Source organism: Sinorhizobium sp. 22678, assembly GCF_052044265.1.
GTDB lineage: Bacteria > Pseudomonadota > Alphaproteobacteria > Rhizobiales > Rhizobiaceae > Sinorhizobium > Sinorhizobium meliloti_A.
This window is the reverse complement of sequence record NZ_JBQEMS010000036.1, coordinates 1-47,436: the sequence shown is the minus strand read 5'-3', so window position 1 is coordinate 47,436 and position 47,436 is coordinate 1. Positions and strand designations below refer to the sequence as shown.

Annotated in this window: 45 protein-coding genes, 1 tRNA gene and 4 pseudogenes; 29 read left to right on the top strand and 21 right to left on the bottom strand. The window is 60.5% G+C overall.

Translation table 11 applies throughout. The annotated features are described in order from the left end of the window. From ACTJKL_RS30175 to ACTJKL_RS30155, 5 genes and pseudogenes are all read left to right on the top strand, one after another. A partial coding sequence (locus tag ACTJKL_RS30175) for an IS110 family RNA-guided transposase (protein WP_440854599.1) occupies positions 1–754 on the top strand: 754 nt, incomplete at its 5' end. A gap of 310 nt (positions 755–1,064) precedes the next feature. After that, a pseudogene (locus ACTJKL_RS30170) lies at positions 1,065–1,460 on the top strand (DoxX family protein); the annotation flags it as partial. A gap of 218 nt (positions 1,461–1,678) precedes the next feature. After that, positions 1,679–2,287, top strand: a complete 609-nt coding sequence (locus ACTJKL_RS30165) for an NADPH-dependent FMN reductase (RefSeq protein ID WP_440854598.1) — start codon at positions 1,679–1,681, stop codon at positions 2,285–2,287. Between the two features lie 212 nt (positions 2,288–2,499). Then, positions 2,500–3,114 (top strand): NADPH-dependent F420 reductase, encoded by a 615-nt coding sequence (locus ACTJKL_RS30160; RefSeq protein WP_440854597.1) that lies wholly within the window; start codon positions 2,500–2,502, stop codon positions 3,112–3,114. A gap of 80 nt (positions 3,115–3,194) precedes the next feature. Then, positions 3,195–4,242: pseudogene (locus ACTJKL_RS30155) on the top strand (alkene reductase); the annotation flags it as partial. A gap of 482 nt (positions 4,243–4,724) precedes the next feature. On the opposite strand, the gene ACTJKL_RS30150 reads toward ACTJKL_RS30155, so the two are convergent. From ACTJKL_RS30150 to ACTJKL_RS30125, 6 genes are all read right to left on the bottom strand, one after another. Beyond that, positions 4,725–5,615 (bottom strand): LysR family transcriptional regulator, encoded by an 891-nt coding sequence (locus ACTJKL_RS30150; protein ID WP_440854596.1) that lies wholly within the window; start codon positions 5,613–5,615, stop codon positions 4,725–4,727. A gap of 76 nt (positions 5,616–5,691) precedes the next feature. Next, a complete protein-coding gene (locus tag ACTJKL_RS30145; protein WP_440854595.1) occupies positions 5,692–5,997 on the bottom strand; it encodes a hypothetical protein in 306 nt (101 codons plus the stop codon). Between the two features lie 22 nt (positions 5,998–6,019). Further along, complete coding sequence (locus tag ACTJKL_RS30140) at positions 6,020–6,484, bottom strand: nuclear transport factor 2 family protein (protein WP_440854594.1); 465 nt, start codon at positions 6,482–6,484, stop codon at positions 6,020–6,022. A gap of 74 nt (positions 6,485–6,558) precedes the next feature. Further along, the gene (locus tag ACTJKL_RS30135; protein ID WP_440854593.1) at positions 6,559–7,107 is read right to left on the bottom strand and encodes a carboxymuconolactone decarboxylase family protein; all 549 of its coding nucleotides are present in this window, start codon (positions 7,105–7,107) and stop codon (positions 6,559–6,561) included. A gap of 124 nt (positions 7,108–7,231) precedes the next feature. After that, the gene (locus ACTJKL_RS30130) at positions 7,232–9,289 is read right to left on the bottom strand and encodes a 2Fe-2S iron-sulfur cluster-binding protein (RefSeq protein ID WP_440854592.1); all 2,058 of its coding nucleotides are present in this window, start codon (positions 9,287–9,289) and stop codon (positions 7,232–7,234) included. Positions 9,290–9,348: 59 nt separating this feature from the next. Then, entirely contained in the window at positions 9,349–9,960 is a 612-nt protein-coding gene (locus ACTJKL_RS30125) for a glutathione S-transferase family protein (RefSeq protein WP_440854591.1), read from the bottom strand. Positions 9,961–10,427: 467 nt separating this feature from the next. On the opposite strand from ACTJKL_RS30125, the gene ACTJKL_RS30120 reads away from it, so the two are divergent. Together ACTJKL_RS30120 and ACTJKL_RS30115 are read left to right on the top strand one after the other, a co-directional pair. Beyond that, positions 10,428–11,219, top strand: a complete 792-nt coding sequence (locus ACTJKL_RS30120; protein ID WP_440854590.1) for an MBL fold metallo-hydrolase — start codon at positions 10,428–10,430, stop codon at positions 11,217–11,219. Positions 11,220–11,293: 74 nt separating this feature from the next. Continuing rightward, a complete protein-coding gene (locus ACTJKL_RS30115; RefSeq protein WP_440854589.1) occupies positions 11,294–12,268 on the top strand; it encodes an alpha/beta fold hydrolase in 975 nt (324 codons plus the stop codon). Positions 12,269–12,371: 103 nt separating this feature from the next. On the opposite strand, the gene ACTJKL_RS30110 is transcribed toward ACTJKL_RS30115, so the two are convergent. Beyond that, positions 12,372–13,286 (bottom strand): LysR family transcriptional regulator, encoded by a 915-nt coding sequence (locus tag ACTJKL_RS30110; RefSeq protein ID WP_440854600.1) that lies wholly within the window; start codon positions 13,284–13,286, stop codon positions 12,372–12,374. A gap of 99 nt (positions 13,287–13,385) precedes the next feature. Here ACTJKL_RS30110 and ACTJKL_RS30105 point away from each other — a divergent pair, with 99 nt between their 5' ends. Then, a complete protein-coding gene (locus ACTJKL_RS30105) occupies positions 13,386–14,801 on the top strand; it encodes an aldehyde dehydrogenase family protein (RefSeq protein ID WP_440854588.1) in 1,416 nt (471 codons plus the stop codon). Positions 14,802–14,825: 24 nt separating this feature from the next. Here the strand turns inward: ACTJKL_RS30105 and ACTJKL_RS30100 are convergent, their stop codons facing one another. Beyond that, entirely contained in the window at positions 14,826–15,656 is an 831-nt protein-coding gene (locus ACTJKL_RS30100) for an NADPH:quinone reductase (RefSeq protein WP_440854587.1), read from the bottom strand. A gap of 65 nt (positions 15,657–15,721) precedes the next feature. On the opposite strand from ACTJKL_RS30100, the gene ACTJKL_RS30095 reads away from it, so the two are divergent. Beyond that, on the top strand, positions 15,722–15,979 hold the full coding sequence (locus tag ACTJKL_RS30095; protein ID WP_440854586.1) for a winged helix-turn-helix transcriptional regulator: 258 nt from the start codon (positions 15,722–15,724) through the stop codon (positions 15,977–15,979). Positions 15,980–15,996: 17 nt separating this feature from the next. On the opposite strand, the gene ACTJKL_RS30090 is transcribed toward ACTJKL_RS30095, so the two are convergent. Then, complete coding sequence (locus tag ACTJKL_RS30090) at positions 15,997–16,881, bottom strand: LysR family transcriptional regulator (RefSeq protein WP_440854585.1); 885 nt, start codon at positions 16,879–16,881, stop codon at positions 15,997–15,999. A 139-nt stretch (positions 16,882–17,020) separates the two neighbouring features. Here ACTJKL_RS30090 and ACTJKL_RS30085 point away from each other — a divergent pair, with 139 nt between their 5' ends. Together ACTJKL_RS30085 and ACTJKL_RS30080 are read left to right on the top strand one after the other, a co-directional pair. Continuing rightward, on the top strand, positions 17,021–17,596 hold the full coding sequence (locus ACTJKL_RS30085) for an isochorismatase family protein (protein WP_411934343.1): 576 nt from the start codon (positions 17,021–17,023) through the stop codon (positions 17,594–17,596). A gap of 64 nt (positions 17,597–17,660) precedes the next feature. Then, positions 17,661–18,407 carry a pirin family protein gene (locus ACTJKL_RS30080; protein ID WP_440854584.1) on the top strand — a complete coding sequence of 249 codons (747 nt, stop codon included), beginning with the start codon at positions 17,661–17,663 and terminating at the stop codon, positions 18,405–18,407. A gap of 202 nt (positions 18,408–18,609) precedes the next feature. Here ACTJKL_RS30080 and ACTJKL_RS30075 read toward each other — a convergent pair whose 3' ends face one another. Beyond that, the gene (locus ACTJKL_RS30075; protein WP_440854583.1) at positions 18,610–19,872 is read right to left on the bottom strand and encodes a type II toxin-antitoxin system HipA family toxin; all 1,263 of its coding nucleotides are present in this window, start codon (positions 19,870–19,872) and stop codon (positions 18,610–18,612) included. Beyond that, on the bottom strand, positions 19,869–20,096 hold the full coding sequence (locus tag ACTJKL_RS30070) for a helix-turn-helix domain-containing protein (RefSeq protein WP_133036875.1): 228 nt from the start codon (positions 20,094–20,096) through the stop codon (positions 19,869–19,871). Before ACTJKL_RS30070 ends, ACTJKL_RS30075 begins: the two co-directional genes overlap by 4 nt. A gap of 922 nt (positions 20,097–21,018) precedes the next feature. Here ACTJKL_RS30070 and ACTJKL_RS30065 point away from each other — a divergent pair. After that, a pseudogene (locus ACTJKL_RS30065) lies at positions 21,019–21,234 on the top strand (Na+/H+ antiporter NhaA); the annotation flags it as partial. 101 nt (positions 21,235–21,335) lie between these two features. Here the strand turns inward: ACTJKL_RS30065 and ACTJKL_RS30060 are convergent. Further along, positions 21,336–21,908 (bottom strand): TetR/AcrR family transcriptional regulator, encoded by a 573-nt coding sequence (locus tag ACTJKL_RS30060; RefSeq protein WP_440854582.1) that lies wholly within the window; start codon positions 21,906–21,908, stop codon positions 21,336–21,338. Positions 21,909–21,953: 45 nt separating this feature from the next. Between ACTJKL_RS30060 and ACTJKL_RS30055 the strand changes: the two genes are divergently transcribed. The 5 genes and pseudogenes from ACTJKL_RS30055 (at position 21,954) to ACTJKL_RS30035 (ending at position 25,272) form a co-directional block, all read left to right on the top strand. Further along, the gene (locus ACTJKL_RS30055) at positions 21,954–22,460 is read left to right on the top strand and encodes a dihydrofolate reductase family protein (protein WP_440854581.1); all 507 of its coding nucleotides are present in this window, start codon (positions 21,954–21,956) and stop codon (positions 22,458–22,460) included. A 234-nt stretch (positions 22,461–22,694) separates the two neighbouring features. Next, a complete protein-coding gene (gene hchA, locus ACTJKL_RS30050; RefSeq protein WP_440854580.1) occupies positions 22,695–23,564 on the top strand; it encodes a glyoxalase III HchA in 870 nt (289 codons plus the stop codon). After that, positions 23,561–24,286, top strand: coding sequence for a PA1136 family autoinducer-binding transcriptional regulator (locus ACTJKL_RS30045; protein WP_440854579.1), 726 nt, complete (start codon positions 23,561–23,563; stop codon positions 24,284–24,286). Before hchA ends, ACTJKL_RS30045 begins: the two co-directional genes overlap by 4 nt. Before the next feature lie 379 nt (positions 24,287–24,665). Further along, a pseudogene (locus ACTJKL_RS30040) lies at positions 24,666–24,919 on the top strand (type II toxin-antitoxin system HicA family toxin). Next, positions 24,916–25,272 (top strand): type II toxin-antitoxin system HicB family antitoxin, encoded by a 357-nt coding sequence (locus ACTJKL_RS30035; protein ID WP_102761838.1) that lies wholly within the window; start codon positions 24,916–24,918, stop codon positions 25,270–25,272. Before ACTJKL_RS30040 ends, ACTJKL_RS30035 begins: the two are co-directional and overlap by 4 nt. A gap of 147 nt (positions 25,273–25,419) precedes the next feature. Here the strand turns inward: ACTJKL_RS30035 and ACTJKL_RS30030 are convergent, their stop codons facing one another. Continuing rightward, positions 25,420–26,361 (bottom strand): LysR family transcriptional regulator, encoded by a 942-nt coding sequence (locus ACTJKL_RS30030; protein ID WP_440854578.1) that lies wholly within the window; start codon positions 26,359–26,361, stop codon positions 25,420–25,422. Between the two features lie 111 nt (positions 26,362–26,472). Between ACTJKL_RS30030 and ACTJKL_RS30025 the strand changes: the two genes are divergently transcribed. The 3 genes from ACTJKL_RS30025 to ACTJKL_RS30015 all read left to right on the top strand — a co-directional run bounded on the left by ACTJKL_RS30025 (position 26,473) and on the right by ACTJKL_RS30015 (position 29,918). Then, on the top strand, positions 26,473–27,822 hold the full coding sequence (locus ACTJKL_RS30025; protein ID WP_411934582.1) for an amidohydrolase family protein: 1,350 nt from the start codon (positions 26,473–26,475) through the stop codon (positions 27,820–27,822). A gap of 68 nt (positions 27,823–27,890) precedes the next feature. Further along, entirely contained in the window at positions 27,891–29,090 is a 1,200-nt protein-coding gene (locus ACTJKL_RS30020) for an arabinose transporter (RefSeq protein WP_440854577.1), read from the top strand. A 57-nt stretch (positions 29,091–29,147) separates the two neighbouring features. Next, the gene (locus tag ACTJKL_RS30015) at positions 29,148–29,918 is read left to right on the top strand and encodes an SDR family NAD(P)-dependent oxidoreductase (protein ID WP_440854576.1); all 771 of its coding nucleotides are present in this window, start codon (positions 29,148–29,150) and stop codon (positions 29,916–29,918) included. Between the two features lie 254 nt (positions 29,919–30,172). On the opposite strand, the gene ACTJKL_RS30010 is transcribed toward ACTJKL_RS30015, so the two are convergent. Beyond that, on the bottom strand, positions 30,173–31,078 hold the full coding sequence (locus tag ACTJKL_RS30010) for an SDR family oxidoreductase (RefSeq protein WP_127712683.1): 906 nt from the start codon (positions 31,076–31,078) through the stop codon (positions 30,173–30,175). 66 nt (positions 31,079–31,144) lie between these two features. After that, complete coding sequence (locus ACTJKL_RS30005; RefSeq protein ID WP_440854575.1) at positions 31,145–31,885, bottom strand: SDR family oxidoreductase; 741 nt, start codon at positions 31,883–31,885, stop codon at positions 31,145–31,147. Positions 31,886–32,000: 115 nt separating this feature from the next. On the opposite strand from ACTJKL_RS30005, the gene ACTJKL_RS30000 reads away from it, so the two are divergent. The 3 genes from ACTJKL_RS30000 to ACTJKL_RS29985 all read left to right on the top strand — a co-directional run bounded on the left by ACTJKL_RS30000 (position 32,001) and on the right by ACTJKL_RS29985 (position 34,106). Next, on the top strand, positions 32,001–32,897 hold the full coding sequence (locus ACTJKL_RS30000; RefSeq protein WP_440854574.1) for a LysR family transcriptional regulator: 897 nt from the start codon (positions 32,001–32,003) through the stop codon (positions 32,895–32,897). 632 nt (positions 32,898–33,529) lie between these two features. Then, positions 33,530–33,913, top strand: coding sequence for an HVO_A0114 family putative DNA-binding protein (locus ACTJKL_RS29990; RefSeq protein ID WP_127712680.1), 384 nt, complete (start codon positions 33,530–33,532; stop codon positions 33,911–33,913). 119 nt (positions 33,914–34,032) lie between these two features. After that, positions 34,033–34,106: transfer RNA gene (locus tag ACTJKL_RS29985), tRNA-Ile, on the top strand. A gap of 452 nt (positions 34,107–34,558) precedes the next feature. On the opposite strand, the gene ACTJKL_RS29980 is transcribed toward ACTJKL_RS29985, so the two are convergent. The 3 genes from ACTJKL_RS29980 to ACTJKL_RS29970 form a co-directional block, all read right to left on the bottom strand. Beyond that, complete coding sequence (locus ACTJKL_RS29980) at positions 34,559–36,610, bottom strand: oxidoreductase (protein ID WP_440854572.1); 2,052 nt, start codon at positions 36,608–36,610, stop codon at positions 34,559–34,561. Between the two features lie 17 nt (positions 36,611–36,627). After that, a complete protein-coding gene (locus ACTJKL_RS29975; protein WP_437406734.1) occupies positions 36,628–37,467 on the bottom strand; it encodes a sugar phosphate isomerase/epimerase family protein in 840 nt (279 codons plus the stop codon). A gap of 100 nt (positions 37,468–37,567) precedes the next feature. Continuing rightward, complete coding sequence (locus tag ACTJKL_RS29970) at positions 37,568–39,052, bottom strand: FAD-dependent oxidoreductase (RefSeq protein ID WP_440854571.1); 1,485 nt, start codon at positions 39,050–39,052, stop codon at positions 37,568–37,570. A 146-nt stretch (positions 39,053–39,198) separates the two neighbouring features. Here ACTJKL_RS29970 and ACTJKL_RS29965 point away from each other — a divergent pair, with 146 nt between their 5' ends. The 3 genes from ACTJKL_RS29965 to ACTJKL_RS29955 are packed head-to-tail and all read left to right on the top strand — an operon-like array spanning position 39,199 to position 41,878. Then, positions 39,199–40,200, top strand: coding sequence for an SIS domain-containing protein (locus ACTJKL_RS29965; protein WP_411934589.1), 1,002 nt, complete (start codon positions 39,199–39,201; stop codon positions 40,198–40,200). Positions 40,201–40,218: 18 nt separating this feature from the next. Further along, positions 40,219–40,929 (top strand): GntR family transcriptional regulator, encoded by a 711-nt coding sequence (locus tag ACTJKL_RS29960; protein WP_411934590.1) that lies wholly within the window; start codon positions 40,219–40,221, stop codon positions 40,927–40,929. Positions 40,930–40,939: 10 nt separating this feature from the next. Continuing rightward, complete coding sequence (locus ACTJKL_RS29955; RefSeq protein ID WP_440854570.1) at positions 40,940–41,878, top strand: ornithine cyclodeaminase; 939 nt, start codon at positions 40,940–40,942, stop codon at positions 41,876–41,878. A 4-nt stretch (positions 41,879–41,882) separates the two neighbouring features. Here ACTJKL_RS29955 and ACTJKL_RS29950 read toward each other — a convergent pair whose 3' ends face one another. From ACTJKL_RS29950 to ACTJKL_RS29940, 3 genes are all read right to left on the bottom strand, one after another. Then, positions 41,883–42,674 (bottom strand): amino acid ABC transporter ATP-binding protein, encoded by a 792-nt coding sequence (locus ACTJKL_RS29950; protein ID WP_440854569.1) that lies wholly within the window; start codon positions 42,672–42,674, stop codon positions 41,883–41,885. Then, a complete protein-coding gene (locus tag ACTJKL_RS29945) occupies positions 42,671–43,594 on the bottom strand; it encodes an amino acid ABC transporter permease (protein ID WP_440854568.1) in 924 nt (307 codons plus the stop codon). The genes ACTJKL_RS29950 and ACTJKL_RS29945 overlap by 4 nt, the downstream gene beginning before the upstream one ends. 68 nt (positions 43,595–43,662) lie before the next feature. Then, positions 43,663–44,508: an ABC transporter substrate-binding protein gene (locus tag ACTJKL_RS29940; protein ID WP_411934593.1), complete on the bottom strand. Its 846-nt coding sequence runs from the start codon at positions 44,506–44,508 to the stop codon at positions 43,663–43,665. A gap of 243 nt (positions 44,509–44,751) precedes the next feature. On the opposite strand from ACTJKL_RS29940, the gene ACTJKL_RS29935 reads away from it, so the two are divergent. The 3 genes from ACTJKL_RS29935 to ACTJKL_RS29925 all read left to right on the top strand — a co-directional run. Then, on the top strand, positions 44,752–45,858 hold the full coding sequence (locus ACTJKL_RS29935; protein ID WP_440854567.1) for a LacI family DNA-binding transcriptional regulator: 1,107 nt from the start codon (positions 44,752–44,754) through the stop codon (positions 45,856–45,858). Positions 45,859–46,071: 213 nt separating this feature from the next. After that, a complete protein-coding gene (locus ACTJKL_RS29930) occupies positions 46,072–47,001 on the top strand; it encodes a PfkB family carbohydrate kinase (protein ID WP_440854566.1) in 930 nt (309 codons plus the stop codon). Positions 47,002–47,219: 218 nt separating this feature from the next. After that, positions 47,220–47,436 (top strand): helix-turn-helix domain-containing protein (locus ACTJKL_RS29925; RefSeq protein ID WP_440854565.1); only part of this gene is annotated, 217 nt, incomplete at its 3' end.

The window sequence follows — 47,436 nt, the reverse complement described above, 5'->3', positions numbered from 1 at the left end:
TCTTCGGGCCGATCTCGTGCCCGAGGCATGGGCTCCTGGAGACAAGGCGCGAGAGCTTCGCGTCGCCCTTCGCGAACGGATGTTCTACGTGCGGCTACGCACGATGACAAAGAACCGGATCGTTACGGTGTTTGATCGTTATCCGGAGCAGACGGCACAGTTGAAGAAGCTGGGCGACCTGTTCGGCAAGGCCGGGCGTCAGCAACTCGCCGCGCTCAATGTGTCGGAGATCGACCGCATCCAGATCAACCGGGGGCTGGAGTTCATCGGCGACATCGACGGGCGGATCAAACAGTCGGAAGAGACGATCCGCGCGATGACGAAGACCAACAGCAATGTGAAGCTGCTGAAGACCATCCCCGGCATTGGTGAGTTCTTCGCCCGGCTTATCGACGCCGAGATCGACGACATCTCCCGCTTCCGCAACCCGAAGAAGCTGGCCGCCTATGCCGGGCTTGTGCCCTCGACCTATTCCTCCGGCGGCAAGACCTACCACGGCAAGATCATCAAGCAAGGCAACAAGTGGCTGCGCTGGGCCTTTGTCGAGGCAGTCACACCGGCCGTGGTCACGGACCCGCAGCTTCAAGCCCAGTTCGAGCATTTGAAGTTCAGAGGAGCAAACAAAGCGCGCGTTGCCATCGCGCGCAAGCTTTTGACGATCGCCTTCCAGATTCTGCGCGACCAGCGCCCCTACGAGCGGCGCGGCGCAAATGGAGAGGAAGGCGCATCGTCGACAATATCCCGGCTGTCCTGATGACGGTCTAGCGAGCCCGGCAGGTCCGGGCTGCGCTCTTACAGGAGAATGGGAAGCCGGGAGCCGAACGCCACTCTGTGACCGAAGCCGAAAAGCAGATCGGCGTTAGGGTCACGAATTGGAGAATGGTTCAGCACCACAGGATGGAAAAGCCCGTCCTGCGAACGGAGAAGATTTACCCGGTCGGCAGAAGTGCCGGTCAAAACGCAATCGAACCCAGGGAAAGCCGCGCAGAACAAGCGTTTTGCCCCTTGAGTTCTTTCATTGGAGAATGAACATGTCTGACACTCGCTAGCTTCCTCTCGCCGGCCGTCTTCTCATCGGTCTCCCCTTCCTGTTCTTCGGCCTTGTTGCCAAGGCCGCCACCTTCGCCAAGACCGTTGCGCTCGTTAAGATGGTTGATATCCCTCTTCCTTTGTTCGGTGCAATCGGCGCGATCACGCTCGAAATCGGCGGCGGATTGCTGCTGGTCGCCGGCTTCAAGGTTCGCCCGATCGCCGCACTGCTCGCCATCTTCACCCTGGTCACCGCCTACTACTTCCACAGCAATCTCGCCGATGAAAACACGATGGTCCACTTCTTCAAGAACGTCATGATGACCGGTGGCCTTCTGCAGGTAGTCGCTTTCGGAGCCGGCGCGCTCAGCCTCGATGCCTATTTCGCCAAGCGCAATGGACCTTCTGCGGCCGCTGTCTACGCAAACTGAACGTCATCCACCGCCCGTACTACCCAAAGAGCCGGACATGCGTGATCGCTGTCCGGCTCTTTCTTTTGGCCATCTTGCGAAGACCTCAGGTGTTCCTCTCCAAGCGACAGCGAGTGCCTCTTTCGCTAGCTAGTGTCGGTCAACCCGATACGGCATGTTTCCACTGCAGAACATATCCGATGCCACAGTGGCTCTGATCGCAACTCAGGAAAAATACGATGTCACTTACTTCCAGCACCAAGCCGAAGATTGCCCTGATCATCGGCTCGACCCGCGCAGCCCGCTTTGCTGACGTGCCTGCACAGTGGATGCTCAAGCAGGCCCAGGCGCGCACCGATCTCGATGTTGAGCTCGTTGACCTGTGGGAGTTCAACCTGCCATTCTTTGATGAAGTAGCGTCCAATGCATGGGTACCGAGCCAGACCCCCGAGGCTGTTCGCTGGCAGCAGACGCTTGCCCGTTTTGATGGGTTCATCTTCGTTGTCGCTGAATACAACCACTCGCTGACTGGCGCCCTGAAGAATGCGCTTGACCAGGCCTACAAGGAATGGAACCACAAGCCGTTCACCGCGATCGGCTACGGTGGTGTCGGTGCTGCGCGTGCAATCGAGCACCTGCGTCTGATCGGCATCGAAATGCACATGGTGTCCACGCACGCCGCAGTCCATATCGGCGGCAGTGACTTCTTCACAATCTTCCCGGCCGTTGGCAACCAGCCCATCGAGACGATTGAGCAAAACCTCATCCCGTCCGCCACCGCAGCGCTCGACGAGCTCGTCTGGTGGGCAAAGGCCACGATGGCAGCCCGGGCTGCAACGACGGCCTGAGGCCGATCCCTATCCACACAACATGTGAAGGGGCAGCCGACAATGGCTCCCCGCAACCGCCGAATCAATGATCGACCGCCGTGTCGATTTCCGCACTCATGGTCGCGGTTACGGCGAAGTGTTTCGCCTGATCAGCAACAATTGTTCTTGCGACCCGCCAGGGACTGAACCCCTGGCATCCACCTCTATGGAATTAAATCAGGAGACTTGAAATGCCTTCAATTGGTATCATTGGCACTGGCATGATCGGTGGGGCCATCGCTCAGCGCCTCGGCGCGAAGGGCATCGCAGCAACAATCGCAAACAGCCGTGGCCCAGAAACGCTCACAGAGCTCGTCGCCAAGGCCGGTCCGTCGATTACGGCGGGGACTGTTGAAGAAGCAGCGGTAAAGGATATCGTCTTCGTCTCGGTCAATTGGCCGAAGCTGCAGGCTATCCTCGCCAAGCTGCCTGCTTGGAACGGCCGAATTCTTGTCGATACCAACAACCCGATGCAGCGCCCTCCTTTGCCGCCGATCGATGTAGCCGGCCGTGCGTCGAGCGCAATCATTCAGGAGTGGGCGCCGGGTGCCCGTGTCGTCAAGGCGTTTAACCACCACTACTTCATGAACCTGGAGAAAGTCCCGGATGCCGATGGTGGACGGCGTGTGCTGTTTTATGCGGGCGACGACGAAGCTGCAAAGACAGAGGTCGCGAAACTGATCGACCAGCTCGGTTTCTTCGGTGTGGATCTTGGCGACATCGAGCATGGCAGCCGACTATTTCAGTCGCCCGGCGGTCCACTCATTGCTCACGACTTCGTAAAGATTGACAGCCCGCTTCCTTGATCAGGACGTGAGCGAAGGCGCTGCCCGCCTCCGCTCACGGGATTCGATCCAGCCTCAACCGGAACTTCACAGGTAGTTTGATGACAGACATCCATTCTCCTTTCACACTAGGCAAGATCCGGCTGCAGAACCGATTTGTCATGGCTCCGATGACCCGAGCGCGCGCCAACGCTGATGGAACGCCGGGCGTACTCGCTGCAGAATAATATGGCCAGCGAGCTGGCGTCGGGCTCACTATTACGGAAGGCACACAACCTTCGGACGATGGTCAGGACTATCCGATGACACCAGGCATATACACCGACGACCATGTTGCTGGGTGGCGAACGGTAAACGACGCCATCCATGCTCGCGGCGGTCACGTGTTCTATCAGCTCATGCACGCCGGTCGTATGTCGCACCCCGACAATACGCCTCATCATCGTCAGGGTGTGGCCCCTTCAGCGATCGCACCAGGCGAGCAGATCTATACGCTCGGTGGCATGAAAGATATTCCGACTCCCCGAGCGCTGACGACGGAAGAAGTTCAGTCGAAAGTCAAGGATTACGCCTACGCTGCGAAGCGCGATCGAAGCGGGGGCTGACGGGGTTGAAATTCACGGGATCGCGTACCTGATCCACCAGTTCCTCGCGATCAGCGCCAACCAATATGGCGGTTCACTGGAAAACCGAGCCCGTTTCGCAATTGAAGTCGCGCAGGCGACAGTCGCTTAGATCGGTGCCGATCGAACGGGAATGCGTCTGTCTCCCGGCTTTGCCGGTTTTGGCCTCAATCACAGCGACGAAGGTCGGGACCTGTTCTGTTACCTGGTCACTGAACTTAACAAACTAGGCCTAGCCTATATTCACATCGTCCATTATGGCGACGATGACATCCTTCATGATTTCCGGAAGCTTTGGGGCCAGGTACTGATCCTCAACCGCCCTGGCCGGCCCCGCGAGGACATCGGAAAGGATATAGCATCCGGGCTTGCCAATCTCGAATCCTTCGGTGCGATGGTACTGGCCAATCCCGACTTCATCGAGCGTGTTTCCACTAGTGCACCGCTCAATACAGCCGACCACAGCGTCTATTTCGGTCAGGGTCCGGACGGGCCAGCGTCAGGATACACGGACTTCCCTGCCCTGCCTGATGGTGGGACGGAGAAGTCGGGCCGGTTCCAGGCGATGGTGCGATTGAAGATTCACCCCGGCAAACTGGAGGAATTCAAGCGTATCGCCGCAGACAGCATCAGCTTGGCGCGGGAAAAAGACACGGGCACGATTCGCTACGACATTTTTTAAATGACAACGAGACAGAGGCGGTCGTCTATGAAGAGTTCGCCAATCCTGCCGCGCGACTGGAGCACCTGGCAAACCTCGGCGGAAATGTCGCCGGCATGCTCGCATCGTCGACATGCAAGCAGAGGTCTGGTCTCATTCTGATCCTGAGTTGCGGGCATCGACGGAAGGATATGATGTCAAATTCTTCAAGCCGTTTTTACGCCTGGAGCCGTGAAGCCCACCTGGCACGAACGGCATGGCCGCCTTGTAGGGGCCGATTTCAAAGCTCACGCTGGCGCTGTGCGTCTACGCACGGCGCATTTCGTCCATCCGGTGCATCACCGACATCAATTTAGTAGCCGGTTCTCGCGCAGTCTCGCCGCTGCCATATCGACGAAGGCGCGAACCTTTGCTGGAGCGTGCCGACCCTCCGGATGGAGGATGTGTATGGGCAAAGGCGGTTCCTCGAATTCACTGAGGATGATCTGTAGCTCTCCAGCCACGAGCGCTGGGCCAATCTGGTAGTTGAGAACCCTGGTCAGGCCCCATCCGTCACGTGCGGATTGTATCGCCGCTTCGTTGGTGTTGCATTGTAAAGCCGCATCCACGGATACCCGCACGTCATCGCGAAACTTCCATTCAGGTGAAGCCCAGGCTGCGGTGGATGCTGCGATGCGATGTTCTTTGAGATCGGCCGGGGTTTTCGGAACGCCGTGGCGTTCGAAATACTTCGGCGAACCGCACATGACGCGACGGACCGTCCCGACTTTCACAGCAGAGAGATTAGAGTCGGGGAGATGGCCGATGCGCACGGCCACGTCGATCCCTTCCTCGACGATGTTGACCGGTCGATCGATGAACAGCGTCTTCGCTCTCATGGTCGAATAGGTGTCGAGATAGGTTGTCACGACCGGAAGGACGTACATTTGCCCGAACAACGCTGACGCGGTTATGGACAGGGTTCCCGTCGGCGTAGCGTAGGAACCGCCGGCGGCCGCTTCTGCTTCAGCGATATCGGCAAGAATCCGACGGCAATCGTCAAAATAACGAATCCCCGCTTCGGTCATCTTTACCGAGCGGGTTGTTCGCACCAAGAGGCGCGCTCCAATCAGGTCTTCGAGTGACGCGACGGCACGTGTGACAGCCGGAGCGCTCATGAACATCTGTCGCGCGGTGTCTGCGAAACTTTCAGTTTCGGCGACCTTTACAAATATCCTCATTGCTTGCCAGCGATCCATCCACTCCCCCAAAGCGCTCGCGTTTCCAAGACCTTAAGGGCTTGGAACCAAAGCCTCAAGAGCCTCTAACAGGGGATCATGCGATTGGCGAACGGCAAGCCTGGGAGATGCGCTCTATCTCCGCACAGGCTTCTTCGGACAGTCCGGCGCGCAGTGCGCGCTGTAGCGTTTCGCGGCAGGGATTCAATGCAAGCGATAGAGCGACCGACGTATTGAAGTCGAAGCTTGACCCCCGCCTTGCGATGTCCATCTCAGCGCCGGTCATGCCAAGGGCACGACCGGCTTCTTCTTGTTTCTCAAGCAGTGTCTTGCTCTCGTTGGTTCCCGTGAGAGCCAGTTCTATTGAAAGCCTTATCCGCGGATCAATTGACGAGCTGGCCATTCTCATCTCCTTGATCAGCCGCCTAAAAGCCAAAGTCGCTGAGGCCAGGATGGCCGTCCGGCCGGCGACCCAACGGCCAACGAAACTTGCGATCCGCTTCAGCAATCGGATGTTCGTTGATGCTTGCATGACGCTCCCGCATCAGGCCATCCTCGGCAAATTCCCAGTTCTCGTTGCCATAGGCGCGGAACCACTGACCGCTGTCGTCGCGATACTCATAGGCATATCGAACGGCGATACGGTTGCCAGTGAAAGCCCAGAGTTCCTTGATAAGGCGATAATCGAGTTCCTTGTTCCACTTGCGGGCCAGGAAGGCCTCGGCGTCGGCGCGGTTCGTCGCGAACTCGACCCGGTTACGCCAGCGCGTATCGAGCGTATAGGCAAGCGCCACCTTGCCGGCATCGCGACTGTTCCAGCCATCCTCTGCAAGACGGACCTTCTCGATGGCAGTGTCTCTGGTGAATGGGGGAAGCGGGGGACGGGACATGTTCAAGTTCCTCTCAGGATGATGTTGACAGTAGGGCGGAGGCGGTAAGTCTTGCACCGCCTCCAGGCTCGACATCAGGCAGCCGCGCGATCGATACGGGGGAAGTCGATCTCGGTATCGAGGGCCTCGTTCACGTAGTTTGTGAAGGTGTTGAGGGCCACGTGAGCGATGATCTCGACGATCTCGGCATCGCTGTAGCCGGCGTCACGGACCTTGGTGATCTCAGCGGGAGCGACGGAACCGCGAGCCACGGCCAGCGCCCGGGCGAATTCGACTGCAGCGGCCGCCTTCGGATCGTTCGACGTGCCGCTCCGGTTGGCAGCAATCTCGCTCTCATCGAGCTTGGCGAACCTCGTGCCGGTGAAGGTGTGGGCCGAGAGGCAGTAGTCACAGCCGTTGGCTTCAGCCATGGCGAGTGCGATGCGTTCGCGAGTAGCCGACGGCAGCTTACCTTTGCCGAGTGCGCCCTGGAGCGACGTCAAGCCTGTCAATGCGGCGGGGCTGTTGGAAACCAGCCGGAAGATGTTTGGGACGGATCCGATCTGCTTCTGGATGGTTTCGAGGATCGGACGGGAGGCTTCGGGAGCTTGTTCGATGGTTACGGGGGTAGGAATGCGTGACATTGTATTCTCCTTTTCGGTTGAGAGAGACGTCGCTCTCTTGAGATCGAATATGATCCCGTGGGGCAGCTTGCTGAAGATCGAAAGGGAACAAGGGACTGTTACGCTGGACGCAGCAATTGAGCTCTTAGACAGCGAGCTGCAGGCCACCGTCCTGCTCTGCAGGAACGGCGCAGCAGAGGAGCACTTCATCGGCGTCGATCTTCGCCGTGGGCTGCTTGACGTAGGCCACAGCTCCCTTGACGAGCTTGGTCCGGCACGTGCCGCAGTTTCCTTCCCGACAGCTGAACTCGGGCTCGAGACCACGCGCTTCGGCAAGTTCCAAAAGAGTGCCTGAACCAGGCGCCCACCGAGCTTCTTTCAAGGAACTCGTGAACACGACTGGTACAGGTTTTTCCGATGGCTGCGCGCCGGGAGATACAGCAGCGACCTTGGCATCTCCGGTGCGGATCAGTGACGACGGACCGAAGGGTTCAGCCTGGATGCGATCGTCAGCAATGTTGAGGGCTCGCAGTCCGTCATAAAGACCTTGCGTAAACTGCGCAGGCCCGCAGAGATAGAAATCATAGTCGTTGAAGGGGAGAAACCGCGTCAGCATCGCCATATCGATCCGCCCCGCGGCGTCAAAGTCCCTGCCCTCTTCAGCATCGGTGGTGTCGCTGAGGACCCTGACCAGGCGTGCGACGCCCTTGGTCGCTCCAATTAATTCGGCGATCTCCTTGTCGAACGGTCGATCAGCCTTGGAACGGGACGCATGGAATAGCGTCACCGGACGGACACGCTGCTTGCGCAGCCCTTCGTAGACGATATGACGGAGCATCGCGAGCATCGGCGTGATACCGACGCCACCTGCCAGAAGAACCGCCGGGCGTGTAGAGCGGGCGTCGATGCTGAAATCGCCAGCCGGCGCGCGCGCCTCGATGACATCGCCAACGGCGATGCAATCATGGAGGAACTGAGATACTTGACCATCGCGCTTGACGCTGATGCGGTAGATCCCATCGGACGGCGCTACAGAAAGCGTGTAGGTGCGAATGACCGCCTTTTCTTCGCCGGGCAACTTGATGCGGATGGGCAGATGCTGACCCGCCGCATGCGGGAGCAGCCCTGCGCCATCGCCTGGCCGGAGGTGGAAAGACTTGATCGTCGCGCTTTCATCGACGATCGCGGTGACGGTCATTGGCCGCCAGCTTTTAGCAAGCTCTGTGGCACGCAAACGGTCGGCCATCTGCTGCCAGCTGCCCGTCATCAAGGAACTCGGCGACCAGCCGTCCTTCCGAAAAGCCCATCTTAACGCCAGTGCATTGCGGCGACGTACGATCCGTGTCGGCTTGAATGTCCAAAATCGCTCCGCACCCTGGAAGGCCGTGATCTCGGGCGAATCGAAGATGACTTCGGCTTTCCCCGTCATCTGCAGCAGATCGCCGGTGGTGAAATCCACGAACAGAAGTCCTGCCTTTCCGTTCAGCAGGATGTTGCCGAGCGTTGCGAAGAAGAGATTGCCGTCGAAGTCGGGGATCGTCAGAACGCCATCGTCGCCGACGCGGACAAATCCCGCATTCCCGCCGCGGTGGGAAACATCCACCTGGCGCCGGTCTTCGCGATCGACGTAGGAGGCGACGAAAAACGCGTCAGCCCCCTCGATCACCCTGCGCGCCTGATCATCAAGCGCAGACGGATGCTCAACCTCACCGGTAAACGATTCCCCTGGCTGACGCGCGAATCTGAAGTCACGCAACTGAATGTAGCGCGGGCAATTTCCGAAGCTCTGGTCGACATCGACGCGGAAACCGCCATCGATCGTCGAGATAAAACCGTTCATTCGGTTGCGACGACGTGTGTGCATCTCGATCCCAAGAAGACCAATTGGCAGGCCATTCGCCAATCCTTCACTTGCCGGGTCGCTCGGATCGCGGTGCACGGCAATGTCCAGTACGACAGCCGAAGGTGACGACATGAAACCCGGCTCACCTTCGACGAACGTCGCCCAGGCGTCTCCCGCTTGATCGACGCTCCCGAGAACGATGAAGGGGAGTTGGGCGTAGAAGTCCCGGTGCTGGTCCGGCATGAAATCGCGAACGACACGCTGGCCGACGGAGGCCATGCGTTCCTTTACGCCGAGCTTTTCCTGAATAAAGGTCTCGCCTTCATGCCACGTCGGCAATCTTGTAAGCTTCACGGACATCTGCGTTCTCCAGAAAAAGAGGCGAAGAGCGTGCGAGGTGCCGCACGCCCTATCCAGGCTCAGGCGGCAAGACCAACGGGCGTTTTGACGAAATCGACGAAGCCCGGAAGTTGCTCGACGCGAGCCAGCAGGGCATTCACGGACGGATAGGCGCTGAGGTCTACATTGCCCTCTGGGGCCCGTGCGACATAGCTGTAGACCGCGACGTCCGCGATCGTCGGGCGATTGCCTACCAGCCATTCGCGCCCTTGCAGATGGCGCTCGATCCGGCCAAGGATGGTATGTGCACGCCCGATAACTTCTTCCGGATTGAACTTGGCGCCGAAGACCGTCACCAGACGCGCAGCTGCCGGACCGTAGGCAATCTCCCCGGCTGCAATCGAGAGCCAGCGCTGGACTTCAGCCGACCCTTTTGGATCTTCCGGGAGCCATTCCGTCTTGCCGGCCTTCTTGGCGAGGTAGACAAGGATCGCGTTGGAATCCGAGATGAAGACATCGCCATCCGCCAGCACCGGCACTTGGCCGAAAGGGTTCATCTTCAGGAAATCAGGCTGCTTATGGGCGCCAGCCTTCAGATCAACCTCGACCAGCTCGTGGGGGAGACCGATTAGGGAAAGGAAGAGCCGAGCCCGGTGCGAGTGGCCCGACAGCGGATGGTGATAAAGTTTCATGTGATCGCTCCTGTTTGAAGGCCGGGTCCATTCCCGATCCGTGCACACAGGATGCGATGAGCGATCGGACGGCTTAATACTCATGTTTGGCACTGGACCATTACGCCAGCTGCAACAGTGCGCGGCGCGGCGTACAGACACCATGCTTCCGGAATTCGCGGTTGAAGGCGCTCCGACATGACAGGGAGCTGGCGAAACTCTTACGCCAAGCGAAATAATCCCTTGTGCGCTTTGCGGATTATCGATTGCGGCAGCAAGCGTATTGTCTGGCCATCTTCTCAGGCAACAAGGAACTTCGCCGTGAACATCGCCAACACACCTTACGTCAGTCGCCGCACTCTTCTAACCGGGGCCCTAGCAACATTCGCTACTGCTCGTTTCCTGGCGTCGAACGCGCTCGCCAAATCCGGAACCATCGTGGACTCCTGAGGGATGCAGCGTCCCGGGCTGACATCACGACCTCTCCCGTGCGCGGCAACATTGCCGTACTGGAGGGGTCGGGCGGCAACATTGCCGTTCTAACCGGTAAGCAGGGGAAGGTCCTCGTCGATGCCGGTATCACGGCAACTCGCACTCGGATCGAACAGGCTCTTTCGAAGCTGGGGGATCAACCTGTCAGGCATCTTATCAACACCCATTGGCACTTCGACCATACCGACGGAAACGAATGGCTGCACTCTGTGGGCGCCGCAATCATTGCTCATGAGAACACGCGCCGCCACCTGCTTGAGGCCCAGCGCGTTGATGACTGGAATTTCGATTTCCCACCTTCACCCTCTGGCGCGATCCCTGCGACCCTGATCACAAGCGACAAGGTGCTGGAGCTCGAAGGTACGAAGATCGGTATCACCGCCTATCGCCCGGCGCATACGGATAGCGACATCTCCGTTAAGTTCGAGGAAGCAAACGTCATCCACGTCGGGGACATCTTCTGGAACGGCCTTTATCCCTTTATCGACTATTCGACTGGCGGGAGCATAGACGGAACAATCGCAGCGTCGGCGAGGGTCATCGCTGCGGTGGATGCGGATACAATCATTATTCCAGGCCACGGCAAGCCGGTCAGCTCGCTCGACGATCTCAAGCACTATCACGAGATGCTGGCGACCATCAGGGACAATGTCGCGAGGCTGAAATCCGCGGGTCGCTCCGTCGATGAAACGGTCGCGGCCAACCCGACCGAGGCTTTCGATGATGAGTGGGGCAAAGCAATCATCAGCCCCGCCTTATTCACGCGCCTTGTCTACAAAGGTGTCTGAAGAAAATCAGCGCTCGGACCAACTTCTGATTTCAGAAGCAGTCGAACGCCATGCCGTCAAAACATGAGGACAAAATGACCGAAGATCAACCATTTAACGTCTCACGTCGAGACGTTCTGCTCGGAGGCTCAGCGCTGCTGCTGGCCTCTGGTATCCCAGCGTTTGCAACAGGCAACGCACAAACCATCCAAGAAGGAGAAACGGCAATGACAGAAGCATTCATCACCACCAAAGACGGCGTCAACCTCTTTTTCAAGGATTGGGGTCCGAAGGACGCCCAGCCGATTGTGTTCCATCATGGCTGGCCCCTGTCGTCCGATGACTGGGACAACCAAATGCTATTCTTCCTGTCGAAGGGCTATCGCGTAATCGCTCACGACAGGCGCGGACACGGTCGTTCACAGCAGGTGAGCGACGGGCATGACATGGACCATTATGCGGCAGACGCCTCCGCGGTCTACGAGCATCTCGATATTAAAAATGCTGTCCATATCGGCCACTCGACAGGCGGTGGCGAGACCGCCCGTTACGTCGCTAATTTTGGTGAACCGCAGGGTCGTGTGGCCAAGGCTATTCTCGTCAGCGCAATCCCCCCGCTCATGCTGAAGACGCCATCGAACCCGGATGGTACGCCGATTGAAGTTTTTGACGGCCTTCGCAAGGCACTGGCCGACAATCGGGCGCAGTTCTATCTCGACCTGCCTACAGGCCCCTTCTTCGGTTTTAGCCGCGAAGGCGCGAAGGTCTCGCAGGGCCTTATCCAGAACTGGTGGCGCCAGGGCATGATTGGGAGCGCCAAGGCACATTATGAGGGTATCAAGGTCTTCTCGGAAACCGACCAGACCGAGGACCTGAAGAAGATTTCGGTGCCGACGCTCGTCCTGCACGGCGACGACGACCAGATCGTCCCCGTCAAGGCGTCCGCAGAACTTGCCGTGAAGCTTCTGAAGAACGGAACCTTGAAGGTCTATCCAGGCTACCCGCACGGTATGCTTGCGACCAATCCTGACGTTCTGAACGCTGACATGCTCGCATTCATCCAGCGTTAAATCGTGCTCCGAGGAGAGAGGTTCGCCACCTGAGCCCCTCTCTCCTCACAACTTCTTCGAAACCTGCTTCAATTTGGTGCGAGCTTCGTTCCAAGCGTCTGGGTCATAGCGAGCTTTCGACATCGCTGCTTTGCCTGATCTCGTGGATCAAGTCGACGAGCCGGCGCAGCTTCGCCGGCAGATTGCGCCTTCCGGGATAGTAGAGACATAAGCCCGGATAAGGCGGGGTCCAGTCAGCAAGCACCTGCTCCAGCTTGCCGGCAGCAAGATCATCTTCGACCTGCCACTCACTCAGATAGGCTAGCCCGGCCCCCTCACGCGCGGCCCGACGCATCAGGTCGCTATCGTCGAGCACGAGCTTGCCGGGAACGTCGAGCGAGAAGCTCTCCCCTCGCCGCTCGAACTCCCAGCGATAGATGGTTCCGCTCGCCATTCGTGCACGAATGCATAGGTGGTTTTGGAGCTCTGCCGGATCCCGCGGCTTTCCATGACGGCGGAAGTAATCGTACGACCCAACGATGGCCGGTCGGATATTATCGCCGATCGGGACGACTACCATGTCGGGAGGAACGGCCTCCCGGATCCTGATCCCGGCATCGAAGCCTTTGCCATTGACGTCGACCAGAGCGCCCTCCGTCACGATCTCCACCGTCATCTGCGGGTTCCGGCGCATGTACTCTAGGATCAGCGGCGTCAGGATGATCCGCGTTGCGCCCACCGACGTGTTGATCCGCAGAGTGCCGGTTGCTTCCGCCCGATGTTCATCGACGTGCTCGACGGCGCTTCGGATCGCCTCCAGCGCCGGACCCACGCTCGCCACGAACTGCTCTCCCGCAGCTGAAAGGACCACGCTGCGGGTCGAGCGGTTGAACAGCCTGACGCCCATGCGCGTCTCCAGCGTAGCGATCTGCTGGCTGAGCGAGGACGACGAGATCCCAAGCTCGCGAGCCGCCGCGCGAAACCCGCCTTGTGAGGCGACGGCGAGGACAGCCTCAAGTTCAGCAAGTGAGCCGCGCATCATTGTCCGTAATCTCCTATCAGGCTGAGCATCTTTGACCAACTTATCAGGACAGTGTCGAAGTGCCAGATATGACGGGACAGCCAAAAGGAGTTTGAGATGTTCAACATCGACAAGGTTTATATTGACGGGGAATTCGTCACACCGAAGGGATCTGAGACCGCCGATCTCTACAATCCGTCGACTGAAGAGAAGATCGGCACGGTCAGGCTTGGCGGCATCGAAGATGCGCGTGAGGCCGTCGCCGCCGCAAAACGCGCCTTCCCGGCGTTGTCACGGACGACGAAGGCCGAGCGTGTTGAGATGCTTAAGCGTTTGAACGCAACCGTCGCCGCGCGCGTCCCCGACCTGACGCAAGCGATGGCGCTCGAATATGGGGCTCCTCAGACCTTTACCCGGTTCGCTATTCCCCACGCTGCTTCAAGCTTTCTGACCATGGCGAAGGTTCTGGAGGACTACGACTTCGAGCGACAGATGGGCCGCGCCCGCGTCGTCATGCAGCCCTCCGGCGTTGCCGCCGCCATCACGCCGTGGAACAGCAATATCGGCTTCATCACCTCGAAACTCGCAACCGCCATCGCCGCCGGCACGACAATCGTCATCAAGCCCAGCGAGATGAGCGCGATGCAGACACAGATCCTCACCGAGTGCCTTCATGAAGCGGGTTTGCCGAAGGGCGTGTTCAACATCGTCAACGGGTTTGGCAGCATTGTTGGCGCAGAGCTCAGCCGGCATCCGGACATCGCCAAGGTGACCTTCACCGGATCCACCGCAGTTGGCAGGGAAATCCTGCGTAACGCGGCCGACACCTTCAAGCGTGTCACGCTGGAGCTTGGTGGCAAGGGACCGAATATCATTCTCGATGACGCCGATCTGGACGTTACAATACCCGCCGTACTGCGGATGGGCTTCATCAACAGCGGCCAGGCCTGCATTGCCGGCACTCGCATCCTGGTTCCGCGCTATCGGCTCGATAACGTCCTGGCCAGGCTGAAGCAGGAGATCGAGACATTCAAGGTCGGCGCGCCAGACGACCCGGATGCGATGATCGGACCGATGGTCAGTCAGAAGCAGTATGATCGGGTCCAGGCCTACATCGAACTGGGGATGCGGGAGGGCGCCAGCCTGCTAGCGGGCGGTCTGGGGCGGCCTGCCGGACTAGATCGCGGCTGGTTCACGAAGCCGACCATATTCACTGATGTCAACAACCAGATGCCCGTTGCGCGCGAGGAGATTTTTGGACCGGTCCTGTCGGTAATCACCTATCGAGACGAGGACGAAGCCGTGTCGATTGCCAACGACACCCCGTATGGACTTCAGGCCTACCTGCATGGCGCCGACGCCTCGCGAATGCAGGCGCTTGCGGATCGGCTCGACAGCGGACGCGTCGTGATTAACGGCGCGCCGCACGAGCCTCTCGCTCCTTTCGGCGGCTTCAAGCAGTCGGGTATCGGTCGCGAGTATGGCGTGTTCGGCCTCGAGGCGTTCCTGGAGCCGAAAGCCGTCATCGCCTGAGAAGCTGAGGTTGAGCTGGCCGTCTCACGGATTCTGAATTCGGAGGAGAACCTTACCGACAGCTTTCCCGCTCTCCTGCAACTCGTGTGCCTCGGCCACTTCGTCGAGGGCATATGTCTTCGCGATCCGCGGAGCATATGCCCCCGATGCGGCGCAGGCCGAAATCTCACCGGCTGCCTGCCGCATAGCGGCTTCCGGCATGGTGTAGACATAGACGAGACGGAATGAAAAGCCGCCCAGCAGCGCCGGGAAGAACGGGATCGTCAGCTTCGCGTCTGGCGATTCCGTCGAATAGGCCGACACAACACCGTCGCGGCCGAGACAGGCGATCGACACGTCGATGTTGGCGGATATATCGACGTCGACGATACGATCGACACCATGGCCGCCTGTTGCCGACCGTACTCGCTCTGAGACGTCCTCCCCATGCCGGTTGAGCACAAGATCGGCCCCGGCCGCTCGCGCCACCTCCGCCTGCTGCTCACGGCTCACCGTCGCCGCCACCCATGCCCCCGCCCACTTCGCAAGAAGGATCGCTGCATTGCCGACGGCGCCTGCTCCTCCTTGGACGAGGACCCGCTTGCCGCGCAGGTCGCCGTCGGCGAACAGGCAGCGATGCGCTGTCATCGCAGGAACGCCGAGCGCCGCTCCAATCTCGAAGGATACGTTGTCGGTCAGCCTGACGGCTTGCGCGGAGGAAACGACAACGAGTTCCGCCGCCGTCCCGAGAGCGCGGCCACATTGCGCCATGTAGACCCAGACGCGCTCGCCGACGCGCGACGGAGGCACGCCCGGACCGACGGCGTCGATGACGCCCGCGCCGTCCTGATGCGGCACGATCCGTGGGAACGGCATGGCCTTTCCACCGAATCCAGTCCTCGTCTTGATGTCGGACGGATTGATGCCTGACGCGGAAGCCGATGATCATTTACCGGCTGCTGAACGGGCCGCGACGGTTCGGCGAGTTGCGCCGCCTTGTCGGCGACCCGAGCCAGCGTTCGCTGACGATGCAGCTCCGCGAACTCGAAGCCGACGGGATCGTCGCCCGCGAAGTCTTCGCAGAGGTTCCGCCGCGCGTTGAATACTCTCTGACGCCCTTCGGGCAGACTCTGGCACCCGTGCTGATAGCCATGCGCGACTGGGGCGTCGCGTTCCAGGAGCGGCGCTCGGCCACGTAATACTAACCTTCGTTGCTCTAGCCAGCGCCAGCGTTTGCGGAGAACCTCTCGACAAAGAAGTCGATCAGAACCCGGACCTTCCGCGACACGTGCGATCCCGGCGGCCGCACGATGTAGACGCCGATCTCCGGCAGGCTGTAATCCGTCATAATCGGCACAAGGGTTCCGGCTTCCAGGTAATTCTGAGCGATCACCACGGGTAGTGCTGCGACGCCCAGCCCCGCGGCTGTCCCTTCGGCGATGCCCGCAGCGCTATCCGCCTTGAACCGTCCCTGACCGTTGACGACCACGGTCCGGGTGCCGTCGGAAACCCTCCAGCTTTCGGTCCCTTGCAAGATGGCCTGATGGTCGAGAAGATCTGACGGCTTCTGTGGAACGCCGTGGACACGCAGATATTCCGGGTTTGCAAAAAGGCCTGCCGCAAAGGTGCCAATCTTGCGCGCGGTCAGGTTCGAATCCTGCAGGTACCCGACGCGGATGCCGCAGTCGAAGCCTTCCGCCACCAGATCGACATAGCGGTCGCTGTAATGCGCGTGGAGCTGCAGGAGCGGATGCAGGCGGGCGAGTTCGGCCAATGCCGGGGCGAAGTGCCCAGGACCGAAGGACGAAGGAACCGCCACGCGAAGGCGTCCCCGCAGATCTCCGGTCGGCAGCATCTCCTCGCGTGCGACGTCCATCTCCAAGCACATGCGTGCGGCGTGCTCGCGAAAGGTGGCGCCAGCTTCGGTGAGGGATGCACCTCTGGTCGTCCGCGCCAGAAGCCGAACGCCGAGCTCGCTTTCAAGCCGGACGAGCCGCCGGCTGACGATCGACTTCGGCAGGCCGAGACGCCGGGCGGCAACCGTGATGCCACCGCCGTCCGCCACCTCAACGAACGTCTGCATGTCCTCGAAGCTGATCATCCCAGTGTTCCATTTTTCGTTCCACAGAGTGGCTAACCATAGAGCTACCGTGCCACCAATCGCAACGCTAAATTCCAATCATCGAGCGGACCGAAACGAACTTCACCAACAGCCGCCGAGCAAAGAAAGGAACACGACAATGCATAAGGACGTATTTACCCCCGAGAATTCAGCAATGCTGCTGATCGACCACCAGATCGGCACGATGGCCTGGACGCACTCGCACGACATCAACCTGGTCAAGCAGAACGCGCTGAAGCTTGCTCGCATCGCCAAGGCCGCCAATATCCCAACGATCCTCACCTCCAGCATGGAAGACCAGATCCAAGGCCCGCTGCTGCCGGAACTCGAAGCAATCCTGCCCGAAGCGTTCGAAGCCCGCATCAAGCGTCCCGGCATCGTCAACGCCATGCACCACGACGGCTTCAACCAGGCGGTCAAAGCGACCGGTCGCAAGAAGCTGTTCGTTGCCGGCGTGACGACTGAGATCTGTGTCACCTTTCCGGTCCTGCAGATGCTGGACGAAGGCTACGAGGTCCAGGTCTCGGCCGACGCATCCGCGTCCTACACCAAATACGGCGACGATATCGCCCTGCGCCGCATGGAAAAGGCCGGCGCAATCATCACCACCGTCGACCAGATTATCTCCGAGCTTGCCGTCGACTGGACGAGCCCGCTCGGTCAGAAGCTGGTCGGCATCCTGAACTACCATTGAACGCACATAGCCGTGTTCGGCGCGGGCGCCTCAGAGCCCGCGCTCGGATCAAAGGAAGACAATCATGACCATCACCAAGATTCCTGCAGGCCAGATGCGCGGCGACTTCAGTCAAGGCTTCGGCGTCGAGATCCTGTATCCCGGCCTGACGCTGACGTCGGGCGACACCGGTATCGGCCCGATCGGCAGGATCGACCGCGCCCAGGTTCAGCCGGGTCAACTCATCGGTATGCACCCGCACAAGGACGACGAAATCCTGACCTACATTCGCGGCGGTGAGATGCTCCATCGCGATACGGTCGGAAACGAAAAGACGCTCGGCAAGACACATTTCATGATGATGAACGCCGGCCATACGTTCCAGCACGAGGAACTGATGCTCGGCGACGGCCCTGTGAAAGCGCTGCAGATATTTCTGCGACCGAACGCTCGCGATCTGGAGCCGATGGTACAGTTCCATGAGTTCCCGGAGGAAGACAGCGTCGATAGCTGGCGGCTTATCGCCGGACCGAGCGCTGCACCGTTGAAGGTCAGATCTGACGTCCGCGTCTTTGACGCCCACATGACCGAAGGGGTCCAAATGCGGCTGCCGGCCGAGGAAACCGGACGAAACACCTTACTCTACGTCTACAGTGGAAAGGTCGCCATCGCGGGCGAGATCATATCGGAAGGGGAAAGTATATTTTCGACCGTTGCCTATGACGATCTTACCGCATGGGCTGAATCGGACGTCTTGCTGTTCTCGATGGACCCTGCGGTGGAGGTTTACCGAGGTGGCATGTTCAGTGGGAACCAGAGGCGCCGCGCCTAGGCATGCAGCCCTCGATCACTCAATCATTGGTCGCTTGCCCGCTTCAGCGTCATCTCGACCCCCACGTCGAGGTCCCCACACGGCGTCATCGCTCTGCTCAATATTCACGCTAAGGCTCTAGGCTTAGGCTCTTGAAAGGATTCGAACCACCGGCCCGTTGGTCGAAGGACAAAGCGCTGGATATCCGAGATCATTCAACTGCTTAAGACACCTGCTCCGCGGCTCTCTGTAGCAAACCAGCCCGACTTGAGATGACCTTGCGAATTGCACTCAGGATGGGGTGCCTGATCCCCTCGTCAGCCAGTTCTGCAACAAGGGCATCGGCCTCGCTCACAATCCTTTCCGCCATCTGGGCAAGATCGCGAACAAGGATGCGCTGGGAAGATTTAGTGTCGGGCACCAATGCCTTCCAATGCTTCAGCTGGATGGTGTCGGGCACATCGCGGCCGCCAATCTTCATGGCGAGTCTCTTTGACAAGCGGGGATAAACAGCCGTGCAAACGACATCGTAGATCGGTGCCAGATCCGGTTCATCGGAGCCATAAAGCAGGGCGTAGTTCTTGCCGTGGGCATCGGCGTTGCCGACGAGATAGTGGAAGATCAGCATGCGGATGAACTGTAACCGATCCACGACAGGTCTAGCGCAGGCCTGGTCGATCAGCCCGAGAGCATGTCCTGTCCCCGGTCCGCCCTCGGCCTCATACTTCAGCTCCGGCGGGACGCTAAGGGCCTGGCAAAAGTCTTCCTGGTGTAGGCGCTCAATGATGCCGTCTGCAGCTTTCGTCCGATCATAACGCTCAACCAGGAGAAAGGCAGTCGCCCCGTCTAGGCGTATCTCGACATGGGGTACCGGCAGCCTGAGGCGCGCAGCCAGCCGCATACAAAAATACTCGTTCTCCACCGTGCCTTCCAACGCCTGGATGACTGGTTTCAAGATATGGGTCGTTGGTCTGCCGTCTTTTGCCAAGGCAATGGAACCTCCATCGACAATGACCGCCAGTTTATCCTGCGCGCCGGCGAGCGATAGGCGAATGCCCTCGTCTCCGCCAAGCAAAGGCCGGGTCCGCAGCCTGCTGAGAATTTCATCCAGACGTTCCGAAGTGAGAATTTCGGCTTGGGACTGGCCGGGAGGTTCGGGCGCCGTGCCGGTGGGATAGAGTGACAAGGCACCTGCGCATTCGCCCCCGATAACTTCCAGTAGCCCGAAGGCATTGCCTGCCGAAAGGCCGAGCGCGCCAGCTAGGCGTTGCCGCGCGCCTTCGTCCGGCAAGAGACCGGAGAAAAACGGGCGCACCACCTGATCACCAAAGGGTTCTTCTTGCAGCGGCATCGAGAACGAGATCGCACGCGATCGTTGGTCCAGGAGATACGCGCCATCGTAGGCAAAAGTCAGCAGGCCGTCGTCAAGCCGGCCGAGTACGCCCGCCTTGGTGTCGCGAAAATAGACGTCCAATACCCGGATCATGATCGCGGGCCCTGGCGACGCCCGACCGAAACAATAAGACCAAGACCGGCCAAGACTTGCATCGCACGGCCAATCTGGCAGCTCTCTTTGCCGGCCTCGAGTTCACGCAGAAAACGTACGCCCACACCAATCACCCCGGCGAGTTGCTCCTGGGTTAACCCTTGCTGTTTGCGCTCCTGACGGATCAGCATGCCTAGGCTTTTCGTATCTTTGATCTTTTCCATAATCACCCCTATCGGGATGATTATATCACCAGGCGGGCATGAAGGGGAAGTCAAAAGAACCGATCGGGATGATTTTAGGATTTATTGGGGCCAACGGGACCGAAATAGACCCGCTCAGGATGAAACTACAGCGCAAGACTTACCCTGGCGCTCACTGCTTGAAGCAGTTCTCACGGTGCCATCTCAGGAACTGGGGATGTGGCCGCTCGAAGAGCCGGCCAGGCACGTGTCGTTTTGCATTTAATCGTAAGACTCGTGATGCAATAATTTCAGATACTTAGCCGTGCACCAAAACTGAGAATTGTCACTTAATTTGAGACCCACGCCAGACATTTTGGCATTTAATTTGAGAAAGCAGCCCGGCGTACCACCGCACAACTTTTTGCAAGCAGACGTGAAAAACGAATAGATACAACGCGATAGAATATAGTCGTTACAGTTAGACTGAGCTCCATTCTCAAATTACCTGCTAAATCGGGGCGAAACAGCCGCATTCTTATGATTAGCTGCCAAACGACACCTCGTTTGATGATGCCCAGGACGACAACTGCATCAACTTGGAATCGGCGACATTGGTTTCGCGAGTTAGGGTCACATCATTCTCCTTCATGAGATCAGCCAATAGTTCTTCTAGCCGGTCGAACCGCTCGTTTCAGATCTGGCGTTGGCTCCTCAGCCATCGGTCAAAGGGCCAAGCAGGATGCTGGGCGGAGGGCATCGGCCGGTTCCTTCCGAAGAACTTCGTTAGCCACCTTTATGGATGGAGACCTACCGCCAGCTTTGGTCCAATCGTTTCGATCAACTTGAACGGCGCCTTGCTGAGCAACAGAAGGCCGGCTCGCGCAAAAAGCACGACTGAGACGTCTGCCGACTCGGTCGTAGAAGCGCTTTCATCTCTTCAATCATGATGCGCAGTCGCGCTCTTCGCGTCGCCGGTGCGGCGCTTTTGTGCGGTATTGGCTTTACGATGTCTCTGTTCATCGGTTTGCTGGCTTTCAACGGTCCGGCAGTTCAGGATCATGTCAAGATCGGCATACTCATGGGGTCGTTGGTATCGGGTGTTGCAGGGTCTATAATCCTGGCCGTATCGAGCAGGCGTAAATCAGACAGAACTCAGCACGATCAAGTTACCGCTTGACGATTTCGCGTCGCCACCCTGCCAAGCGAGACGCTTGAAATGGTGGCGACGACCGCTATTGGCGGCGCAAAGCGGAAGACCGCAATTGGCTAAAGCTGCCGTTAATGCCGCGTCCGTCGCTGACGCCCTTTAAGCCAGGCTTCCAGAGCTTCCCTGATTGCACGATCTGCAGGCACTGTCTGATCGAATGCCCACCAGGTATGCGCACCCTGCCAGAGAGCAGCCATCTGCCAGCCCAGCAGATCCGCTTCCTGTTGGTCCGCCGACAAGCGTCGTCCCAAGGCCGCTACCAATGCACGACCCCACGCAGCACCCCTTTCACGAAGTCTCAGATTTCGAATGTCCTCTCGTAGAAGAAGAAGACCGTCAGTGGCATCACGGCTGGCCGTGTCGGGAGACATAAGGCGCAGTAGAAGGTTGATAGCCCCCTCAGGCGATAGATCCTCCTCCTCGTCTGCCGCCTTCGTCTCTGCGTCCAGGCTGTCCCAGGCCTGCAGAAGGATCGCCTCAACCATACGCTCACGGCTTCCGAAGCGCTGCACCAGAGTTGCCGCAGCCAAGCCCGACGCCTGCGCCGCACGCGCAAAGGTCAATCCATCAGGCCCTGTTTTCATCATCATCTCGAACAATGTGCCGAGCACCTGTTCATCAGGGATTGTTTTGCGTCTGGTCATTGGAATATATAAACGGACGTTCATTTATAGGTCAAGGAGACATCTGTGGCAAAGATCGTGGGTTACATCGCAGCTAGTCTGGATGGTTTGATTGCGGATGAGAACGACAACTTGGACTGGCTGTTCAAGTACGACGGAATGGATCTGGGCGAACATGATTACCGCACCTTCTTGAAAGGCATCCGCACGGTCGTCATGGGTCGTGGTACCTACGACTTCATTGCAAATGATCCCGCACCTTGGGCCTATGCCGACCAGCGCGTTGTTGTCGTGACGTCACGACCAATCGAAAACCCCAAAGGCCCGCTTCAGGTCAAAGACAATGTAGATAACCTCATTGCGGAGCTTCGCGCGATCGATGATGGTGATGTCTGGATGCTGGGCGGAGGGATGCTGCAGATGGCGTTCATGGAACGCGGCGCACTCGATGAGATTGAGATCTACATCATTCCCGAACTCCTTGGCGGAGACGGTCAAATGGGGACATCCCTGCTACATGACAGAATGAATGACCGCTCCTGGCCCAAAAGCCGAAAGCGGTCGTTAGGTTGATCTTCTCCGGCGTCGCTTTCGCGCCCACATACCAGACATCGCAGCACAGAGTCTTCGAAACGGTGAACTCCAGCCTGGCAGTTTTCAACTGATCGGCCCTCTTTAGCGGCCCTTAGCGACAAACAGGAATCCGCTCTTGTTGCGGGAACCCGGCGTGGCCTCGTCCATTGAGGGAAAACCCTCATTCTAAAAATGCCAAGCGGCTTCTATTCTGTCCAAGAAAGGAGATCAATAATGAGCATACTTGCCATTAGTAAAGACCCGCAGCCTGACGAGGCGGAGTTCAATGCCTTCTTCCCCTCCAAATTTTCGCTCTCGCAATTCACGAGCGCAAAAAGCGATCTTGAGGGTGCCGATTACCCAAAACCTTATACGGGCACTAGCCGTATCCTCGTGATAGGGACCGATGAGCGCTACCTGAAGATGGAGAACGGGACGCTGTTCTCTACCGGCAACCACCCAATTGAAACGCTGGTACCAATGTTCCATCTGCATAAGGCAGGGTTCGAATTTGACATAGCGACCGTTTCGGGCAATCCGGTGAAATTTGAATTCTGGGCAATGCCAAAGGAAGATAAGGAAATCACTGGCCTCCACGAAGGCTATTTGGAACAGTTCCAAAACCCATTGAAGCTTTCTAATGTCGTGGCAGGGCTTGGTCCGGACAGCAATTATGTCGCTGTGTTCATTCCCGGCGGCCACGGGCCGCTGGCCGGCCTGCCCTTCAGCGATAAAGTAGGCGCGGTTCTGCGCTGGGCTCTCGATCATGACCGCCACATCATTTCGATCTGCCACGGCCCGGCCGCACTGCTTGCTTGCACGCCCAAGGTTGATGGCGCGGAATTCCCCTTCGCAGGATATAGCATCACCGCCTTTCCCGACGCGGCAGACCGCATGACGCCTGAGATCGGCTATATGCCCGGCCATCTGACTTGGCATTTCGGGGAAAAGCTGAAAGCGTTGGGCGTGACGATCGCTAACACCGATCCGGACAAGTCCACCCATCTGGATCGCAAGTTGATTACTGGGGCGAGCCCGTTCGCAGCGAACAACCTTGGTAAGCTGGCGGCCAAGACGCTGCTTGCGGAAGTGACAGCGGGATGACCACAGGCGGGTCGGCATTAGCGCAGATAACCGTAACCGTCGCTACGATTGAGCGCAGCGATGACATGGCCACCGTTTGTCAGGCCGTCCGCGCTTTTGCCCACCCGCTCGGTTACAACCGTTTCGTTCTCTACACCGCGCCGCCAGCTGGTGACGCGCTCGTTGAGGAAATATTATGGGTCGAGGGCGACTGGTTCGGGAATGGCGATCCGGTTACTCCAGAAACCTATATGGCCCGCTGCCCGGTCAATCGGCATGTGCTGGAAACAGAACTGCCGTTCTTCTGGATCAAGAGAGGGAACGGGGAGCGGGAAACCTATCGCGTTGTCGCGCGTCCGACTGGACCTGGCATCAAGGGACTACAGGTACCAATCTTTGGTCATGCGGGCCTCGTGGGTGCGATGAGCTTTGGCGGGACCACGATAGACAGCGGTATCGCGACGCGCCTCGCGTTCTCGCTCATCGCGGCGGCGACTTTCCAAGCTGCCCTGCGCCGGTCTCGCTTCGCCGCAGTTGCTTCTGCCCCGCAGCTATCGGCGCGCGAGTTGGAGGTCATCCGATGGATCGCCTCGGGCCGCCGGCAGGCTGATGTGGCTCTGTTGCTGGGTCTGTCGGAGCGTACGGTAGAAAATCATCTCCGCCGCATTCGCCATCGCCTGGCGGTCAGCAGCACAGCACAAGCGGTGCAGGTCCTCGTTCGTGCGGGAGCTTTCGACGCCTGATTCCTCTCCGTTCGAAGGTCTGCTCCCGGGAGACCGTGACGTCCTCTCGAACGAGAGAGATTGCGCCGAAACCAGTCATGGCACCGGACTGCATTTTACGGCAGCTATTGGCGCACAGCCGCCGAAGCCTCGCCTTGAACGGACTCGAACTGCAGACCCGTAATTATAATCTCCACCAAAACCACTATTTCATCTTAAGAACGTAGGCAGCGTCCTTGGTCATCCAGCTCATCGCGCCTCCGAGGACGGCACCAAAGATCTTACCGCCCGCTCCGGCCTCCGCCGCAAGTAGGACTTTTCGGTGTGCTCAGTTCCATCGAAGTCACGGAGCTGTTGAGTTTATGCTTGCATAAACAGCAAGCGTCCTTATATTGCTAGCATGAACAGCAAGCAGAGAAAGACCCTTGCGGCCGTATTCAAGGATCCGGTTTCTGGAACCATTGAATGGACCGCTATAGAGAACCTGCTTGTGGCCGCCGGAGCGAACGTAATCGAAGGAAAGGCTCTCGCGTGAAGTTCGAAAAAGACGGCATCATTGCGAGCTTCCACAGACCCCATCCGGACAAGGAAGCAAAGCGGTATCAGGTGCGCGATGCTTGCGAGTTCCTGATGCAAATTGGAGTAACGCCATGAACACCATGACTTACAACGGGTATCACGCTCGCATCGAATTCGATGCTGAGGACGAAGTGTTTTTTGGCAAGATTGCAGGTATTTCCGATGTTATCGGCTTTCACGGCGACAGCGTCGTTGAGCTTAAGAAGGCCTTTCATGAGGCAGTCGATGATTACCTCGAGACCTGCAGGAAAATAGGCAAAGAGCCTCAGAGGCCCTATTCAGGAAAGATGATGTTTCGTGTCGCTCCCGAAGTCCATCGCCGAGCGGCTCTCGCTGCTGAGCTTTCGGGAAAGAGCCTTAACCAGTGGGCAGAAGAGGTGTTGGAAGAAGCCGCTGACCACTTTGCCGAGGCACGCCTCTCGGCATAGTGCCCGTTGCGGCTCATTGTAAATCCGCAATTCGCCCTGCGGCGACTGGCCGTTCGATGAATTGCGTTCCATTCGATAGATATCTGATTTTTGCAGTTATAACATAACACCGCTGAAGTGTTCAGGCGTGAAGTGGACAAATGACGGCTAAGAGCCCAAGGCCGGCACCCTCGATGCCGAAGGCTCCAGCCCTGATGCGATTTCGGCACAGAAGTCTATGAAGGCTCTCACCTTTGCCGGCGGATGCTTGCGCGACGGATGGAACGCAAACAGCGGAAAGCGCTCGCCATGCCAGTCCGGAAACAAGTCGATCAGGGAGCCGCTCGCCAGCGCCTGCCCGACGCCCCAGCCAATAACTTGAGCGATACCTGTTCCCGCCAGGCATTCCTCCAGCATCGCCTTCGGGTCGGTGAAGGTCAGTGGCCCCGTCGTCGAAACCTCGATCGTCTCGTCGCCCCGGATGAACTCCCACTCGAATGTGCGGCCGGTATAGGGATCGAGAAACTGCAGGCATCGATGGCCGATCAGGTCACTTGGATGGCCCGGGCGACCGTGCCGTTCCAGATAGCGGGGCGACGCAACGGTGAGGATCGGCGCTTCGATCAGCTTCCGCGCAACCAGGCTGGCAAAGCGTGGCTGACCGAAACGGACTGCAAGATCGATGCCTTCTGCGACGAGATCGCCGACGTGCTCTCTGGTGACGAACTCGATCGACAGATCCGGATAGCGTTCGCAGAACGCCCCGAGCCGGCCAGCCAGAACCAGCGGCAGAAAGAACGGATCGATATCCACCTTCAGCCGGCCGCGCACCGCTGATGCCGCACCGGAGACGACCACAGCGGCGTCCTCGATGGCGTTCAGGTGCGGCTTCACCTCTTCATAGAAGCGCCGCCCTTCATCGGTCAGCGTCACCGAGCGTGTCGTCCGATCGAGCAGCCGCACGCCAAGGCGTGTTTCAAGGCGGCCGATAGCGCGGCTGACCCCGGAATCGGTGATGCCGACCAACTCCGCGGCTTTGACGAAACTGCCGCCCTCGACCACGGCGGCAAGCACGCTTACCCCGGAGAGAACCCGTCCATCGAATGGCATGAGATTACTCCTGACATTTCGTCAGGAAGCATCTGACATAAGCGCACTTAATTCAAGAGCGCTCCAGAGCGATAACGGTCCTGCCCCTTGGAAATTTGAAAGGACCAAGTCATGAATAAGCGCGACAATCGCCGCACGCTCTTCAAAGGCGGCACCATCCTGACGATGGACAGGACGGTTCCCAATCTTGCCACCGGCGACCTGCTGGTCGAAGGCGATAGGATAGCGGCCATCGGGCCGAACCTCGCCGTTGGCGACGCAGCCGTCATCGACGCCTCCGGCAGCATCATCATGCCGGGACTGATCGACGCCCATCATCACATGTGGCTCGGCGTCATGCGCCGCTTGATGCCCGATGTGGATGACCTCTTTGTCTATATCGATGTCGTCGCAGAAAAGCTGGGCGCGCATTATCGCCCGCTCGACATGTACCTCAGCACCAAGCTCACGGCGCTTGCCTGCCTCGACGCCGGAGTCACGACTGTCATCGATGCGTGCCATTCCTCCCGCAGTCCCGAACATACCGATGCTGCCCTCGATGCGCTTGAGGACAGTGGCATCCGGGCGCTGCATATGGTGGGCGCCGCCATGGACAAGAAAGCGTCCACCGCACACCTGCCGGGCGACCTGAAGCGGCTGGCTGACAACTGGAACCACAGTAACGGCCTCGTTCGCGTCGGCCTGTTCGGCCAGCTCAATCTCGACTGGTGGAGGGTCGCCCGCAACCTCGATATGCGCATCCTGACCGAGTTCCTCGGGGATCTCGCTAAGCTCGGCCCGGAATTTGCGGAAAAGGGCGTGCTGGGTCCGCACAACATCTTCAATCATTGCACCCGTATTCCGCAGGAAACGTGGCGGCTGTTTGCCGATGCCGGCGTGAACGTCACCGTCAACCCGCGTTCGGACGCGCTGTTCGGCTTCGATGACGAGAGTTTCGCCTATCAGCAAGCCATCGACCATGGCCTGACGCCGGCCATCGGCATCGACCTCGACACTGCCTTCGGCAGCGACATTTTCGGCGAGATGCACGCCCTCTTTTCGCAGCAGCGCTCGGCCATGCGCTATCGCAGGTTCCGTGGTGAAGAGAATGTGCCTTCGCCGATCACCGTCGAGCGCGTCCTGGAAGCGGCAACCATCAACGGCGCACGCGCCACGGGGCTTGAGGGTGCGGTCGGATCGCTCGCGCCCGGCAAGCAAGCCGACATCATCATGGTGCGCACCGATGGTGTCGCCGTCGTACCCGTCAACAACGCCGTCGGCACCATCGTCCAGGGGGTCGAGCGCTCGGATGTCGATACGGTCATGGTCGGCGGCGAGATCCGCAAGCGTGGCGGCAAGCTGGTCGGCGCCGACCTCGTCAAGTTGACGGCGGATGTCACCGCCTCGCGCGACTACCTGATGGAAAAGAGCGGGTATCGCCCAGACCTGTTCGGCGCATCCGCCCGCACAAAGTCCGCCTGACCGAAAGCGGCGCCTGCTGCCCGGCGGCGCTGCCACCCCCCACAATTCTCTTCTGTATGGAGGCTGCCATGTCGGCATCTGTCATGAACGGTGCGGCCCGATCGAAGGCCGCAACCGAATATCTTTCCCGCCCTGCGCCGGGTATTATCACGGCGCTCTTCTGTGGTTATCTCGCCGTTGCACTACCGCTGCCGGTCATCCCGCTCTTCATCCACGACAAGCTCGGCTTCAGTAGTCTTGTCGTGGGCCTGGTGATCGGCATCCAGTTCCTCGCCACCGTGCTCAGCCGCGGCTACGCCGGGCGCATCACCGACGGCCGCGGCGGCAAGCGTTCCGCGCTTCAGGGGGCGGCGGTCAGCACGGTCGCAGGCCTGCTTTACCTCGCCGCGGCCATGCCCGGCTTTTCGCCGAGTATCAGCCTTCCAATTGTCATCGTCGGCCGTCTCGCCGCCGGCCTCGGCGAAAGCCTTTTCGTCACCGGCTGTGTCTCCTGGTCGATCGCTTCGGTCGGGCCTCAACGCGCCGGCATGTCGATGTCCTGGACCGGTATCGCGATGTTCGCAGCCTTGGCGGTTGGCGCTCCGATCGGCATGGGGCTGTATACGGGCGCTGGCCTCGAAGCCGCGATGGTGGCTTGCGTCGCTGCGCCGATGATTGCGGCCGCAATCGCCTTGCGTGAGGTTCCTTACGCAGCACCAGCCGGCCCTCGCCTGCCCTTCTACAAGGTGATCGGGCAAATCTGGCGCGAAGGCGCCGGCCTGATGCTGCAAGGCGTCGGGCTTTCGGGCCTTACCGCCTTTGCATCCCTCTACTTCGCAGCGCGTCATTGGAACAATGCCGGGCTGGTCATGACCGCCTTCGGTACCGGCTTCATCTTCGTGCGCGTTGTCTTCGGCTCACTGCCCGACAAAATGAACGGCTACCGCGTCGCGCTCTGGTCGTTGGTGATCGAGGCAGCCGGTCAGGCCATGATCTGGATGGCGCCCAATGAATCGATGGCGCTCGCCGGCGCACTGGTCACCGGCCTTGGCTGCGCGCTGGTCTTCCCCGCTCTTGGTGTCGAAGCCTTGAAGCGGGTCCCTCCCGCCAACCGCGGCAGTGCCATGGGCGCATTCGTCGCTTTCCTGGACATTGCCTATGGCATTTCTGGCCCGGTCGCTGGCGTCATCGCCGGGCAGTTCGGCTACGCAGCCGTCTATCTGTTCGGCGCAGCCTGCGCTCTCATAGGTGCCGCACTCGTCCTGACTGTCCGCTCTTCACAACCCTGACCATCGTTACACAATGCTGGCGAGAGGAACTCGCCGACCAGACAAAGGAGATTTCCCGTGTCCCGCATCTTCATTTCCGGATCGTCCACCGGGCTCGGCCTCATGGCCGCTGAATTTTTGACCGAGCAAGGCCACCAGATCGTGCTTCACGCCCGAAACGCCGCTCGCGCCAGAGATGCCCACCAGGCTCTGCCGCAGGCCGAGGCCGTCGTGATCGGCGACCTTGAAACTATCGCTGGCGCTACGGAGGTTGCCGCCGAGGTCAACAAACTCGGGAGGTTCGACGCGGTGATCCACAATGCCGCCGTCGGATACCGCGAAGCCCATCGCCTCACCTCTGATGGTTTGCCGCATGTCTTTGCCATCAACACCCTGTCTGCCTACATTCTGACCGCCCTGATCGACCGTCCCAAACGGCTCGTCTATCTGTCTTCCGGCATGCATCACCATGCCGACGCCAATCTCGACGATATCCTCTGGAAGAAGCGCCGGTGGAACGGATCGGAGGCCTATACGGAGAGCAAGCTGCATGATGCCATGCTCGCCTTCGCTATCGCGCGTCGCTGGCCGGACGTATTCTCGAATTCGCTGGAGCCGGGCTGGGTGCCAACCAAGATGGGCGGTCCGGGCGCACCCGACGACATGGCGCAGGCGCCTCTGACACAAGCCTGGCTTGCGGCCGGCGACGATCCGAAAGCCAATGTGACGGGGGAATATTTCTATCACATGAAGCACCGGGCAGCGAACCCGCAGGCTCGCGATCCGGACCTTCAGAATCGGTTGCTCGCCATCTGCGCGGAGATTTCCGGTGTGGCTCTCCCGACGTGAGCAATATAGGAGGCGAAGCTCCAAAACCGTTGCCACGGTCGCCGGCGTGACCGGCAAAATTGGCACTCTGGTGCTGGTCGAATGCCACGGTAGATCGCCTGGATAATAGGGCGGTCCTGTTTGCAGACGACTGGACCCGCTGCAGCGGCCGCCGCCTGTGCAAAGCTGCGAGCCTTCATCGATCTGGCGAGACGCTTCGCTGCGAATGGTTGAGCTCGCGGGCAGCTTCGATACTCCCGCGAGCCATGAACCTATCACGCCTTCTTCGCCGGCTTGAGGAGATCGCCGAGACCGACACGGTGTAACATCTCGGCACGCAAGCGATCGAGAACGCTGAAGCCGATATTCGCACCGTCTTCCGTCGGGTCGTAATGGATGCGGAACGGGCGCTCGCCAAAGGGCGCATTGACCACATCGACGATCATGTCAGCGACCGGAGCGGGATCGGCATCATCGGGGACGATGGCTGCAAAGGCATTCCGAACCGTGTCGCCGAAGCCTGCATAGGGGCCGCCGGCTTCATATTCGGCGAGCCGGGCCTGATCGGCCGGGCTGCCCGAATGGGCGAAGTGGTTGGTGCCCTTGGTGAAGGCACCGGGAACGACGATCGTCGTCTCGATGCCCCAGCGGGCGAGTTCGCGGGCATATTGTACGGCGAGCGAATCCATTGCCGCTTTGGCAGCAAAGTAGGGCGAGAGATATGGCGGCGTGCCGCCGGCCGAACTGGAACTCGACACCCAGACCAGCAGCCCCTCGCGACGCTTGCGCATTTGCGGCAGGACGGCGCGGTTCACCCGCTGCGTGCCGAGCACGTTGACGTCGTACTGCTGGGCGAACTGATCAGGCGTGAAGGCTTCCGCCGGTCCGAACATCATGTGGCCGGCATTATGGACGACGACGTCGATCCGCCCGGCCTCGGCAGTGATCTTTTCGACAGCCGAATTGACGGAGGGTTCAGACTGGACGTCCAGCTCAATCGGGCGGAGGTCGATATCTTCCTGGCCAGACAGTTCAACCATCTCGGCGGCGTTTCTGGCATTGCGGCCCGCGACATCGCGCATCGAGGCGTAGACGACATGGCCGGCGCGGGCGAGCGCTTCGGAGATCAGCCGGCCGAAGCCGCTGGAAGAGCCGGTGACGAGGGCGATTTTCTTGCTCATGGGACGGACGCATCCTTCGTGCGTTTTTCAGGTTGCGGTTGTCGTGGCTGTGAGGTGGAAGAGGGATCAGATGATCCCGCCATTGGCGCGCAGCACCTGACCGTTGATCCATGCGCCGTCCGGTCCGGCAAGGAAGGCCACCGTGTTGGCGATGTCTTCGGGCTGGCCGAGGCGCTCCAGCGGAGCCAGCTTGCTGAGGTTGTCGATGACGCCCTGGGGCTTGCCGTCGAGGAAGAGGGCTGTCGCGGTGGGGCCCGGCGCCACGGCGTTGACCGTTATGTTGCGGCCGCGCAGTTCCCTGGAAAGCACATGCGTCATCGCCTCGATACCAGCCTTGGTGGCCGCATAGACGCCATAGGTCGGCTGATACAGACCGACGACGCTGGAGGAGAGATTGATGATGCGACCGCCGGCGCGCAGCCGCTTGGCGGCCTCGCGCATCGTGTTGATGCTGCCCTTGAGGTTGATGGCGATCTGGCTGTCGACGAAGGCTTCGTCGCCATCGGCGATCGTCGCGAGCTTCATGATGCCGGCATTGTTGACCAGTACATCGACCCCGCCGAGCGCAGCTTCCGTCCTGTCGAACATGCGGGCGACGGCGGCTGCGTCGCTGACATCGGCCTGGGCTGCGAGCGCCCGGCCGCCAGCATGCTCGATGCTGTCGACCAATTCTTCCGCAGCCTTGGCGCTGCCGGCATAGTTGACGACGACAGTGAAGCCGTCTCCCGCAAGGCGACCGGCGATCGCCGCGCCGATGCCGCGCGAGCCGCCGGTGACGATTGCGACCTTGTTTTCGTTATTTGCCATTTTCGTTCTCCTTCCGGTGATGCGCCGCAGCGCGTTTCGATGAGAACAAGATGGACCTTTGCATCCCCCAGATAATCAGGCATTGTCTGCCATCACAATCCGGAGATCTCGAACAATGGATCGGTTCGATGCCATGCGCATCTTCACTCGCGTAGCCGAGCGGCGCAGCTTCTCGCTGGCAGCGGAAGACCTGGGCGTGCCGCGCTCCACAGTGACGGATGCGGTGAAGCTCCTGGAACGGCGGCTTGGCGTGCGCCTACTGGAGCGCACGACGCGGGTGGTGCGTCCGACGTTGGACGGCGAGGCTTATTACCAGCGCTGCGTTCGCCTGATCGGCGATCTCGAAGACGCCGAAGCCGGCTTCAGCGGGGCAAAACCCTCGGGGTTGCTGCGCGTCGACCTGCATGGCACCCAGGCGCGCTATTTCCTGCTGCCCGGCCTCGCGGATTTTCTGGAGCAATTTCCCGACATCCGGCTCCACATCAGCGAGACGCATCAGCCGATGGATATCGTCCGCGAGGGTTACGACTGCATCGTGCGGGTGGGAGCGCTATCGGATTCCAGCCTAATCCAGCGCAAACTTGTAGAACTCGAGCGCGGGACGTTCGCGAGCCCAAGCTACTTGGCGAAATTCCGAACGCCGGAAGTGCCGGAGGATCTGGAGGACGGCCACCGGATGATCGGCCTGCTCGCGCCGGACATGCCCTCTATCGCTCCCTTGGCATTCCTGATCGATGGCCGTGTACGCGAGATGCTCCTGCCCACCGTCATCACCGTTACGGGCGCCGAGACCAACGTAGCCTCGGCCTGCGCCGGTCTCGGCATCATCCAAGTGCCGCGCTACCGTATTGCATCTGAAGTCGCAAACGGCTCATTGGTCGAGATACTCGCCGATGCTCCGCCACCGAAGATCCCCGTCCATGTTCTCTATTCACACACGCGCCAGCTCTCGCCGCGGCTGCGTGTGTTTCTTGACTGGTTGACGCTGCAATACAGACAGACTCGGGACTGACCAGGTGCGCCCGGCGTAGACAGTGAGCTGCTCTGAGATGTCGACCGCAACGTCAGTCGCTTCATCTGGCTTCGCAGTTTGCGAGGTCGGTAGCAATTCCTCGGCTGCAAACCGATTGCTTGCGCCTGAGTGAAACAGTTCCAGCGTGACCTCGCCTGCATGGTAGCGAGGGGCTTGCCGGCGGCTCCCCTAACGATAGACTTGAAACCCTCACACGGAATTTTGTTGCATCTATGTTATCAGTGTCTGATAACATAGATAATATGAGTGTAGAACGAGATGAGGGGCTAGATGCCCTTTTTGGATTGGACGGTGAAACGTTCTTCGTCGATGCGAACGGACATTATCGCGTCAAGTTCGTAGTGAAACGCGTGAAAGCCGACGAGCGCAAGCCGCATGGCCTAAATTACAGTCTCACCCTGCATGATAAGTCGGGCGAGCGCATTGTCGGATTCGATAATGCCCATCCAGTCCCCACCCAGGGGGGGACCGGCTGGTAAGAAACGCGTCGTCAACGACCACAGGCACCGGTTCAAGACGATCCGCCCATATGATTACAAGGACGCAGCCACCCTGCTCGAAGATTTTTGGGCGCAGGTGGATTCCGCCCTGAAAGAGGAAGGAGTCATATCATGACGACGCTCAAAGTAGGTATTGCCTCGTACGAGGACTACAAGCAACGCACGATGGCGGTCGCGCGGGGGCAGATCAAGCCCGGCGCTGATGACCCTAAGGTATGGTTCACGTCCATGGAGAGCTTCGCGAAGGTTCTCTCTGATCGGAACAGGGAACTGCTTGCGCTAATCGCGGCCACAAAGCCCAGTTCGATGAATGAGCTAGCGGAAAAGACAGGACGGGCTCCGTCCAATCTATCACGCACTCTACGCACCATGGAGCGTTTCGGGTTAGTCCGGTTCGAAAAAGGTGCGGGTAAAACCCGGGCCCCTCGCGTCGATTATTCAGACATCATTCTCGATGTGCCTTTGAAGCGTGCTGCCGAACGGCTGACAATGTGAACGATGCGTTGACGTCGACAGCTCGGACCTGCTTTTCCCTTAGCGCCGTAGTCGCGAAGGAAGTGATCGTGACCGGAGCTTGATCAATCGGTTTGCTGTCCCTAGAAAACTTTCTGCTGGGGCCTGTACAATGGTTAGAGCCGTCGGCTCATAACCGATTGGTTGCAGGTTCGAGCCCTGCCGGGGCCCACCATACCACCATACTGATCGCAACGGCCGTACAGCCATTGCTTAGTTATTCAAAAAGAGCCACCAGACCTGGAGAAGCCGGTCAGTGCCAGTCGATACATTATGCGATGCTAGAAGCAGCACGTTTCCAAGATAGCTAGCTTGTGCGCCTGCTCTCGCCCAAAAGCGTCGGCGCGTCTGCCGGTCGCAAGTGACGCGAGCGAGGGCGCGGCAGCACGCGTGCTGCGCGGCCGCGAAACCGGGTCAGCGATCCAGGACGTGAATCCGTGAGCCCCCGCCCGCGCGCTCGAGATGGGGTGCCATAGGCATGCTCGCCGGAAAGGACCTTGCAATCTGCCCCGATTGTAAAGTGCGTGGATGCATGATGGTCTCGCCGACAAACAAGCCAACCGGAGGGAGTCCTGGGTTCGCACGGCTGCTTGACCGCGGTGTCGCATAAGACATTCTCGCGAGCGATCAAAACTGCAGCCCCAACCGCAAGGCATCCAACATGGCGGCATGGACAGAACGGCTGCTGACCGCGTCACCGATACGGTGCAGCTCAAAACCGTTCGGTGCTCGCTCCCGCAAAGGCGCTGGCCCTATTAGGCTTGCGATTTCCGTTGCACCATCGTTTACAGATAGAAGCCGCAGTTCATCGAAGAGTCCGTTGACCGGTATCGTCCCATGCTCGACAATTATCTGGGAGTGGGTAGTAGAGAGTTCTCGGCCCGTTAGCAGGTGGCGCAAGACCGCCAACCGCCGCCCGTCCTGTGCGCTGACCGAAACGAGTTCGTGCTCCAATAGGACGTGCACGTTGTGCTCGGCGAAGGCCTTTCGGTAGGTGATGCTCGAATGATGCTCCATTTCCGGCGCGATGGAGGGATCGCGGGCAACGAATGTCACCCTCTTCCCGGCCGCCGCGATCTCCGCGGCGGCCGAGGGCGCGGGATGACGCCCGGTCGCGTCATAAATCAGCACGTCATCCGCGATCTGCACGGGATTCCCAAGAGCGTCGAAGACACTAAGGCACAACTCGCTTCCCCGCACGGGGCCGAAATCTGGAATGCCGCCGGTGGCAACGAGAACGAGATCTGGCGCGTCGGCAAGAACGTCCAGCACCTCCGCATAGACATTGAGCCGGACATCCACCCCGAGGCGCTCCAGCTCGGCAACGCGCCAGTCGACGATGCCGATCAGGTCGCGGCGGAGGCGGGCCTTGGCAGCCAGCACGAGCTGCCCGCCAAGCCGGCCCGCCGCTTCCAGGAGCACGACGTGGTGGCCCCGCTGGGCGAGCACCCGCGCCGCCTCCAGCCCAGCCGGCCCGCCGCCGACGACGACCGCCTTGCGCCCGGCATGTGGCGAGCGCCCGATCACCTGCGGCAGCCAGGTCTCGCGGCCGGTTGCCGGATTGTGGATGCAATGCACCGGACGATAGAGACAATGCGATGCGCCGACGCACGGCCGGATCTGGTCCTGCCTGCCCGAGCGCAGTTTGTTGACGATCTGCGGATCTGCCATATGCGCACGCGTCATGCCGACCATGTCGACCAGCCCCGCATCGATCGCGTAGCGCGCGGTCGCGACATCCGCGATCTTGGCAGCGTGGAAGACCGGCAGGCTCGTTTCCGCCTTGAACGTCCCGACTTGGCGCAGCCATGGCGCGGATGCCGCCGTCATGTCGGGAATGTTATAGACCAGCAGGTTGAGGCGGGTGTCGAACCGGCCGAAGATGCAGTTGAAGAAATCGACCAGCCCTTCCCGCTCCAGCCTGTTGGCAACGGTGACTGCCTCGGCAAAGCTCAGGCCGTCCTTGTGATCCTCATCGATCGTGTAGCGGATGCCGAGCGGATAGTCGGCGCCGACCTGGCTGCGGATCTCCTCATAGACCATACGCAGAAAGCGCATCCTATTTTCAAGCGAGCCGCCGAATTCATCGCTGCGGCGATTGACCATTGGAGACAGGAACTGCCCAATCAGGTGGCCTCCAGTCATCGTCTCGATGCCGTCGAGACCGCCCTCGCGCGCCCGTCGCGCCGCATGGCCAAAGTCTCGCACGATGCGCGCGATATCATGGCGGTCCATCTCATGGGCGAAGTTGCGGTTATAATCCTCGCGGGAATGGGAGGGGCCGAGCGCGGGAAGCCACGCGCCGACCGTGGCATTCGCCCGCCGGCCGACATGGGAAATCTGGCACATGAGCGCCGCCCCATGGCCGTGGATGCGCTCGGAAAAGGTGCGGAACGCGGGGATGACCGCATCGCTCGACACGTCGAGCTGCGTGCCGCCCCAGCTCGTATCGGCGGAGATGCGCGCCGAGCCGCCGAACATCGTCAGCGCAAGGCCGCCCTTGGCCTTTTCCTCGTGATAACGCTGATAGGCTTCCAGCGGGTGTCCGCCCTCGTCCAGGGCGGTCTCGTGACTGGTGCTCATGATCCGGTTGCGCAGAGTAAGCCGGCCAAGCTGCAGCGGTCGCAGCAACGGATCGGCCCTGCCTGCCGGCGCAGCGGCTGGGTTTTGCTCCTCCATGTCCGGCGCCTCCCCGCCTATGCCGAACCGAGGGCCTTGCGCATGGCCTCGACGCATTGTTTCAGCGGCGGGGTAGGATCGACATTGTATTTCCAGTTGGTCAGCTCGATCGTCAGCGATCCTTCGTAATTCTGGCTGCGTAGATAGGCGACCAGCTTGTCGAGATCGATGATGCCATCGCCCCAGGCGAGGTGGCTACCGCCGGCATCGGAATCGGTGAAATGCACATGCGCGACGCGCCCGGCGAGGTGGGTGAAATAGTCCTCCGGCGTCTCATGTGTCATTACCGCGCCGGCCACGTCGTAGACCGAGTGAAGCGCGGGGCTCTTGAGCTTGTCCATCAGCTCGCGGAGTTCTTTGGCCGAACGGATGATGTTGGCAAAGGAGTCCGGCAGGGATTCCATCCAGAGATCGATGCCGAGTTTCTGCGCGCGGTCGCAGAGGATGCCCATGGAGTCGACACAGCGCTCCAGTGCCTGTTCCGTCGGCTCGTCGCGATAACCGCCACCTGCGGTGACCAGAAGCGCTGGGGCGCCGCATTCGGTGGCAAATTCCATCGACTCCAGGAAATAACGCAGCGAGCGGTCGCGCAGCTCCGGCTCCTTCGCGGAGATATTGACCGGATAGATGCACTGCTCAGGCGTGAAGGCAACGATGTCGAGGCCCATGCCACGCACTTTGCGTCCCAGCGCCCGCGCATCGGCCAGCGTCTTGTCGCCGAGATAGAAATGCGGCGCGGCGGCCCACAGCTCGATGCGGGAGACCCCGGCATCACAGACATCGGACAGAAACCGATCCATCGTATGCCGCACATAGTGGAAATTCATCACGCTGATATTGCGCTCATCAAGTGCCATATTCTGTCCTCCTCTAGTGATCCCCGATGCGGCAACTTCAGCTCGTTTATGCGAACGTTCTCATTCCAATTTTGCAGGTCAGCGCGCCGCTTCATGGCGGCTAAGATGTCCCAACACTGAATTCGGTTGTCGTCTCGCCGATGAAATCGGCGATCTTTGCCGCCGTCTCTTCAGGCGTCCAGCCGAAATGCGGGGCCGCAAGCTTCGCGGCCCTGTCCACATGGCGTAGGCCGAGATCCGGCTCCCAGCCAACGGACAGGCGGCGGCGCAAGATATCCGAGAGCGTGCGCGCCTGCTCGCGGAGGACAGCATGGGTGACCGAGGCTTCCGTGACTTGATCCATATCCGGAAGATGCAGCGACGGCGCATCGAGCCGGCGCGGCGGGCCGGAAGGTCTTAGCCGGCGCGCAACGGCGCGCGTCAGCCGCCGCCCTGCATCACGGTGGGTCATCAGCAGCCCGCCGGTGAAAGTGAAGAAATTCGGGAGGCCCTCATCGGTGAGATCATGCTCGCGGACGACGGGCGCAGACCCCTTGCCGTCCCTGGCAAGACTGCGCGGCCGCACGCCAGCCCAGGCATAGAGCACATCCTCGCGCTTCAGGTCGAAACTCGGGAACAGGCGGCGAAGCTGATCGAGAATGGCGGCGATCTCCGCCTCCGTTGCGCGAAAGCCTTCCGGCCTACCATCCGAGGCAGAATCCCACGGGCCGACATAATGAAGCTCGCCCCAGGGGATTAGATAGAAGGGTGCACCCGCCGCCGTCACGGTCTCGAACCCGATGCCGCGCAGGCCCTCCGGCAGGCGGACAACGATGTTAGTGCCCTTTTCGCCGGTATTCTTGCAAATATGCGGCGCCCCCGCCAGCGCAGTGATCTCATCGACCCAGACGCCCGCGCAATTGACGACCGCACGCGCCAGAACATCGCGCGATCCCTCGGCGGCCGTCAGAGTGACCCGCCAGAGATCACCCTTCCGCGCCAGCCCCGTCACGGCCGTATGGTTCAGCGCCTCCATGCCGATCGCCCGCGCCTTCATCACCGTATCGACCACAATGCGCTCCGGCCAGTGATACTGGTATTCGGTAAAGCTCATCGCCCCGCGAATGCTCTTGAGCCCCACCATGCCCTGAAGCGCCGGGTGCGCCCGCGCCTCTTCAGCGGAAAGGATGCGAAGGTTGAGCGGCACCTTGCCGCCGTCGCTTGCCGCCATCAGACGAAAAGCCAGGCGGGCTTTCCAGCGGGGAATGGCGTTTTCCGGCGTCAGCGGAATGAAGAAGGTGACGGGCTTCACCCGCCCGGGCGCCAGACGCACGAACTCCGCCCGCCCCTGCATCGAGCGGCGCATGAGGCTGACGCACTCGATCGCGCTGCGCGGGTGGGCCAGAAAGGCAGCAATCGATCCGCTGGCGGCAGAAAGGTAGCCGAGCCCGCAATGCTGCAACCGCGAGGTCTTGCTGGAGGTGCCCGCGCCATAGTCGTCGCGCTCGACCAGCAGCGTGCGATAGCCCGCCGCCGTCAGGTGCTGACCAGCCGCCGCGGCGATGATGCCGCCGCCGACAACCACGGTGTCGTAGATCTCGGTCACGCTCCACTCCCGCCCATCGCCGCAGCGATGACATTCCCGTTCCATGTGAGAACGTTCGCAAAGTTTGGGCCGAGGTGTCAAGGTCCGCTTGACACCTCCGCGAAATTTACAATACGTATTATGACGTCATATAGAAAGGTCCGACCATGTCCCTCCCCTCCGCCTTTGACGCCGGCGTCGTTGCGGCGCTTTCCGCCCTCGACGCCAAATCGGTGAAGCATGTGTTCTTCGTCGCCTGCGGCGGCTCGCTGTCGATCATGCATCCGGCCAAGTTCCTGCTCGACCAGCACGCGCCGCTGCCGTCAGACATCTATAATGCCGCCGAGTTCGTCGCCCGCGCTCCGCGCTCGCTCGACCGGAATGCGCTGGTCATTCTCTGCTCGATGACCGGCACCACGAAGGAAACCACCGCCGCGGCCGAATTCGCCCGTTCGAAAGGCGCCACCACCATCGGCCTGACGGTGGAGCCCGCCTCCCCCCTCGCAAAGGCAGTCGACCATGTTGTCGGCTTCGAAGCGCCCTACACGACCGGCGTGCCGATCGATGCGAAGAACAGCAATTATTCGCGGATCTACCAGATCGTGATGGGTCTCGTTGCGCTCACCGGCGGCGAAGACTTGACCGAGACGCTGATCGACAGCCTTGTTGCCCTGCAGCCAGCAATCGACCGGGCGCAGGCCACCTTCGCGCCGATGTTCGAGGACTTTGCGCCGCGGTTTGCCAAGGAAGACGTGGTCTACACGGTCGCCAGCGGCGCGAGCTACGGCGCGGCCTATTCCTTCGCGATCTGCGTGCTCATGGAAATGCAGTGGATCAACAGCCAGGCGATCCATGCCAACGAGTTCTTCCACGGCCCCTTCGAGGTGCTGGACAAAAACCGCGCCTTCATCCTGATGAAGGGTCTCGACAGCACGCGGCCGCTCGAACAGCGCGCCGACGAATTCCTGCACCGCTTCGGCTCGGCCGAGAACATCCTGGTGCTAGATGCTGAAAAGCTCGATCTCTCCGGCATCGACCCCCAGTTCTGGGGCAACGTCGTGCCACTGATCTTCTTCGACACGCTCTGGCGTTTCGCCTATAAGATCGCCGACCTGCGCAAGCACGAAATGCTTGAGGCGCGGCGCTACATGAAGAAGATCAGCTACTGAAAAGGCCTGGAAGAGCGGATGGAAGATCAAGCGAACCTTTTGCCGCTCTACGAACAGGTCCGGCGCGCGATCCTGGCCGGCATCGAAACCGGCCAGTTCGCCGAGGGCAGCTTTCTGCCCCCCGAGCCGGAGCTGATGGCGCGGTATGGCGTCAGCCGGATCACCATCAGGCGCGCCATCGGCGAGCTTTGCGGCGACGGCCGCCTGCAGCGGCAGCAGGGCCGCGGCACCTTGGTCATGCCGGGCAAGGTGCGCCAGACGCTCGTTTCCCTCTCCGGCTTTTCCGAAACGATGGACGGGCTCGGCCGAAAAGCCAGCCATCGCATCCTTGCTCGGACCGACAATCCCAATGCGCCGGCCATCCGCGCCCGGGTGCAGGCGGAAGCCCTGATCCGCTTCGACCGGCTGCTGGAGGACGACGGCAGGCCGATGACGCTCGAAACCCTCTGGTTCGACGCGGCGCGCTTTCCCGATGTGGTAGAGACGGTCGCCGCCGGCGGCTCCTTCTTCGCCGCCTTACGCGACATGGCCGGCATTGAGCCGGCCCATGCAGAGCGGCAGATCGACGTCAACCTCGCCTCGGCCAGCGAGCGCGCCATTCTTTCCGTCAGCGCCGCCCAGCCCGTCTACCGCATCGAAAAGATCGTCACCGACGCCGAGGGGCGCCCGCTCGCTTTGTCGCAGCTCGTCACCCCAAGCCATCTGGTCACCTACACGATCAAGTCCTGAAAGGTTCGACATGCATGTTTTTGACGCCGCCGCCGTTCACGCGGCGCTTTCCTGGCAGTTTCTGATCGAGGCACTGCGCAAGGGGCATCTCGGGGAAATGCCTGCCTCCGAGGTCGTGGTGCAATCCGACCCAGCCGGCGGCGAAGCCCAATTCGTCACACTGCCCGGTTGGGCAAATGGCGGCCCGATCGTCGTGAAAATGGTCGGCGTCTTTCCACAGAACACGAGCCTCACGCCACCGCAGCCGGCCGTTCAAGGGCTGGTGGCGCTATTCGACGGCAAGACTGGCGGGCCGCTGCTTATCGCCGATGGCGCAGCCATGACGGCGCGCAAGACAGCCGCGGATTCCGCTCTCGGCGCCGCCATACTCGCCCGCGAGGACGTCGAAGACCTTCTGGTCGTCGGCGCCGGTGCGCTCGCTCCGCATTTCGCCGAAGCGCATCTCGCCGCACGCCCCTCGCTGCGGCGGGTCACGATCTGGAACCGCACCCCCTCCAGGGCCGAGGCTGTCGCGGTCCAGCTTCGGGAGAAGGGCATCGACGCCGTGGTCGGCGAGGACCTCGATGACGCCGTCGCCCGCGCCGATGTGGTGTCTTGCGTCACCATGTCGGACAAGGCGCTGGTCAAGGGCACGCTTCTGCGGCCCGGCGCCCATCTCGATCTCGTCGGTGCCTATCTGCCTCATCTTCGAGAAGCGGACAACGCGGCCCTGACGCGCGGCACGATCTTCGTCGACAGCCGCAACAACATGCAGGGCGGCGGCGATCTTTCGCAGGCCGTCGCATCCGGCGCAATTACCTGGAATGCCGTAGAGGCCGATCTCTTCGAGCTCGTGCAGGGGAAAAGAGAAGGCCGCACCGGCGCTGATCAGATCACCGTGTTCAAGAACAACGGCGGCGCCCATCTCGACCTTTTCACCGCCGCTGCGCTTTCGCAGACGCTCGGCTGACGCCTTAGGCGTCCGCCAGAACCCGTGCCAGAAAGGCCCGCGTGCGGTCGTGCTGCGGGCGCGTCAGCACGTCGACTGGCTGTCCCTGCTCGACGATCACCCCACCGTCCATGAAGATCAGGTGATCGGCGACGTCCCGCGCAAATCCCATTTCGTGCGTGACGACGATCATGGTCATGCCGTCGTCCGCAAGCTGACGCATCACGGCGAGAACCTCGCCGACGAGCTCGGGGTCGAGCGCCGAAGTCGGCTCGTCGAAGAGCATGACATCTGGCTTCATCGCCAGCGAACGTGCGATTGCCGCACGCTGCTGCTGGCCGCCGGAGAGCTGCGCCGGATAGTAGGTCGCGCGGTCCTTCATGCCGACGCGCTCCAGAAGCACCATCGCCTCGTTGACCGCCGTGGCACGCGGCACGCGCTTGACCTGCACCGGCGCCTCGATGACGTTTTCGAGCACGGTCTTGTGCGGAAAGAGATGGAAGCCTTGGAAGACCATGCCCATCCGCTGACGCTGGCGGGCTAGCTCGTTGAAGCTCATCTCGTAGAGCTTCTCGCCCTTCCAGCGCACGCCGACGGGCTCGCCGCGCAGGAAGATCGCGCCGCCGGTCGGCTTTTCGAGATAGTTGAGACAGCGCAGAAGCGTGCTCTTGCCGGAGCCGGAGGGCCCGACGATGCAGGTCACGTCGCCGCGCATCACCGCGACGTCGATCCCGCGCAGCACCTCATGCGCGCCGAAACTCTTGCGCAGGCGCTCGACCTTCAGCAGCGGCTCGGCAGTCATTTGGTCGTTCCTCATATGGCCTCCCGCTGGCGTGCGAAGAGCCGGAATGGGAAAAACCCGCCCGCCTTCTTCGCGCCGGCGTGGTGTTCGGACTTCAATCGGTGCTCGACGGCATGTTCGACGACCGTCAGGACCGTGGTGAGCACGAGATACCAGATCGTCGCGACGAGCAGCAGCGGCACGGTCTGGTACGTGCGCGCATAAACCATCTGGGCGGAATAGAGCAGATCGGGCAGCGCCAGCACAGAGACGAGCGAGGTGAATTTCAGCATCGAGATCGTGTCGTTGCCGATCGGCGGAATGACGATGCGTAGCGCCTGCGGCAGCACGATGCGGCGCAACGTCTGCCCGCGCTTCATGCCGAGCGTGGCGGCCGCTTCCGTCTGGCCTGCATTCACGGCCTGGATGCCAGCGCGGATCATTTCGGCGGCATAAGCGCTCTCGGTGAAGGCAAGGCCCATGATCGCGGCGCTGAAAGGGGTGATGAGTTGGTTGGTGTTCCAGGAAAGGAGCTTCGGCCCGCCGAAGGGAATGCCGATCGAGATTTCGGGCAGGAGAAGCGCCAGGTTGTACCAGAAGATCATTTGGACCAGCGGCGGCACGCCTCGGAAGAACCAGATCCACCCCCAGCTGACGACCTGGAAGACGCGGCTGGCCGACAGGCGCATGATGGCAAGCACGACGCCAATCGCGAGGCCGAGAACCATGGCGAGGAACGTCAGGAGCAGCGTCATGCCGAGGCCCGACAGGATGGCCGGGCTGAACATGTATTCGGCGACGACGCTCCATTGCATGTTCTTGTTGGTGACGAGCACTTGCAGGAAGACGACGGCCAGGATGGCAATGACCACGCCGCCGATCCAGTGGCCGACCTTCGGCACCGCGATGGGCTTGACGTCGTGGATCGAGGGGCGGTGTAACGGTTCTTGAGACATTGTCATATCCTGTGCCGGTCGCAAGCGCCCCCCGGCCCGGAGGAAAAGCCCGGGCCGGGGGGGCGTTCCTAGAGGTCCGCCGGATTTTCTTCCGTGATCAAAAGCGCCTTGGTCAGCATTCCGGAATCGTTCAGACCCCACTTGGCCATGATCTTCTCATAGGTGCCGTCGTCGATCATCGACTGAATCGCATCCGTCATGACCTGCCCGAGCGGATCGCCCTTGCGCACGCCGATGCAGCTGTTCACCGGCGAGAGAACCAGTTCGGACACCTTCAGGTCCCCGGTCTGCTTGGCCATGTAGGCGAGCTTGACGGAACCGGCCACGGTCGCCTGAGCGCGCTGGGAGCGAACGGCGAGCTCCGCCTGGGCCTGCGTGCCGTGTGTCTGCATGGTCACCGGATTATCCTTGCACTCGTTGTCGTTCAGCTTTTCCAGAAGACCGAGATCCCACGAGCCGTTCAGCACCGCAACCGTCAGACCGCAGGCATCAGCCGCCGTCTTGATCTCGAGCTTGCTGTCGGCCGGATAGGCAAACGAGGTGCCGATCTTGCGTTGGGAGACGAAATCCAGTGTCTTCAGGCGTTCCGCCGTGGTGCCGAAGGACGAGAAGCCCGCATCGAATCGCTTGGATTGAAGGCCAGGGATGATGGCGTCGAAGCTCGTCCCTTCGAAGGTGAAGGGCACGCCGAGGCGCTCTTCCATCTCCTTAGCGATATCGACGCTCCAGCCTTTGAGCTGGCCGTCAGCGTCCTGAAACTCGTCCGGTGCCCAATCGTTGAAGACCGCGGCCTTTACGCCGTTTTCCTTGTACTCCTGCGGCAGGGCATCGTGGAGCGCGGGAATGACCTCGGCGAGCGCCGGCATCACCAGCACCGCACTTAGGACACATCCAGCCAGAATGGATTTAAACATGACATCCTCCTTGTTGTAGCGAACACGGTGGGTCCGCGATTGCGTTCTCTGGTTCCCCTTGTGCATAACGAGAACGTTCTCACATATGAGACACGGAGAATGCCTGTCAGTCAAGCGTGCCGGTGCGGAGAAAAAGGTTGCAATAGACGTTGAAATGGAACGCCGATCTGGTAACACCTAAAAAGGACTACAATTTTTCTCAAACCCCAACTGAAAAAATTCTCATTTAGCGAGGCCATAGATGTGAGAGGAAATTTCCCCGGGGCTCCGAAAAGCAAGGCGACGATCGCGGATGTTGCACGCACAGCAGGCGTTTCCACGGCGACCGCGGGCCGCGTTCTTGGCGGCTACGGCTATACTAGCGAAAAGAAGAAGGAGCAGGTGCTCAAGGCCGCCCAGGATCTCGGCTACCGGCCTAATTCGCTCGCGCGCAGCCTCATCACCGGCAAAACCCGCACGCTCGGCGTCGTTGCCGGCGATATCCAGAACCCGTTCTACGCCTCGGTGCTGCGCGGTATCTCCAATGTCGCGGAGGCCAACGGCTTCGGCCTGCTGATCACCAACAGCGACGAAACACAGCTCAAAGAGGTTCATTCGGTCGAGTTGTTGGCGCAGAAGCAGGTGGACGGACTGATCGTCACCCCCAGCGACACTCGCAAGGCGCGGCACCTGCACAATCTGCGGACCATGGGCGTCCCGCTCGTTCTTATCGACCGTGCGGTCGCCGGCCTGATGGTGGACCGCGTAGCAACAGACAACATCGCCGCCGCCGAACATGCGGTGCGCCAGTTGATTGCAGCCGGACACCGCCGGATCGCCATCGTGGCGGAACTCGTCGACGAAGGAAGCGGTGGGCTCGATACATTCCTCGCCCGCGCAGTGGCCGGCGACCCGATCGAGACGGATACGCTCTATCCGAGCTGGCAGCGCCTCCTCGGCTATATTCGGGCGCATAGAATTGAGGGCCTGCCCGTCGACCCGCGCCTGACACTGCAAGCGGGCAGCTATTCCGCGCTCGCGGCGCAAGCGGTCGTCCCGCGCCTGATGATAGCGTCGGACCCGCCAACGGCGCTGTTCACCACGGACGGCACAATGTCCGAAGGCGCCATGCGGGCGCTCACCGAGCTGAAGATTTCGATCCCGCAGGATCTCTCTATCATCTGCTTCGACGATCTCGACTGGATGAGTTTCCACCGCCCCGGCATCACCACCGTGGCACAGCCGCGTCTCGCCATGGGCGAAGCCGCCGCGCGGATGCTGCTCGAGCGCATTCACGGCGAGGGCTATCCGCCTCGCACGGTGTTGATGCCAGCCGAATTGATCGAACGCGGCTCCGTCGCCCGGCTCTAACCCACAAAATCAGCCCAGGCGTTGCGTTTTAATGATTCTCTTCCAACGCCCGCGAGTTTCGCTGGGTTCCCTCCAAGCTCCTGCCGTCCAACTTTGCCCGCATACTAGCCACCGTATCTGTTCAGACACTCCCACGGAGAAATTCAGTTGCCTTTCAAGGTGCAGTTCTTTAATTGAGAACGTTCTCAGTATCTTCTCAGGAGAGTTTGTTAGATGCCACGTCCCGTCAGAATTCTAGCCTTCGGTGACAATGTGGTCGATTGCTACCGCGGCGAGAACCTCATGTTCCCCGGCGGGAATTGCGTGAACCACGCCGTCTTTGCCCATCGCGCGGGGGCGGAGACGGCTTATGTCGGCGCAGTCTGCGACGATGATGCGGGACGCCTGATCCGCGACGCACTGATTAAAGAAGGCGTCGATATTACCTCGCTGCGGATAGAGCCGGGGCGGACGGCCTATTGTGTGATCGAGACGCACGGCGGTGATCGGGTGTTCGTGGGCGCGAACCTCAGTGTGTCGATCATCGCTCCCTCCCAAGCGGACCTCGCGCGGCTTCCTCACTTCGACGCCGTCCACACCGGTCGCTCGAGCCATGTCGATGCGTGGCTGCCGCGCTTCGCCGAGGCGACGAAGGTATCCTACGATCTTGCAACGGTACACGACGCCGAGCGCATCGCCCGCGTCGCACCCTATTGCTTCCTTATCGCCTTCTCGGATGGCGGCGCATCGCGTGAGAAAGCGCTGGCGCTTGCGCAAAACGCGAGGGGAGCCGGCGCACGCTGGAGCCTCGTCACCCGTGGTGCCGAAGGTGCGCTTCTGGCTGGTGAGGGCGGAGTGTTCGAAGCACCGGCCACTCCGGTCGAGGCGATCGATACTCTTGGCGCGGGCGATACTCATATCGCCAACGTCCTCGTCGGTCTTCTCAACAACCGCCATCCAGAAACGGTCCTGAAGGAGGCGGCAGAGGCGGCTGCGAAGACCTGCCTGACGCGCGGCGCCTTTGGACACGCGGCCACCATGAGCGTTGACCTTTCAAACATGATGGACCTGGAGGAGATCTACCGCACCACTCGTTCCGCAAGCCCGCCCGAGGAAGCCAACCGAACGGTCACCCTGGCCTCGGTCCGAGGGAGCGAGCAATAGGCGCCTTGCCTGCTAGTTAGGCGCCGGTTCCGACCACTATCTGCAGAAGCTCCACTTGCTGCAAACCAGATGGATCAATCATCTATGACCCATCGAGCGTCCGCCGGAACGAACGTTCCAGGGGATACATTATGCGATCTTCTTAGCCCCGAAGGTACATTCTATTTCCAAGTGCGACATGCCAATGATTTCAATGGGTTCCCCTTGGAGATTTTGGAATGTCCCGACGCTATTCGCAGCTGAATCTGACTGATCGACGCCGCCTCTTCCACTTTGTCGAACGCAAAGTGCCGATCAAAGAAATGGCGCGCGAACTTGGTCGTCATCGATCGACGATTTACCGTGAGATCAGGCGCAACACCTTCCACGATCGCGAGCTGCCCGACTATAGCGGTTACTTCCCGACCGTTGCTGACGATATCCGCAAAGAGCGGC

What these genes read in the sequence shown, in the direction of transcription:
- ACTJKL_RS30165 (WP_440854598.1), top strand. Translation starts at nt 1,679, where the DNA reads ATGTCACTTACTTCCAGCACCAAGCCGAAGATTGCCCTGATCATCGGC.
- ACTJKL_RS30160 (WP_440854597.1), top strand. Translation starts at nt 2,500, where the DNA reads ATGCCTTCAATTGGTATCATTGGCACTGGCATGATCGGTGGGGCCATC.
- ACTJKL_RS30150 (WP_440854596.1), bottom strand. Translation starts at nt 5,615, where the DNA reads ATGGATCGCTGGCAAGCAATGAGGATATTTGTAAAGGTCGCCGAAACT.
- ACTJKL_RS30145 (WP_440854595.1), bottom strand. Translation starts at nt 5,997, where the DNA reads ATGGCCAGCTCGTCAATTGATCCGCGGATAAGGCTTTCAATAGAACTG.
- ACTJKL_RS30140 (WP_440854594.1), bottom strand. Translation starts at nt 6,484, where the DNA reads ATGTCCCGTCCCCCGCTTCCCCCATTCACCAGAGACACTGCCATCGAG.
- ACTJKL_RS30135 (WP_440854593.1), bottom strand. Translation starts at nt 7,107, where the DNA reads ATGTCACGCATTCCTACCCCCGTAACCATCGAACAAGCTCCCGAAGCC.
- ACTJKL_RS30130 (WP_440854592.1), bottom strand. Translation starts at nt 9,289, where the DNA reads ATGTCCGTGAAGCTTACAAGATTGCCGACGTGGCATGAAGGCGAGACC.
- ACTJKL_RS30125 (WP_440854591.1), bottom strand. Translation starts at nt 9,960, where the DNA reads ATGAAACTTTATCACCATCCGCTGTCGGGCCACTCGCACCGGGCTCGG.
- ACTJKL_RS30115 (WP_440854589.1), top strand. Translation starts at nt 11,294, where the DNA reads ATGACCGAAGATCAACCATTTAACGTCTCACGTCGAGACGTTCTGCTC.
- ACTJKL_RS30110 (WP_440854600.1), bottom strand. Translation starts at nt 13,286, where the DNA reads ATGCGCGGCTCACTTGCTGAACTTGAGGCTGTCCTCGCCGTCGCCTCA.
- ACTJKL_RS30105 (WP_440854588.1), top strand. Translation starts at nt 13,386, where the DNA reads ATGTTCAACATCGACAAGGTTTATATTGACGGGGAATTCGTCACACCG.
- ACTJKL_RS30100 (WP_440854587.1), bottom strand. Translation starts at nt 15,656, where the DNA reads ATGCCGTTCCCACGGATCGTGCCGCATCAGGACGGCGCGGGCGTCATC.
- ACTJKL_RS30095 (WP_440854586.1), top strand. Translation starts at nt 15,722, where the DNA reads ATGATCATTTACCGGCTGCTGAACGGGCCGCGACGGTTCGGCGAGTTG.
- ACTJKL_RS30090 (WP_440854585.1), bottom strand. Translation starts at nt 16,881, where the DNA reads ATGATCAGCTTCGAGGACATGCAGACGTTCGTTGAGGTGGCGGACGGC.
- ACTJKL_RS30085 (WP_411934343.1), top strand. Translation starts at nt 17,021, where the DNA reads ATGCATAAGGACGTATTTACCCCCGAGAATTCAGCAATGCTGCTGATC.
- ACTJKL_RS30080 (WP_440854584.1), top strand. Translation starts at nt 17,661, where the DNA reads ATGACCATCACCAAGATTCCTGCAGGCCAGATGCGCGGCGACTTCAGT.
- ACTJKL_RS30075 (WP_440854583.1), bottom strand. Translation starts at nt 19,872, where the DNA reads ATGATCCGGGTATTGGACGTCTATTTTCGCGACACCAAGGCGGGCGTA.
- ACTJKL_RS30070 (WP_133036875.1), bottom strand. Translation starts at nt 20,096, where the DNA reads ATGGAAAAGATCAAAGATACGAAAAGCCTAGGCATGCTGATCCGTCAG.
- ACTJKL_RS30060 (WP_440854582.1), bottom strand. Translation starts at nt 21,908, where the DNA reads ATGACCAGACGCAAAACAATCCCTGATGAACAGGTGCTCGGCACATTG.
- hchA (WP_440854580.1), top strand. Translation starts at nt 22,695, where the DNA reads ATGAGCATACTTGCCATTAGTAAAGACCCGCAGCCTGACGAGGCGGAG.
- ACTJKL_RS30045 (WP_440854579.1), top strand. Translation starts at nt 23,561, where the DNA reads ATGACCACAGGCGGGTCGGCATTAGCGCAGATAACCGTAACCGTCGCT.
- ACTJKL_RS30035 (WP_102761838.1), top strand. Translation starts at nt 24,916, where the DNA reads ATGAACACCATGACTTACAACGGGTATCACGCTCGCATCGAATTCGAT.
- ACTJKL_RS30030 (WP_440854578.1), bottom strand. Translation starts at nt 26,361, where the DNA reads ATGCCATTCGATGGACGGGTTCTCTCCGGGGTAAGCGTGCTTGCCGCC.
- ACTJKL_RS30025 (WP_411934582.1), top strand. Translation starts at nt 26,473, where the DNA reads ATGAATAAGCGCGACAATCGCCGCACGCTCTTCAAAGGCGGCACCATC.
- ACTJKL_RS30020 (WP_440854577.1), top strand. Translation starts at nt 27,891, where the DNA reads ATGTCGGCATCTGTCATGAACGGTGCGGCCCGATCGAAGGCCGCAACC.
- ACTJKL_RS30010 (WP_127712683.1), bottom strand. Translation starts at nt 31,078, where the DNA reads ATGAGCAAGAAAATCGCCCTCGTCACCGGCTCTTCCAGCGGCTTCGGC.
- ACTJKL_RS30005 (WP_440854575.1), bottom strand. Translation starts at nt 31,885, where the DNA reads ATGGCAAATAACGAAAACAAGGTCGCAATCGTCACCGGCGGCTCGCGC.
- ACTJKL_RS30000 (WP_440854574.1), top strand. Translation starts at nt 32,001, where the DNA reads ATGGATCGGTTCGATGCCATGCGCATCTTCACTCGCGTAGCCGAGCGG.
- ACTJKL_RS29990 (WP_127712680.1), top strand. Translation starts at nt 33,530, where the DNA reads ATGACGACGCTCAAAGTAGGTATTGCCTCGTACGAGGACTACAAGCAA.
- ACTJKL_RS29980 (WP_440854572.1), bottom strand. Translation starts at nt 36,610, where the DNA reads ATGGAGGAGCAAAACCCAGCCGCTGCGCCGGCAGGCAGGGCCGATCCG.
- ACTJKL_RS29975 (WP_437406734.1), bottom strand. Translation starts at nt 37,467, where the DNA reads ATGGCACTTGATGAGCGCAATATCAGCGTGATGAATTTCCACTATGTG.
- ACTJKL_RS29965 (WP_411934589.1), top strand. Translation starts at nt 39,199, where the DNA reads ATGTCCCTCCCCTCCGCCTTTGACGCCGGCGTCGTTGCGGCGCTTTCC.
- ACTJKL_RS29960 (WP_411934590.1), top strand. Translation starts at nt 40,219, where the DNA reads ATGGAAGATCAAGCGAACCTTTTGCCGCTCTACGAACAGGTCCGGCGC.
- ACTJKL_RS29955 (WP_440854570.1), top strand. Translation starts at nt 40,940, where the DNA reads ATGCATGTTTTTGACGCCGCCGCCGTTCACGCGGCGCTTTCCTGGCAG.
- ACTJKL_RS29950 (WP_440854569.1), bottom strand. Translation starts at nt 42,674, where the DNA reads ATGAGGAACGACCAAATGACTGCCGAGCCGCTGCTGAAGGTCGAGCGC.
- ACTJKL_RS29945 (WP_440854568.1), bottom strand. Translation starts at nt 43,594, where the DNA reads ATGTCTCAAGAACCGTTACACCGCCCCTCGATCCACGACGTCAAGCCC.
- ACTJKL_RS29940 (WP_411934593.1), bottom strand. Translation starts at nt 44,508, where the DNA reads ATGTTTAAATCCATTCTGGCTGGATGTGTCCTAAGTGCGGTGCTGGTG.
- ACTJKL_RS29930 (WP_440854566.1), top strand. Translation starts at nt 46,072, where the DNA reads ATGCCACGTCCCGTCAGAATTCTAGCCTTCGGTGACAATGTGGTCGAT.